The 57,394-nt window shown below is 73.3% G+C and carries 51 protein-coding genes (1 of these 51 cut by a window edge); 26 read left to right on the forward strand and 25 right to left on the reverse strand.

Features of this window, described 5'->3' with window-relative positions:
* Positions 1 to 26: 26 nt before the first annotated feature.
* On the reverse strand, positions 27 to 1,253 hold the full coding sequence (locus ACN27D_RS29240) for a PucR family transcriptional regulator (protein ID WP_358173476.1): 1,227 nt from the start codon (positions 1,251 to 1,253) through the stop codon (positions 27 to 29).
* Positions 1,254 to 1,304: 51 nt separating this feature from the next.
* Complete coding sequence (locus ACN27D_RS29245; RefSeq protein ID WP_358173798.1) at positions 1,305 to 2,285, reverse strand: hypothetical protein; 981 nt, start codon at positions 2,283 to 2,285, stop codon at positions 1,305 to 1,307.
* 190 nt (positions 2,286 to 2,475) lie between these two features.
* On the opposite strand from ACN27D_RS29245, the gene ACN27D_RS29250 reads away from it, so the two are divergent.
* The 7 genes from ACN27D_RS29250 to ACN27D_RS29280 are packed head-to-tail and all read left to right on the forward strand — an operon-like array spanning position 2,476 to position 10,220.
* Positions 2,476 to 5,310 (forward strand): Na+/H+ antiporter subunit A, encoded by a 2,835-nt coding sequence (locus tag ACN27D_RS29250; RefSeq protein WP_421500539.1) that lies wholly within the window; start codon positions 2,476 to 2,478, stop codon positions 5,308 to 5,310.
* Entirely contained in the window at positions 5,307 to 5,774 is a 468-nt protein-coding gene (locus ACN27D_RS29255; RefSeq protein ID WP_030268938.1) for a Na(+)/H(+) antiporter subunit C, read from the forward strand. The genes ACN27D_RS29250 and ACN27D_RS29255 overlap by 4 nt, the downstream gene beginning before the upstream one ends.
* The gene (locus ACN27D_RS29260) at positions 5,771 to 7,342 is read left to right on the forward strand and encodes a Na+/H+ antiporter subunit D (protein ID WP_013477154.1); all 1,572 of its coding nucleotides are present in this window, start codon (positions 5,771 to 5,773) and stop codon (positions 7,340 to 7,342) included. The genes ACN27D_RS29255 and ACN27D_RS29260 overlap by 4 nt, the downstream gene beginning before the upstream one ends.
* Entirely contained in the window at positions 7,339 to 7,941 is a 603-nt protein-coding gene (locus ACN27D_RS29265; protein ID WP_120570319.1) for a Na+/H+ antiporter subunit E, read from the forward strand. The genes ACN27D_RS29260 and ACN27D_RS29265 overlap by 4 nt, the downstream gene beginning before the upstream one ends.
* Complete coding sequence (locus tag ACN27D_RS29270; protein ID WP_302906873.1) at positions 7,938 to 8,201, forward strand: monovalent cation/H+ antiporter complex subunit F; 264 nt, start codon at positions 7,938 to 7,940, stop codon at positions 8,199 to 8,201. Before ACN27D_RS29265 ends, ACN27D_RS29270 begins: the two co-directional genes overlap by 4 nt.
* Positions 8,198 to 8,596: a monovalent cation/H(+) antiporter subunit G gene (gene mnhG, locus ACN27D_RS29275; RefSeq protein WP_121684067.1), complete on the forward strand. Its 399-nt coding sequence runs from the start codon at positions 8,198 to 8,200 to the stop codon at positions 8,594 to 8,596. Before ACN27D_RS29270 ends, mnhG begins: the two co-directional genes overlap by 4 nt.
* A 31-nt stretch (positions 8,597 to 8,627) precedes the next feature.
* Positions 8,628 to 10,220, forward strand: coding sequence for an amidohydrolase (locus ACN27D_RS29280; RefSeq protein WP_421500540.1), 1,593 nt, complete (start codon positions 8,628 to 8,630; stop codon positions 10,218 to 10,220).
* A 43-nt stretch (positions 10,221 to 10,263) separates the two neighbouring features.
* Here ACN27D_RS29280 and ACN27D_RS29285 read toward each other — a convergent pair whose 3' ends face one another.
* From ACN27D_RS29285 to ACN27D_RS29305, 5 genes are all read right to left on the reverse strand, one after another.
* Positions 10,264 to 11,973 carry an exo-alpha-sialidase gene (locus ACN27D_RS29285; protein ID WP_421500541.1) on the reverse strand — a complete coding sequence of 570 codons (1,710 nt, stop codon included), beginning with the start codon at positions 11,971 to 11,973 and terminating at the stop codon, positions 10,264 to 10,266.
* Between the two features lie 184 nt (positions 11,974 to 12,157).
* Positions 12,158 to 13,156 carry an ArsR/SmtB family transcription factor gene (locus ACN27D_RS29290; protein WP_358173466.1) on the reverse strand — a complete coding sequence of 333 codons (999 nt, stop codon included), beginning with the start codon at positions 13,154 to 13,156 and terminating at the stop codon, positions 12,158 to 12,160.
* 116 nt (positions 13,157 to 13,272) lie between these two features.
* A complete protein-coding gene (locus ACN27D_RS29295; RefSeq protein WP_121684065.1) occupies positions 13,273 to 13,767 on the reverse strand; it encodes a hypothetical protein in 495 nt (164 codons plus the stop codon).
* Positions 13,768 to 13,828: 61 nt separating this feature from the next.
* Complete coding sequence (locus ACN27D_RS29300; RefSeq protein WP_421500542.1) at positions 13,829 to 14,776, reverse strand: hypothetical protein; 948 nt, start codon at positions 14,774 to 14,776, stop codon at positions 13,829 to 13,831.
* Positions 14,777 to 14,899: 123 nt separating this feature from the next.
* Positions 14,900 to 15,631, reverse strand: a complete 732-nt coding sequence (locus ACN27D_RS29305) for a FadR/GntR family transcriptional regulator (protein WP_120570312.1) — start codon at positions 15,629 to 15,631, stop codon at positions 14,900 to 14,902.
* A 138-nt stretch (positions 15,632 to 15,769) separates the two neighbouring features.
* Between ACN27D_RS29305 and ACN27D_RS29310 the strand changes: the two genes are divergently transcribed.
* From ACN27D_RS29310 to ACN27D_RS29345, 8 genes are all read left to right on the forward strand, one after another.
* Positions 15,770 to 17,395, forward strand: coding sequence for an ABC transporter substrate-binding protein (locus tag ACN27D_RS29310; RefSeq protein WP_358173460.1), 1,626 nt, complete (start codon positions 15,770 to 15,772; stop codon positions 17,393 to 17,395).
* A 103-nt stretch (positions 17,396 to 17,498) separates the two neighbouring features.
* Positions 17,499 to 18,455, forward strand: coding sequence for an ABC transporter permease (locus ACN27D_RS29315; RefSeq protein WP_358173457.1), 957 nt, complete (start codon positions 17,499 to 17,501; stop codon positions 18,453 to 18,455).
* Entirely contained in the window at positions 18,455 to 20,413 is a 1,959-nt protein-coding gene (locus ACN27D_RS29320) for a dipeptide/oligopeptide/nickel ABC transporter permease/ATP-binding protein (protein WP_358173454.1), read from the forward strand. The genes ACN27D_RS29315 and ACN27D_RS29320 overlap by 1 nt, the downstream gene beginning before the upstream one ends.
* The gene (locus ACN27D_RS29325; RefSeq protein ID WP_121684062.1) at positions 20,410 to 21,477 is read left to right on the forward strand and encodes an oligopeptide/dipeptide ABC transporter ATP-binding protein; all 1,068 of its coding nucleotides are present in this window, start codon (positions 20,410 to 20,412) and stop codon (positions 21,475 to 21,477) included. The genes ACN27D_RS29320 and ACN27D_RS29325 overlap by 4 nt, the downstream gene beginning before the upstream one ends.
* Entirely contained in the window at positions 21,474 to 22,412 is a 939-nt protein-coding gene (locus ACN27D_RS29330; protein WP_358173451.1) for a dihydrodipicolinate synthase family protein, read from the forward strand. The genes ACN27D_RS29325 and ACN27D_RS29330 overlap by 4 nt, the downstream gene beginning before the upstream one ends.
* A 2-nt stretch (positions 22,413 to 22,414) precedes the next feature.
* A complete protein-coding gene (locus ACN27D_RS29335) occupies positions 22,415 to 23,353 on the forward strand; it encodes an ROK family protein (RefSeq protein ID WP_421500543.1) in 939 nt (312 codons plus the stop codon).
* Positions 23,350 to 24,039, forward strand: coding sequence for an N-acetylmannosamine-6-phosphate 2-epimerase (locus ACN27D_RS29340; protein ID WP_421500544.1), 690 nt, complete (start codon positions 23,350 to 23,352; stop codon positions 24,037 to 24,039). The genes ACN27D_RS29335 and ACN27D_RS29340 overlap by 4 nt, the downstream gene beginning before the upstream one ends.
* A complete protein-coding gene (locus ACN27D_RS29345) occupies positions 24,030 to 24,998 on the forward strand; it encodes an acetylxylan esterase (RefSeq protein WP_355115047.1) in 969 nt (322 codons plus the stop codon). The genes ACN27D_RS29340 and ACN27D_RS29345 overlap by 10 nt, the downstream gene beginning before the upstream one ends.
* Here the strand turns inward: ACN27D_RS29345 and ACN27D_RS29350 are convergent.
* Together ACN27D_RS29350 and ACN27D_RS29355 are read right to left on the reverse strand one after the other, a co-directional pair.
* On the reverse strand, positions 24,995 to 26,038 hold the full coding sequence (locus ACN27D_RS29350; RefSeq protein WP_357794034.1) for a polyprenyl synthetase family protein: 1,044 nt from the start codon (positions 26,036 to 26,038) through the stop codon (positions 24,995 to 24,997). The genes ACN27D_RS29345 and ACN27D_RS29350 overlap by 4 nt on opposite strands.
* Positions 26,039 to 26,045: 7 nt before the next feature.
* Positions 26,046 to 26,456 (reverse strand): hypothetical protein, encoded by a 411-nt coding sequence (locus tag ACN27D_RS29355; protein WP_091425196.1) that lies wholly within the window; start codon positions 26,454 to 26,456, stop codon positions 26,046 to 26,048.
* Between the two features lie 160 nt (positions 26,457 to 26,616).
* Here ACN27D_RS29355 and ACN27D_RS29360 point away from each other — a divergent pair, with 160 nt between their 5' ends.
* Genes ACN27D_RS29360 through ACN27D_RS29375 form a run of 4 tightly spaced genes read left to right on the forward strand, consistent with a single transcriptional unit; the run spans position 26,617 to position 30,715 of the window.
* Positions 26,617 to 28,179 (forward strand): phenylacetate--CoA ligase family protein, encoded by a 1,563-nt coding sequence (locus ACN27D_RS29360; protein ID WP_421500545.1) that lies wholly within the window; start codon positions 26,617 to 26,619, stop codon positions 28,177 to 28,179.
* 3 nt (positions 28,180 to 28,182) lie between these two features.
* Positions 28,183 to 28,623, forward strand: coding sequence for a DUF4188 domain-containing protein (locus tag ACN27D_RS29365; protein ID WP_120573829.1), 441 nt, complete (start codon positions 28,183 to 28,185; stop codon positions 28,621 to 28,623).
* Positions 28,620 to 29,702 (forward strand): GNAT family N-acetyltransferase, encoded by a 1,083-nt coding sequence (locus tag ACN27D_RS29370; protein WP_421500546.1) that lies wholly within the window; start codon positions 28,620 to 28,622, stop codon positions 29,700 to 29,702. Before ACN27D_RS29365 ends, ACN27D_RS29370 begins: the two co-directional genes overlap by 4 nt.
* A 2-nt stretch (positions 29,703 to 29,704) precedes the next feature.
* A complete protein-coding gene (locus tag ACN27D_RS29375) occupies positions 29,705 to 30,715 on the forward strand; it encodes a nitroreductase (protein WP_421500547.1) in 1,011 nt (336 codons plus the stop codon).
* Positions 30,716 to 30,727: 12 nt separating this feature from the next.
* Here the strand turns inward: ACN27D_RS29375 and ACN27D_RS29380 are convergent, their stop codons facing one another.
* The gene (locus ACN27D_RS29380) at positions 30,728 to 31,765 is read right to left on the reverse strand and encodes a LacI family DNA-binding transcriptional regulator (protein WP_013285849.1); all 1,038 of its coding nucleotides are present in this window, start codon (positions 31,763 to 31,765) and stop codon (positions 30,728 to 30,730) included.
* A gap of 387 nt (positions 31,766 to 32,152) precedes the next feature.
* Between ACN27D_RS29380 and ACN27D_RS29385 the strand changes: the two genes are divergently transcribed.
* The 4 genes from ACN27D_RS29385 (at position 32,153) to ACN27D_RS29400 (ending at position 39,169) form a co-directional block, all read left to right on the forward strand.
* Positions 32,153 to 33,541, forward strand: coding sequence for a glycoside hydrolase family 43 protein (locus tag ACN27D_RS29385; protein ID WP_421500548.1), 1,389 nt, complete (start codon positions 32,153 to 32,155; stop codon positions 33,539 to 33,541).
* Between the two features lie 14 nt (positions 33,542 to 33,555).
* Complete coding sequence (locus ACN27D_RS29390) at positions 33,556 to 34,920, forward strand: glycoside hydrolase family 43 protein (protein ID WP_421500549.1); 1,365 nt, start codon at positions 33,556 to 33,558, stop codon at positions 34,918 to 34,920.
* 36 nt (positions 34,921 to 34,956) lie between these two features.
* Entirely contained in the window at positions 34,957 to 36,264 is a 1,308-nt protein-coding gene (locus tag ACN27D_RS29395; protein ID WP_278090627.1) for a cellulose binding domain-containing protein, read from the forward strand.
* An 88-nt stretch (positions 36,265 to 36,352) separates the two neighbouring features.
* Entirely contained in the window at positions 36,353 to 39,169 is a 2,817-nt protein-coding gene (locus ACN27D_RS29400) for a glycosyl hydrolase family 95 catalytic domain-containing protein (protein ID WP_421500550.1), read from the forward strand.
* Between the two features lie 53 nt (positions 39,170 to 39,222).
* On the opposite strand, the gene ACN27D_RS29405 is transcribed toward ACN27D_RS29400, so the two are convergent.
* Positions 39,223 to 39,936: a hypothetical protein gene (locus ACN27D_RS29405; RefSeq protein ID WP_047894629.1), complete on the reverse strand. Its 714-nt coding sequence runs from the start codon at positions 39,934 to 39,936 to the stop codon at positions 39,223 to 39,225.
* Between the two features lie 73 nt (positions 39,937 to 40,009).
* Here ACN27D_RS29405 and ACN27D_RS29410 point away from each other — a divergent pair, with 73 nt between their 5' ends.
* Positions 40,010 to 40,837 (forward strand): PIG-L family deacetylase, encoded by an 828-nt coding sequence (locus ACN27D_RS29410; RefSeq protein ID WP_120570297.1) that lies wholly within the window; start codon positions 40,010 to 40,012, stop codon positions 40,835 to 40,837.
* 34 nt (positions 40,838 to 40,871) lie between these two features.
* Here the strand turns inward: ACN27D_RS29410 and ACN27D_RS29415 are convergent, their stop codons facing one another.
* Positions 40,872 to 42,020, reverse strand: a complete 1,149-nt coding sequence (locus tag ACN27D_RS29415) for a carboxylate-amine ligase (RefSeq protein ID WP_421500551.1) — start codon at positions 42,018 to 42,020, stop codon at positions 40,872 to 40,874.
* Positions 42,021 to 42,164: 144 nt separating this feature from the next.
* On the reverse strand, positions 42,165 to 43,589 hold the full coding sequence (gene glnA, locus ACN27D_RS29420) for a type I glutamate--ammonia ligase (protein WP_421500552.1): 1,425 nt from the start codon (positions 43,587 to 43,589) through the stop codon (positions 42,165 to 42,167).
* Between the two features lie 233 nt (positions 43,590 to 43,822).
* Here glnA and ACN27D_RS29425 point away from each other — a divergent pair, with 233 nt between their 5' ends.
* Entirely contained in the window at positions 43,823 to 45,607 is a 1,785-nt protein-coding gene (locus tag ACN27D_RS29425; RefSeq protein WP_421501212.1) for an N-acetylglutaminylglutamine amidotransferase, read from the forward strand.
* A gap of 18 nt (positions 45,608 to 45,625) precedes the next feature.
* Positions 45,626 to 45,886, forward strand: coding sequence for a hypothetical protein (locus ACN27D_RS29430; RefSeq protein WP_013285859.1), 261 nt, complete (start codon positions 45,626 to 45,628; stop codon positions 45,884 to 45,886).
* 89 nt (positions 45,887 to 45,975) lie between these two features.
* Here the strand turns inward: ACN27D_RS29430 and ACN27D_RS29435 are convergent, their stop codons facing one another.
* The 12 genes from ACN27D_RS29435 to ACN27D_RS29490 form a co-directional block, all read right to left on the reverse strand.
* A complete protein-coding gene (locus tag ACN27D_RS29435; protein WP_013285860.1) occupies positions 45,976 to 46,146 on the reverse strand; it encodes a hypothetical protein in 171 nt (56 codons plus the stop codon).
* Positions 46,147 to 46,250: 104 nt separating this feature from the next.
* The gene (locus tag ACN27D_RS29440; RefSeq protein WP_120570293.1) at positions 46,251 to 46,952 is read right to left on the reverse strand and encodes an aspartate/glutamate racemase family protein; all 702 of its coding nucleotides are present in this window, start codon (positions 46,950 to 46,952) and stop codon (positions 46,251 to 46,253) included.
* Positions 46,949 to 48,229 carry an NAD(P)/FAD-dependent oxidoreductase gene (locus tag ACN27D_RS29445; protein ID WP_421500553.1) on the reverse strand — a complete coding sequence of 427 codons (1,281 nt, stop codon included), beginning with the start codon at positions 48,227 to 48,229 and terminating at the stop codon, positions 46,949 to 46,951. Before ACN27D_RS29445 ends, ACN27D_RS29440 begins: the two co-directional genes overlap by 4 nt.
* A gap of 13 nt (positions 48,230 to 48,242) precedes the next feature.
* Positions 48,243 to 49,121 (reverse strand): family 3 encapsulin nanocompartment shell protein, encoded by an 879-nt coding sequence (locus ACN27D_RS29450; RefSeq protein WP_358173421.1) that lies wholly within the window; start codon positions 49,119 to 49,121, stop codon positions 48,243 to 48,245.
* 15 nt (positions 49,122 to 49,136) lie between these two features.
* The gene (locus ACN27D_RS29455) at positions 49,137 to 49,976 is read right to left on the reverse strand and encodes a methyltransferase domain-containing protein (protein ID WP_358173418.1); all 840 of its coding nucleotides are present in this window, start codon (positions 49,974 to 49,976) and stop codon (positions 49,137 to 49,139) included.
* Positions 49,977 to 50,005: 29 nt separating this feature from the next.
* Positions 50,006 to 50,836: an SDR family NAD(P)-dependent oxidoreductase gene (locus tag ACN27D_RS29460; protein WP_358173415.1), complete on the reverse strand. Its 831-nt coding sequence runs from the start codon at positions 50,834 to 50,836 to the stop codon at positions 50,006 to 50,008.
* A gap of 4 nt (positions 50,837 to 50,840) precedes the next feature.
* A complete protein-coding gene (locus ACN27D_RS29465; protein WP_358173412.1) occupies positions 50,841 to 51,812 on the reverse strand; it encodes a sulfotransferase in 972 nt (323 codons plus the stop codon).
* Positions 51,809 to 52,990: an MFS transporter gene (locus ACN27D_RS29470; protein WP_421500554.1), complete on the reverse strand. Its 1,182-nt coding sequence runs from the start codon at positions 52,988 to 52,990 to the stop codon at positions 51,809 to 51,811. Before ACN27D_RS29470 ends, ACN27D_RS29465 begins: the two co-directional genes overlap by 4 nt.
* On the reverse strand, positions 52,987 to 54,300 hold the full coding sequence (locus tag ACN27D_RS29475) for a DegT/DnrJ/EryC1/StrS family aminotransferase (protein ID WP_120570286.1): 1,314 nt from the start codon (positions 54,298 to 54,300) through the stop codon (positions 52,987 to 52,989). Before ACN27D_RS29475 ends, ACN27D_RS29470 begins: the two co-directional genes overlap by 4 nt.
* A gap of 940 nt (positions 54,301 to 55,240) precedes the next feature.
* Positions 55,241 to 55,978, reverse strand: a complete 738-nt coding sequence (locus tag ACN27D_RS29480) for a serine/threonine protein kinase (protein WP_421500555.1) — start codon at positions 55,976 to 55,978, stop codon at positions 55,241 to 55,243.
* Between the two features lie 44 nt (positions 55,979 to 56,022).
* Positions 56,023 to 57,009 (reverse strand): Acg family FMN-binding oxidoreductase, encoded by a 987-nt coding sequence (locus tag ACN27D_RS29485; RefSeq protein WP_421500556.1) that lies wholly within the window; start codon positions 57,007 to 57,009, stop codon positions 56,023 to 56,025.
* Positions 57,010 to 57,115: 106 nt separating this feature from the next.
* A protein-coding gene (locus ACN27D_RS29490; protein WP_357895911.1) for a PucR family transcriptional regulator crosses the window boundary here: on the reverse strand, positions 57,116 to 57,394 show its final stretch. Its footprint extends 945 nt past the window's final position; 279 of the gene's 1,224 nt are visible here — the last part of the coding sequence; its start codon lies off the right edge, out of view; the stop codon is at positions 57,116 to 57,118.

A 57,394-nucleotide genomic window follows, 5' to 3' on the forward strand; every position in this document is an offset into this window, starting at 1 on the left:
GACGCCGGTCACACCGGCCGCGGCCCCTACGCCGGCAGCGGCCGGCGGGGCCAGTCCAGCGCCCGCGCGCCGAGCACGGCGGCGTGCAACGTGAACCGGTCCCGCGCGTCGGCGGGGTCGTAGCCGCTCAACGACCGGATCCGGGCCAGCCGGTAGGTGACGGTGCGCACCGACACGTGCAGCCGGCGGGCGGCCTCGGTGGAGACCTCGCCGCAGGCGAAGTACTCGTTCAGCGTGTCCAGCAGCGGCTCGGCGCCCCCACGCGCCTGGGCCAGCGGCGTCAGCACCGCCCGCACCAGGTCGACCATGGCGGGCTGGTCGCGCAGCAGCACCCGGTAGATCAGCAGGTCGTGCGCGTCGATCACCGACGCCTCGCTGTGCAGGCGCCGCGCCGTGGTCAGCGCCTCCCGGGCCTCCTCGTACGAGCGGGCGATGCCGTAGACGCCCGGGTGCGGGCGGCCCACCGCCACCTGCCACGGCCGGCCCCGCACCAGCCGGTCCAGCTCGCCGTGCATCAGCGTGCCCAGGTTGCCGGCCGGGCCGGCGCCGCGGCCCCGGTCGGCGGCCACCGGGTCCGCCGGGGCGATCACCACGAGCACCCCCTCCTTGGTGGCCACCAGCACGTCCCGGTCACCGAGCCGGTCGAAGATGACCCGCTCCAGCGCGCTGATCGCCGCCTCCGTGTCCGGCAGCCGCCGGCCCGGCGCGGCCAGCGCGACCTGGTGCACCCGGGCCAGGTCCAGGCCGAACGGCTCGGCCCGCTCCACCAGCCCGCCCAGGTCGGAGTCGCCGCGCAGCAGGTCGTCGACGAGTTCCCGGCGCAGCGACTCCTCGCGCCGGACCAGTTCCCGGCGGGCCACCGCGTACCCCTCGGCGAGCGTGGCCACCGCGGTGTCGACCACGTGCAGGACGGCGTCGGCGGCGGCGCGGACCGCCTCGCTGTCGTCGGACCGGTCCAGGTGGGGGAGCTGCCGCCAGACGCGCCGCGCCGCGGACAGGTAGAGGCGTACCGCGCGGCCGGCGGAGATCCCCTGCTCGGCCGCGCGCCGGCCCAGCGCGCCGACCGCGTCGAGTTCGGCGCGGCGCGGGCGGCGGCCGGTCACCGCCGCGTCGGTCAGCAGCCGCAGGTAGTCGCCGAGCAGCTCCACCGGCACGTCGCCGGCGTCGGCGCCCGCCGCGCGGGCCACGTCGGCCAGCCACTGCTCGTCCTCGCCGCCCGCGACCGGTGCCGGCCGGCGGACGCTGTCGGTCATCGCGGTCTCCCCGGACGGGGCCGGCACCGGACGCCGGCCCACCGCACCAGCCTAGGCGGCGGGCCCGCGTGCGCCGCCGGTCATTCCCGCGACAGTGGTTCCGCCGTCGATCACCAGCGCCGGGCCGGTGCGCCGCCCGCCCCGGGCGCCGCGGGTCAGCAGCTGCGCCGTCCGTGCCGGGTCGTCGCCGGCGGCCACCTGATCGAGTACGCGCAGCCACCGCTCCCCGTGCGCGTCGGTGAAGCCGGTGCCGACGACGGCGATCCGGCGGCCGGTGACCGGGACGGGCGCGGCGCGTTCGCCCGGCTCCGTCGACCCGATCGCCGGTCCCTCGGGCACTCCGGCGGGTTCGGCGCGGCGTCCGGCGGCGACGACGAGGTCCGGCGAGCCGCACCGCACCGCCCGTACCGACCCGGCTCGGTCCACGTCGACGAGGGTGGCGCGCAGGTGGCCCGCCGGGGCGAGGTCGCGGACCACCTTCTCCAGCGCGTCGACCAGGTGCGGCAGTGTACGCCGTGGTCCGGCGGCGGCCCGGTGGAACGCCTGCTCGATCGCCCGGCGCCCGGCGGGCGTGTCCAGCGTGGCGCCGGTGACGGTGCCGAGCAGGACGCGCAGCCCGCCGCCGCGGACCGGGACGGCGGCGCCGATCTCCCCGGCGGTGCCGCAGATCGCCAGCGCGGCGCTCCCGGGACCGGCCGGCACGGTGAACACCGCGACGTCCGGCGGCGCGGCGGCGCGCGTCACGGTGGCGGTCCGCGTCCGGCGGCGGGCCCAGGCCAGGACCGGCACGGCGGCCAGGCTGGCCGCCGAGGCGAGCAGCGCCTGTGGATCAGTGCGGTGGCCGGGGATCACCGGTACGACGACCGACAGCGCGACCAGGACGCCCGCCCAGGCCGACACCAGCGCCGCCGTCCGGGGCCGGGCCGAGACGCCGAGCAGGCCGGGCAGCAGCACCCAGCCGACCGGCGTGCTGACCTCGGCGAGGCCCATCAGCATCGCGTTTCCGGTGGTGCCCGCCAGGGCGGCTCGCATCGGCAGCACGCCGACCACCCTATCGGGGCGCCCGCCGGACGCGACCGCTGTACCGGGCAGAGCAAACCTCACTCCTTACCCGAAGCAGAGCGGAGCCGACACGACACGTTCGCGTGATTCTCTCGACATACCGCCTCGCCGCATCGCCGGTTAGGGTTGACGTACCGCAGGTCGATCTTGAGGAGTGTGTGTGCTGGTTCTGGTGGCGGTCCATGCGTTCGCAGCCTTGACCGCCCCCGTGCTGGTACGCCTCCTCGGCAGGCGGGCTCTCTATCTGCTGGCGGCCGTCCCGGCGGCGGCGCTGATCTGGGCGGTGACCCGTACCGAACCGGTCCGCGCGGGCCGGCCCGTCGTCGAGACCGTCACCTGGGTGCCGCAGCTGGGTCTGGAACTCGCGCTGCGCATGGGCACGCTGTCCTGGCTGCTGGTGCTGCTCGTCGGTGGGGTCGGCGCCCTCGTGCTGGCCTACAGCGCGCGCTACTTCCGGTCCGACGATCCCGGCCTCGGCCGGTTCGCCGCGGTGTTCGTGGCGTTCGCCGGCGCGATGCTCGGCCTGGTCGTCTCCGACGACCTGCTGCTGCTGTACGTGTTCTGGGAACTCACCACCGTCTTCTCCTACCTGCTGATCGGCAGCGACCCGACCAAGCGGGCCAGCCGCCGCGCGGCGATGCAGGCCCTGCTGGTGACCACGCTGGGCGGCCTGGCGATGCTCGCCGGTTTCGTGATGCTCGGCCAGCACGCCGGCTCGTACCGGTGGTCGGAGATCGCCGGGAACCTGCCCGAGGGCGGCTACCTCACCGTCGCGCTGGTGCTCGTCCTGCTCGGCGTGACCAGCAAGTCCGCGATCTTCCCGTTCAGCTTCTGGCTGCCGCGCGCGATGGCCGCGCCCACGCCGGTCAGCGCCTACCTGCACGCCGCGGCCATGGTGAAAGCGGGCGTGTTCCTGGCCGCGCTGATGGGCCCCGCGGTGGGCCAGGCCATCGTGTGGCGCGGCGTCCTGCTGGCCGGCGGCCTGATCACCCTGTTCCTCGGCGGCTGGACGGCGCTGCGGCAGGTCGACCTGAAGCTGCTGCTGGCGTACGGCACCGTGAGCCAGCTCGGCCTGCTCATGGTGATCCTCGGCGCGGGCACCCGCGACACCGCGCTGGCCGGCGCCGCGATGCTGCTGGCGCACGCCCTGTTCAAAGCCACCCTGTTCCTCGTCGTCGGCGTCGTCGACCACGTCACCGGCACCCGCGACCTGCGCGAACTCAGCGGCCTGGGCCGCCGCGCGCCGGTGCTGGCGGCGGTCGCCGGACTCGCCGCCGCCTCCATGGCGGGTCTGCCGCCGCTGATCGGCTTCGTGGCCAAGGAGGCCGCGCTCGAGGCGTTCCTGCACGGCGGCACGACCGAACTGCTGGTGCTCGCCGGAGTGGTGACCGGCTCGGCGCTGACCGTCGCGTACACCGCGCGCTTCCTCTGGGGCGCGTTCGCCGCCAAGCCCGGCGTGAAGGAGACCCGGCCGCACCGGATCGAGCCGGCGTTCATCGGCCCGGCGGCGGTGCTCGCCCTCGCCGGTCTCGCGGTCGGCGTCCTCGCCCCGGCGGTGGACCGGGTGCTGGCCCCGTACGCCGACCAGTTCCCGACCGCCGACCCCGGCTACCACCTGGCCCTCTGGCACGGGCTGACCCCGGCGCTGGGCCTGTCGGCGCTCGCGGTGGCGGGTGGCCTCGGACTGTTCCTGCTGCTGCACCGGCGCCGGCCGTACCTGCCGCGGCTGCCCTTCGACGGCGCCAGCGGCTACGACCGGCTGGCCGGCGCGGTCGACCGCGCGGCGGTGGAACTGACCGGCGCCACCCAGCGCGGCTCGCTGCCGTTCTACCTGGGCGTCATCCTGCTGGTCCTGGTCGTGCTGCCCGGCGGCGCGGTGCTCGCCGGCGCGCCGTGGGCCCGGCGGTTCCAGCTCTGGGACACCCCGTTGCAGGCCGTCGCCGGCGCGGTCATCGTCGTCGCGGCGCTGGTGGCCGCGCGCGCCCGCCGCCGGCTGACCGCGATGATCCTGGTCGGCGTGACCGGCTACGGCACGGCGCTGATGTTCATCCTGCACGGCGCGCCCGACCTCGCGCTCACCCAGTTCCTGGTGGAGACCGTCACGATCGTGATGTTCGTGCTGGTGCTGCGCCGGCTGCCGCGCCGGTTCTCGGCCCGCCCGATCCGCGCCACCCGGCGGTTCCGCGTCGCGCTCGGCGTCGCCGTCGGCGTGGTCACCGCCGGCATGGCGTACGTGGCGGCGGGCAGCCGGACCGCGACGCCGATCTCGGTCGGCTTCCCGGACGAGGCGGTCTCCTACGGCGGCGGCAAGAACGTGGTGAACGTGACGCTCGTCGACATCCGGGCCTGGGACACGATGGGCGAGATCGCCGTGCTGGTGGTGGCCGCCACCGGCGTGGCCAGCCTGATCTTCCGCCGCTCCCGCGCGCTGGACCTGCGCAGCGGCATCCCCGGCGCCGGCCGGCAGCAGTCGTCGCGCCCGCGCTGGCTGACCGGCGGCGCGACCTCCCGGCAGCAGTCGGTCATCCTCCAGGTGGTCACCCGGCTGCTGTTCCACGCCATCCTGCTGTTCTCGATCTACCTGCTCTTCTCCGGCCACAACGCCCCCGGTGGCGGGTTCGCCGCCGGTCTGGTCGCCGGGCTGGGGCTCGCCGTGCGGTACCTGGCTGGCGGGCGTACCGAACTCAACGGCGCCGCGCCCGTGGACGCGGGCCTGGTGCTCGGCGCGGGGCTGTTCGTCGCGGTCGGCACCGGCGTGGCCGCGATGCTGCTGGGCGGCGAGTTCCTGCAGAGCGCGACGCTCGACTTCCACCTGCCGTTGCTGGGCCACGTGCACTTCGTGACGTCGGTCTTCTTCGACGTCGGCGTCTATCTCATCGTGGTCGGCCTCGTACTGGACATCCTGCGCAGCCTGGGCGCCGAGATGGACCGCCAGGAGGAGGTCGACGAACAGGAGACCGGACCGGCCGGCGTACGGGAAGAGGAGCTGGTATGAGCCCGAACGTCCCCAACCTGGTCTACGTCGTGGTGATCGGCGTCCTGTTCGCCACCGGCGTCACCCTGCTGCTGGAACGCAGCCTCACCCGTGTCCTGATGGGGGTCATCCTGCTCGGCAACGGCGCGAACCTGCTGCTGCTCACCGGCGGCCGGGCCGGAGGCCCGCCGATCGTCGGCACCACCGCCCAGGAGGACATGTCCGACCCGTTGCCGCAGGCGATGGTGCTGACCGCGATCGTGATCACGCTCGGCATGACCGCGTTCCTGCTCGCGCTGGCCTACCGGAGCTGGCACCTCAACGGGCACGACGAGGTGCAGGACGACGTCGAGGACCGCCGGATCATGGAGCTGGCCGACCGGGACGAGGGCCCGGGCACCTCGGACTCGGACAACTTCGAGGCCGACGACGGCAGCCCCGAGGCCCGGGTGCTCGCCGCCGGTGAGGCGGAGGCCGTCCGATGACCTGGCTCGTCCCGCTGCCGGTGGTGATGCCGCTGCTCGGCGCCGCCCTCACCCTGCTGCTCGCCCGCCGGGCCCGCGCCCAGCGGTGGGTCAGCATCATCGTGCTCACCGCCACCGTCGCGGTGGCCGCGATGCTCCTGGTCCGCTCCTCGCTGGACGGCCCGCTCGTGGTGGAGGTGGGCGGCTGGGTGGCGCCGATGGGCATCGTGCTCGTCGCCGACCAGCTCGCCGCGCTGATGCTCGTGGTGTCCGCCTCGGTCACCCTGTGCGTGCTCGTCTACTCCATCGGGCAGGGCATGGCCGACGGCAACGAGGAGACGCCGCTGTCGGTCTACCACCCGACCTACCTGGTGCTGACCGCGGGCGTCTGCAACGCCTTCCTCTCCGGCGACCTGTTCAACCTCTACGTCGGCTTCGAGATCCTGCTGGTGGCGAGCTACGTGCTGCTGACGCTCGGCAGCACCGAGACGCGGATCCGGGCCGGCACCACGTACGTCGTGGTCAGCCTGCTCTCGTCGCTGATCTTCCTGGTGGCGATCGGCCTGGTCTACTCCGCCACCGGCACGCTGAACCTGGCGCAGCTCGCCGACCGCCTGGACGCGCTGCCCGACGACATCCGCCTGGTGCTGCAGGGCATGCTGCTGCTCGCGTTCGGGATCAAGGCGGCGGTGTTCCCGCTGTCGGCGTGGCTGCCGGACAGCTACCCGACCGCGCCCGCCCCGGTGACGGCGGTCTTCGCGGGCCTGCTCACCAAGGTCGGCGTGTACGCGATCATCCGTACCGAGACGCTGCTGTTCCCCGGCGGCCGCACCGCCGACCTGCTCATGGTGATAGCGGCGCTGACCATGGTGGTGGGCATCCTCGGCGCGGTGGCCCAGTCGGACATCAAACGGCTGCTGTCGTTCACGCTCGTCAGCCACATCGGGTACATGCTGTTCGGGGTCGGGTTGACCACCCCGCTCGGCCTGTCCGCGGCGATCTTCTACGTGGTGCACCACATCACCATCCAGACCACGCTGTTCCTCGCCGCCGGCCTGGTCGAACGACGCGGCGGCAGCACCGCGCTGGACCGCCTCGGCGGCCTGGCCCGGCTGTCGCCCCTGCTCGCCGTGCTGTTCTTCGTGCCCGCGCTGAACCTGGCCGGCATACCACCGTTCTCCGGGTTCCTCGGCAAGCTCGGCCTGGTCCAGGCCGGCGTCGACGACGGCGGGTTCCTGGCCTGGTCGCTCGTCGCCGGGGGACTGCTCACCAGCCTGCTCACGCTCTACGCCATCGCCCGGGTGTGGAACCTCGCCTTCTGGCGGGCCCCGCACGCGGACATGCCGGAGCCCGGCGACGCCGACCAGGCGGCCCGCACCGACGGCGCCGAGCAGCCGCACGACGGCCCGGCGCCGGCCGGGGCGGTGCTGCCCCGGCTGATGACGGTGTCCACCGCCGCCCTCGTGGTGCTCGGTCTGGCGCTGACGGTGGTGGCCGGACCGCTGTTCGACATCAGCACCGACGCCGCCGACGACCTGTTGCGCCGTGCCCCGTACGTGGAGGCCGTGTTCCCGGAGGGACCGCCGTGACCAGTCAGCCGAAAGCGCCACTGACCCGCCGTGACCGCTGGCGCAACCGGGCCATCGCGGTGACCGGCCTGGTCACCGTCTGGGTGCTGCTGTGGGGCACCTTCAGCTGGGCCAACGTGCTCAGCGGACTCGTGGTCGCGGCCGTGCTGCTGGTGGTCTTCCCGCTGCCCCCCGTCACGTTCGCCGGCCGGATCCGGCCGGTGCCGCTGCTGCGGTTCGTGGTCCGCTTCCTGTACGACCTGGTGGTGGCGTCCGCGCAGGTGGCCTGGCTGGCCGTCCGGTCCGAGCACCCGCACTCGGCGATCATCGCGGTGCCGCTGCGGGTGAACACCGACCTCAACCTCACCCTCAACGCCGAGGCCCTGTCGCTGGTGCCGGGCAGCCTGATCCTGGAGGCCGACCGGAGCACCGGCACGCTCTACGTGCACGTCATCGGCATCCGCAGCCTCGACGAGGTGGAGCGCTTCCGGCAGGGCGTGCTGGAGCTGGAGGAGCGCATCGTCGCCGCCGTCGGCTCGGCCGAGGAGCTGAGCCTGATCCGTCGATCCGTACCCACCGGCCCGTCCGGGTCGGTCGACCTGGAAGGAGCACCGACGTGACCGTCGTCGCCGTGATCGTCACCGCGCTGCTCGTCGCGGCCGGTGGGCTCACCCTCGTCCGCATCATCCGCGGGCCGTCGATCCTCGACCGGGCCGTCGCCACCGACGTGCTGCTCGCCGTCGCGGTCGCGGCCATCGCCACCGAGGCGGCCTACAGCCGGGACGCCACGGCGCTTCCGGTCCTGGTGGTCCTCGCCCTGGTCGGGTTCGTCGGCTCGGTGAGCGTCGCCCGGTTCGCGTCCCGGAGAAGCTCGAAGTGATGATCGACGCGATTCTGGACACCGTCGCCGGCATCTGCCTGATCGCCGGCGCCCTGCTCTGCCTCGCCGCGGGCATCGCGCTGGTCCGCTTCCCGGACGTGCTGTCGCGGATGCACGCGGCGGCCAAGCCGCAGGTGCTCGGGCTGCTGCTGGTGCTGCTCGGCTGCGCGCTGCGGCTGCGTACCGGCGTGGACATCACCACGCTGGTCCTGGTGGGCCTGTTCCAGCTCGCCACCGCACCGGTCGCGGCGCACATGGTCGGGCGGACGGCGTACCCGCACGACGACATCCGGCGCGATCTGCTGATCACCGACGAGCTGGCCGACCACATCGACCGGATCCGCGCGGACCGGGCCGGTGAGCCGGAGGAGACGTCGCCGGTCCACACGTCCTGAGACTCCGTACGAGCGCCGAGGCAGGGAGCCCATGAGCGGCACGGTCTACGAGAACGCCCGCATCCACACGCTCGACCCGGACCGCCCGTACGCCGAGGCGATGCTGGTCCGCGGCGAGCGGATCGTCGCCGTCGGTGACCTCGCCGAGTGCCGGGACCGGGCCGGCGGCGGCGCGCGCCGGGTCGACCTCGGCGGAGCGGCCGTGCTGCCCGGGCTGATCGACAGTCACATCCACGCGGCGTCCTACGTGCGCGGGCTGAACCAGGTGGACCTGCGCGGCACGGCGAGCCTCGACGAGGCGCTGACCCGGATCGCCCGGCACGCCGCCACGCTGCCGCCGGACGCCTGGCTGCTCGGCGGCGGGTGGGACAGCAACAAGTGGACCCGGCCGGTGCAGCCGACCCGCACCGACCTGGACCGGGTCTGCCCGGACCGGCCGGCGGCGCTGCCCAGCATCGACGGCCACACCATCTGGGTGAACACCGCCGCCCTGGCCCGCCTCGGCATCGACGCCACCACCCCCGACCCGGCCGGCGGGCAGATCGCGCGGGACGAGCACGGCGAACCGACCGGCATCCTGCGCGAGGCGGCGGCGGACGCGGCGTACGCGGTGGTGCGTTCTCCGCACGCCGGTGACCTGGTCGCGCAGTTGCGCACCCACCTGCCCCGGCTGCTCGCCGCCGGGCTGACCGGCATCCACGACCTCGACGGGCAGGACGCCCGCGCCGCCTACGAGACGCTGTACGCGCGCGGCGAGCTGCCGCTGCGGGTGCACAAGACGATCCCCGCGACGGCCCTGGACGAGGCGATCGACGCCGGCTGGGCCACCGGGGACGGGGACCGCTGGTTGAGCACCGGCCCGGTGAAGATCTTCACCGACGGGGCGCTCGGCTCACACACCTGCCTGATGACCGAGCCGTACGACGGGGAGCCCGGCAACCACGGCATCGCCGTCACCCCGGCCGAGGAGTTCGAGCGGCTGGTGGCGACCGCCGCCGGGGCGGGGATCGCGGTGGCCGCGCACGCCATCGGCGACGCGGCGAACCGGATGGTGCTGCGGGCGTACGCGCGCTGGCGCGAGTCGGCCGATCCCGGCGCGGTGGCGCGGCTGCGGCACCGGATCGAGCACACCCAGCACCTGCTGCCGGACGACGTGCCGCTGCTCGCCCGCTCCGGCGTGATCGCCTCGATGCAGCCCACCCACTGCACCAGCGACATCCCGCTGACCAGCCGGATGCTGGCCGGCCGGGGCCTGGCCTCGTACGCGTGGCGCAGCCTGCTCGACGCCGGGGCGACAGTGGCGTTCGGGTCGGACGCCCCGGTGGAGGACCCCGATCCGTTCTTCGGCATCCACGCCGCGGTGACCCGCCAGCAGCCCGACGGCACCCCGCCCGGCGGCGTCGACCCGCACGAGCGGCTCGACCTGGACACGGCGTTGCGCTGCTTCACCGAGGCGGGCGCGTACGCCTCGTACGAGGAGCACCTGAAGGGCCGGTTGCGCTCCGGCATGCTCGCCGACTTCATCGTGCTGCCCACCGACCCGTACCGGGTCGACGCGGCGGAGCTGCGCGAGGTGACCGTGGCGCTGACAGTGGTCGGCGGCGTGGTCCGCTGGCAGCGCTGACCGTGTCCCGCCCGGACGCCGCTGTCCGGGCGGGACACGGCTCTCAGGCGCCCTTGACCCAGTCGAGGCTGAACCGGGCGAAGTAGATGCCGCCGGTGTTGCCCACCTCGTACAGGTTGCCGACCGTGCCGTCGGCCAGCACCGCCATCGTCGAGTACCCGGCGCCGCCGGGCTTGACCAGCGCCCGGGCCGGCCAGGTCGCGCCGTCGTCGGTGGACAGGCGGACCGTGAGGTCGTTGCGCGCGCTCGGGTGCGCGTTGTTGCTGAACAGCGCCGTGCGGGTGCGTACCGGCGTCCGGTTCGCGCCGACCTCGGCGGGCCGCAGGTAGGACATCTCGTCGGCGTTGCAGAGCGGGTCGGTCAGCACGGCGCTCGCCGTCGCCGGACCGAACGTGGCGGCACCGTCGGTGGAGGTGGCGTAGAACCGGCTGCGGGTCGAGTTGTGCCGCATGTTCTGCACCACCGCGCCGGTGCCGCGCTCGATGGCCTTGCTCTCGTTGATGTTGCCACCGGCGGATCCGCCGCGCCGCCAGGTCGCGCCGTGGTCGTCGCTGTAGATGTTCGCGGCGTGGCTGGTGCCCGAGGCGTCCCGGTAGGCGATCGGCTGGATCAGGCGGCCGGTGCTGGTCTGGATGCCGTGGCCGGAGGAGAAGAACGCCTGCTGCCAGGCCGGGTCCTTGACCGCCGGGTTCAGCTCCACCGGAGCGCTCCAGGTGGCGCCGTTGTCGCGGCTGGTGATGTAGCGCAGGTGCATGCTGTTCGGGTCGTCGGCGGTGTTCAGGCCGGAGCCGCCGGACCAGAAGCTGATGCCGGGCCGGGGGGAGTAGGTGAAGAAGCAGTAGACGACACCGGTGGCGCGGTCCACGAGCAGGCTGGGGTCGCCGACGCCCTCGCTGGTGGTGGGCGGGGCGTGGATGACGCGGGGCTGCTCGAAGGTGCGCCCGCCATCGGTGCTGCGGATCATCACGATCTGGATGTTGTTGGTGCCGCCGCCGAGGTCGTACGAGCCGTTGACCCGGGCGTCGGCCACGGCGATGACGGTGCCGTTGTTGCTCACGGCCAGGCCGGGGATGCGGACCGAGGCGACGGTGCCGTCGTAGCGGCCGTTCGCGCCGTTGAGGCCGCGGATCACGGTCTGCGTGGTCAGCAGCGTGGTGGTGGCGAGCTGCGGGTTGCCGGCGGCCAGGTCGCAGGAGGTGGTGCCGCGCAGCGTGGTGTCGAAGCCCTGCGCGGTGACCCGCAGCGTGTACGGGGTGCCGGCGCCGACGGTCCAGTAGTGCAGGAAGTTGCCACCGGCGGCGATGGTGCGGGTCCACGGCGAGCCGGTGCGTCCGGGCCAGGTGACTGTGAAGTCCCGGGCCGTCGTGGTGCGGTTCTCCAGGGCGAGCTGGAGGCGGCCGTTCGTGCAGTCGAAGCCGGCCAGCGCGGACATTCCGGTGCCGCAGTGGAAGATGCCGCTGGTGGTCTCGTCCAGGCCGGTCGGGGTCGTGGTGCGCAGCGTGTACGGCGTGCCGGGGGACAGCGTCCAGTACAGCTCGGCGTTGCCGCCGGCAGCGACCGTGCGGGTCCACGGTGAGCCGGAGCGGCCCGGCCAGGTGACGGTGTAGGTCTGCGTCGTGGTGCTGCGGTTGTCGAGGTCGAGCAGCAGCCGGCCGGCGGTGCAGTCGGCGCCGACGGTGGCGGTCACGCCGGCGGGGGCGGCGGCCTGGGCCGCGGTCGCGGGCAGTACGGAGAGGAGGGTGAGGGCGGCCACCGCGAGGACGGTTGCGCGGCGCGGTATGGCGCGGCGAGGGGACACGTGGTTCCTTCCGGACGGGGGAGGGGGAATCGGACTAGCTATAAGACGTCAGATGTCCGATGTCTGCACGCTAGGCGGATTCACCCCGGCCCGTCAAGGATCGGTTCCGGTCGACGTCCCCGTCCGGCCCCGGGAGTCGTCAGCGGTCCGGCCCGGGCGTCTCGCCGAGCAGTGCCTCGCCCATCGCGGTGAGCCGGTGCAGCACCAGGTTGCCGTGCCGCTGGCTGGTGATCAGGCCGGCCTCGCGCAGGATGGTGGTGTGATGGCTGGTGGTGGCCGGCGAGATGCGGGCACGCCGGGCCAGCTCGCCGGTGGTGGCGCCGCTCGCGGCGGCGCGCAGGACCGCGACCCGGGTGTGGCCGAGCAGTGGACCGAGCCGGCGTTGCGGGCCGGCCGGCGGCGTCGGTTCCGGTCGCTGCCGGCGCGCCGGGTAGACGAGCGTCGGCGGCAGGTCGGGGTCGGCCAGCGTGATCGGCGCGTGCCAGCAGAAGTACGACGGGACCAGCGTGATGCCCCGGCCGTCGAGATGCATGTCCCGGTCCTCGGGGTAGCCGTGCACGGACAGTACCGGCGGATCCCAGGACGTCTCCGGGCTCAGGTCGTCGAGGATCTGCCCGGCGCCGCTGTCGAGGACCCAGGCTCCGCGTAGCGCCCGGTCGCCGGAGACTGCGGAGGTGATCTGCGTCCAGTAGGGAGCGAGCGCGACCCGGAAGTAGGCGCGCAGCGCGTCGCCGAGGCCGTGCCGGGCGGCGAGCCGGCCGGCCGCCAGATCGCTCATCCACGCGCCGTCGACGGGCGTCACCATCCGCCCGAGTTCGGTGCGGATCCGCCGGGTCGGGGTGCCGAGCACCCGGTCGATCCCCTCGTCGAGGTCGGCGACCGGGCCGGGTGTGAGGAAGTCCGGGAAGTAGCGCTTGAGCGGCGCGACGGGCAGGAGCCGCTCGCGGACGACCGGGACGAGACCGGCGCGCTCCAGGTCCGGACGGATCTGCCGGTGCCACCGGGCGTAACCCGCGTAACCGGCCCGGGTCTGGAGGCGGTGCAGGCTACAGATGATCTCCCACAGTGGATCCGGCCGGGCCGCCAGCCGGGTGCGGCTGAGGTCCCCGGCCGTGAAGTGGATGCGTAGCGTCCCCATGACGCACAGTGTTCCGACGTGCGCCGCCGTGCTCAGTCTCGTCCACGACATTGACGTATATCACTGCAAGAAGGTAAGGCGGGGCGGCAGCCGGACGGCTGCCGCCCCGCGGTGTCTCAGCCCGCGCTGCAGCTCGTGCGCCACCGGTGCGAGGCGATGTTGTCGTTGGCGTTCGCCATGTAGCCGTCCCGGTTGGAACCCCAGGTGAACCAGGCCCCGGTGAGGTTGTCCCACGCGTCGCCGGCGCCGAGACAGGCGTACGCACCGGTGTAGTCGGGGTGGATGTAGAGGGCGACCGGCCGGCCGCCGTTCGAGTCGTTCCAGGCCGAGGACGCCAGGTTGCGCATGCTGGCCCGGTTGTTGTTGTCGCAGTTGGCGTTCTCCGCCGTGTTGATCGTGTCCCAGTTGTTGTCGGCGTTGTACCACCAGCACCACCGGCCCGCCCAGTAGGCGTCCTGGCTGACGTACAGGTAGCCGCTGCCCGCGGCGGCGCGCTGCGTCGCATCCGCGTGCGGGGTCGGCCGGGGCGCGGCCTGGGCGGCGGTGGCGGTGAAGGCCAGCGCGGCTGCCGCCGCGGCCACTGTGGCCAGCGCGGACCGTAGTGCTCTCATGGTGTTTCCCTTCGGTCGGGTCCTTCCGTGGCGGGCCGCCACGGACGTCGTGGGGGGTGGGTCAGCCGGCAGCCAGCACGCCGCGTGCCCGCGGCAGCGCGGCGGCCTCCAGGCGGAGCCGTTCGAAGACCTCGGTGCGGAACCGCCTGTCGAGGGCGCCCCGATGCTCGGCGTCGAGCCGCCGGGCGAGCGGGCCGAGCCCGGTCCGGGCCGCACAGGTCGCCTCGGCCACCGCCAGCCTGATCTCGCCGGGCGTGGCGGAGCCGGCAGCCGGCTCGGGCACCGACGCGCGGGCCGACGCGGGGTCGGCCACGTCGTGCCCGCCGGCGCGCATGCACCGCCGCCACGCCCGTACGCCGTCGGCGTAGCGGGGGTCGGCGAGCACCCGGCCGACGCGCAGGCCGGCCAGGTTGTCCGTGACCTTCGTGGCGCGGTACCAGCCGGGCAGGTCGCGGTAGAGCTGTCGCTCCGCCTCGGACGTGCATCTGTGGCTGCTGCGGCGCAGCACGCCGCCGGCCGGCAGCGTCGCGCGCAGGGCGTCGGGCTCGCCGGGGTCGCCGTTGACCGCGCGTACGGCGGCGGCGCCCCGTTCCGGGGGCAGGTCGCGGACGTACCGCGCGTTCGGGTCGGCCGCCATCGCCTCCTGGAGGCGGCGTTCCAGGGCGCCGCCGTATCCGTACCGGCGGGCGTAGGAGACGTCGTCGAGGACGTACGGGAACTCGCGCAGCTCCGGCACCGGCTGCCGGGGAACCGGCCAGTAGCGGAACCCGCGACGCTGCATGCAGTCGCGGATCAGCACCTGCGTGGCGGCGTACCGCACCTCGGCGGCCGGGGCGGCGGCGGGCGGGACCGGCACGGCGGCGGCACTCGCCGCGGGCGTGCGGTGAGTCTCGGACGGCGGTGCGGCGTCCGGGCGCGCGCCCAGTGCCCCGGCCACCGCCGCCGCGAGGGCGGCGGGGACCGCGACGGCGTACCACATTGACCGCGCTCGGCGCGACACCACCGCCATGACATGCACCTCGGCCGTCCGGGGCGCCCGATGCGCCCGTCAGAAGACAGCTTCGGCACGGGGCGTGCCCCGGGACAGAGACCTTCGATCAGGCTCGAACGACAGGTCCCGGCGTACGGCGGGTCAGGACTGCGCGGCGCGGGCGATGCTGGCCCGGATGGGCGCGTAGTGCTCGGCGACGGCCGAGCGCAGCGCCGTCGCGTCGGCGGCGGTGAGGGCGGCGACGATCGCCTGGTGCCGCTGGGCGGTGATGACCCGGTCCTCCGGCTCGGTCTGCAGCGTGGGCGCGACGATGGCCTGCACCTGCCAGAACGCCTCGGTCAACTGGACCAGCAGGTCGTTGCCGAGGGGTTCCATGAGCTTCAGGTGGAACGCGCGGTCGACGTCGAGGAAGTCCTCGCCCCGGGCGGCCCGGCTGTGCATCTCGTCGGCGAGCGCGGACAGCTCCGACCGGTGCTGCTCGTCGAGGGCGTCGATGACGGTGGCGGCCAGGCCCTGCTCCAGCGTCTGGCGGACGTCGACGACCTGGGCCAGTACGCGGTGGTCGTCCTCGCCGCTGAGCAGACCCCGGAACGTCAGGCTCTCCACCAGGGCGTTGAGGGACATCCGGCCGACGAACGTGCCGTGGCCGTGGCGTACCTCGACGATGTCGAGCGCGGAAAGGATCTTGACGGCCTCGCGGACGCTGGAGCGGCTGGCACCGACGGCCTCGCACAGTTCCGTCTCGGTGGGCAGGAGGTTCCCCGGCTTCAGGCGGTTGCGCAGGATGTACTCCTTGATCCTGGTGGCGACCTCCTGCCGGCGAGGGCTCGGCCGCTCGGCGCCGCGTAGCGGACTGGCGTCAATGGTCGTCATCTGCCCCTTGCCCTTCGTTCCCGAATCTGACACCCTCACCCTACCGGCATCAGACGTCAGACGTCATACACCTTATGCTTCACATCCCCGAGCGCGAGCGGTCACGCGAGCGCATGAAGAGCCTATGGAGGCAGCTACGTGAGCACCACCGGTAAGCCGTCGGGGAGCCGGCGCGTCCTGCGAGGCCGCGCCCGCTCCCTGGCCGTCGCCTCCCTCGCGGGGGGCCTCGCGGTCGCGCTGGCGGCCTGCAGTGGCGGTCCCGCCTCGACCAACGCCGTGGGCGACGGGAAGGGGGGCACGTCCATCGAGGCCACGCTGGCCTTCACGCTCTCCAGCGGTTTCGATCCCAGCAACGCCTCCTCGGCCGTGGCGACAGCGGTCAACCAGCACGTCTTCGAGGGCCTCGTCGACCTCGACCCGATCACGCGGGAACCCTACAACGCCCTGGCCAAGAGCGACCCGACCCCCGGGGCCGACGGCCGGACCTACACCGTGACGCTGCGTGACGGGGCGAAGTTCTCCGACGGCACCCCGGTCACCGCCGAGGACGTGGCCTGGTCCTTCACCCGCGTGCTCAAGCCCGCGGACCCGAAGGCGCCGCCGCTGATGCAGGGCTTCGTGTCGTTCCTCGACACCGTCACCGCGAAGGACGCGACCACCGTCGAGTTCACGCTGAAGTACCCGTTCGCCCTGTTCAGCGAGCGCATCTCGGTCATCAAGGTCGTCCCCAAGGCCAAGACCGGTGACGCGGCCGCGGCCAAGGCGTTCGACACCGCCCCGATCGGCTCCGGCCCGTTCAAGGTGGACAGCGCGTCCAAGGAGTCCGGCGTCAAGCTGAGCAAGAACGCGAACTACAACGGCCCGCGCGCCGCCAAGGTCGAGACGATGACGTGGAACACCACCACCGAGGCGTCGGCCCGCGTGTCGGACCTGCAGGGCGGCCGGGTGCAGGCCATCGAGGCCGTCCCGTACCTGAACGTGGACTCGCTCAAGGACAAGTACACGATCGACGTGAAGCAGGCCTTCAACCAGGTCTTCCTCATGTTCAACAACTCCGCCGCCCCGTTCAGCGACAAGCGGGTGCGCCAGGCCCTGCACTACGCCATCGACAAGGAGGCGGTCATCAAGACCGCGCTCAACGGCTACGGCAGCCCGGCGACGAGCTACCTCGACGAGGGCAACAAGGCCTACCAGAAGGCCGCCACCGTCTACGACTACAACCCGGACAAGGCCAAGGCCCTGCTCCAGGAGGCCGGCGTCACCAACCTGTCGTTCCGGCTCGACACCACCGACAGCTCGGTGGTCAAGGACGTCGCCCCGCTGGTCATCGAGCAGTGGAAGAAGATCGGCGTCAACGCCACGCTGAACACCGTGCCGTCCTCGGCCATCTACGGCGACATCGTCCCCAAGGACACCTTCCGGGTGCTCATGGCCACCGGTGACCCGAGCGTCTTCGGCGTCGACACCGACCTGCTGATGCGCTGGTACTACTTCGGCGAGACCTGGCCGGGCCAGCGCTACCGCTGGAGCGACGCCGACCGCAAGGCCATGGGCGACCTGCTGGACAAGGCCGCGCAGACCTCCGACGAGACGGCCCGCAAGGCGCTGTGGAAGCAGGCCCTGGACATGGCGGCGGACCAGGTGCCGCTGTACCCGATCCTGCACACCAAGGTCGTCACCGCGTACGACCCGGCCAAGGTGGACGGCTTCTCCGGCGCCTCCACCACCGGCCTGTACTTCCTGGGCACCGGCCGGACCGGCTGAGCCCGCGCTCGGGGTTCCGGCCCCGCAGGCGTCCCGCCCGGCCCCACGTGACCCGTGCGGCCGGGCGGGGCGTCCCGGCGCCCCGCCACGAGAAAGAGAATCCATGCTGACCGTCCTGAACCTGGTCGCACGACGATTCCTGACGCTGATCCCCCTGGTGCTGGGCATCACGCTCTTCGTCTTCGTGATCATGCAGTTCTCCCCGATCGACCCGGCGTTGTCCGTCCTCGGTGACCAGGCCACGCCGGCGCAGGTCGAGGCGTTCCGCGCCGCCAACGGCCTCAACGACCCGCTGCCGTTGCGCTACCTGCACTTCCTCGGCGACCTCGTCCGCGGCGACCTCGGGATGACGTTCCCGCCGTCGGTCCCGGTCGCCGAGAAGATCGCCATGGCGCTGCCGCTGACCATCCAGCTCACCGCGCTCGGCGTCGTCGGCGCGCTCGTCATCGCCCTGGCCCTCGGCATCCCGGCCGCCCTGTACCGCGACCGCTGGCCCGACCAGGTGATCCGCGTCGTCTCCATGGCCGGCATCGCCACGCCCTCGTTCTGGCTGGCCCTGCTGTTCATCCAGGAGTTCTCCGTCCGCCGCCCGATCTTCCCGACCGGCGGCTACGTCAACCCCGCCGACTCGGTCGGTCTGTGGTTGCAGTCGCTGGCCATGCCCGCGCTGGCGCTGGCCGTACCGGTCGGCTGCTCGCTGGCCCGCATCGTCCGGACCTCCATGGTCGAGGAACTCGACAAGGACTACGTCCGCACGGCGATCGGCGCCGGACTGCCGCCGCGCGTGGTGGTCGGCCGCAACGTGCTGCGCAACGCGCTGGTCAACCCGCTCACCGCGCTCGGCCTGCGGATCGGCTACCTCATCGGCGGCACCGTCGTCATCGAGGCCATCTTCTCGCTGCCCGGCATGGGCACCCAGATCATGAGCGCCGTCCAGCAGAACGACACCGCGCTGGCCCAGGGCACCGTCCTGACCATCGCGCTCTGCTTCGTGCTGGTGAACCTGGTCGTCGACATCCTCTACCTCTTCGCCAACCCCCGACTGCGCGGAGGCCACTGATGCGCCGGTCCCTCACCACGCGGCTGTCCCGCCCCGGCATGGCCTTCGCCCGGCTCGGTGTCGCGGCCCGGTTCGCGCTCGGCTTCGTCGCGCTCATCGTCGTGGTCGGCGTGCTGGCCCCGCTGCTGCTGCGCCACGACCCCACCCAGACCGGGCTCGGTCCGGCGCTGACCGGCCCGAACGGCGACTTCTGGTTCGGGCTGGACAAGCTCGGCCGCGACGTGTTCTCCCGGCTGGTGGCCGGCACCCGGCGCTCCCTGATCGTCGGCTTCGGCGCGGCCGGCATCGCGCTGGTGGTCGGCGCGATCCTCGGCGCCGTCGCGGGAAGCAGCCGCACCGTCGTCGACGAGATCATCATGCGCTGCCTCGACGTGGTCATGGCCTTCCCCACGATCGTGCTCTCCGCCCTGCTGATCATCTCGTTCGGCAAGAACAGCCTGCTGGTCCTCGTGATCGCGATCGGCTTCGTGTTCACCCCGTCGGTCGCGCGCATCGTCCGCGCCAACGTGCTGTCCCAGTACGGCGAGGACTACGTGGCCGCCGAGCGCATCATCGGCGCCCGGCGACCGCACATCCTCTGGCGGCACGTCCTGCGCAACTGCGCCGCGCCGATCCTCGTCTTCGTCACCGTCATGGTCGCCGACGCGATCGTCTTCGAGGCGTCGCTGTCCTTCATCGGCGGCGGCCTCGCCCCGCAGGAGGCGGCCTCCTCGTGGGGCTCGGTGATCGCGTTCGGCAAGGAGATGGTGCAGATCGGCGGCTGGTGGGCCACGTTCTTCCCCGGCCTGCTGATCCTGCTCACCGTGCTGGCGCTCAACGTGCTCTCCGAGGGCATGTCCGACGCGTGGGCCGCCCCGGCGGCACGCCGCGCCACGTCCACCACCAGCGGTGACGCGCTGGAGCAGGCGCAGCCCGGCACCGGTGAGGTGGTCGAGCTGCCCGGACTCGCCGAGGCGGCGCGGCGGCTGCGCGAACGCGCCCGCCCGCTGCCGCAGGGCCGGCCCGTCCTTCAGGTCAGCAACCTGTCCATCGGCTTCGAGGGCCGCCACCGCGGCGTGGACATCGTCGACGGGCTCTCCTTCGACGTACGCCCCGGCGAGGTCGTCGGCCTGGTCGGGGAGTCCGGCTCCGGCAAGTCGCTCAGTGTCCTGGCCGTGATGGGCCTGCTGCCGAAGGGCGCCCGGGTACGCGGCGAGATCCGCTTCCAGGACACGAACCTGCTGAAGCTGAACGCCAAGGGCCGCCGGGCCCTGATGGGGCGCGAGATCGCCATGGTCTACCAGGACGCCCTGTCGGCGCTGAACCCGGCGCTGCGCGTCGGCGCCCAGCTCGCCCAGATGACCCGGCGCGGCGGCACCCGCTCGGCCGAGGAGCTGATGCGGCTGGTCGGGCTGGACCCGCAGCGCACGCTCGCCGCGTACCCGCACGAGCTGTCCGGCGGGCAGCGGCAGCGCGTGGTGATCGCCATGGCGCTGTCCCGCGACCCGAAGCTGATCATCGCCGACGAGCCGACCACCGCGCTCGACGTCACGGTGCAGGCCCAGGTGATGAAGCTGCTGCTGGACCTGCGCGAGCGGCTCGGCTTCGCCCTCATCCTGGTCAGCCACGACCTCGCCCTGGTCAGCGACGTCTCCGACCGGGTCGTGGTGATGTACGGCGGGCAGATCGTGGAGACCGGCGTGACCGCCGACGTGATGGAGGCGCCCGCCCACCACTACGCCCGCGGGCTGCTCGGTTCCGTCCTGTCGCTGGAGACCGGCGCGGAACGGCTCACCCAGATCCGCGGCGTGGTGCCGTCACCGGCCGACTTCCCGAAGGGCTGCCGGTTCTCCGACCGCTGTCCGATGGCGACCGAGATCTGCCGGGACACCGCGCCCGCCCTGGAGGGCACGGACGGCCACGGGTACGCCTGCCACCACCCCGCCGTCACCGTCAGCGAGAAGGAGCCGGCCCGATGAGCGCCACCGCCGAGCACCGGCCGATCGCCGAGCTGAGCGACGTGCACGTGGTGCACGCCGCGCGCGGCGGCGGCATGTTCAGCCGGGACAAGGTCTACGCGCTCACCGGCGCCGACCTGGTGATCCGGGCCGGCGAGACGGTCGGCATCGTGGGCGAGTCCGGCTGCGGCAAGTCCACGCTGGCCAAGGTGCTGGTGGGCCTGCAACGGCCGACCAGCGGCACGGTGTCCTTCGCCGGCAAGGACGTGTGGTCGATGAGCACCGCCGAGCGGCGCGAGCACATCGGCGCGGGCGTCGGCATGATCTTCCAGGACCCGGCCACGTCGCTGAACCGCCGCATGCCGGTACGCGACATCCTGCGCGACCCGCTCGACGTGCACCGCCGGGGCACCCGGCAGCAGCGCGAGCAGCGGGTGGCCGAGCTGATGGCCCTGGTGGGCCTGCCGCGCTCGGTCGCCGACGTGCTGCCCAGCCAGCTCTCCGGCGGCCAGCGTCAGCGGGTGTCCATCGCCCGCGCGCTGGCCCTGGAACCGGGGCTGGTCATCGCGGACGAGCCGACGAGCGCGCTGGACGTGTCGGTGCGGGCCCAGATCCTGAACCTGCTGCTGGACCTCAAGGACCGGCTCGGGCTGGCCATGGTGCTGGTCTCGCACGACATCCAGACCGTCAAGCGGGTCAGCGACCGGGTCGTCACCATGTACCTGGGCCGGATCGTCGAGCAGACGCCCGCCGACCTGCTGCCCGAGGGCGGCCGGCACCCGTACACCCGGGCGTTGTTCTCGGCCACGCCGGGCCTGCTGTCACCGATCGAGCCCATCCCGCTGGTCGGACCGGTCCCGTCGGCCACCCGGCCGCCGAGCGGCTGCCCGTTCCGGACCCGCTGCTGGGCCGCCACGGACGGCTGCGCCGTGGACATGCCGGCGCCGCGCCCCGCCGAGGGCGAGGGCCACGAGTTCCGCTGCCACCACCCGGTGCCCGCCGGAACCGCGAACACCGAACTGGTCGCGCTCGCCACCCCGGCGGCCGGCCGCACCACATCTGAGTCTGTCGAGGAGAACCTGTGACCACCCCAGCCCCGCGGTTCGCCGGAGTCGTGCCGCCGGCCGTGACCCCCCTGACCGAGGAGGGCGAGGTCGACGTCCGTTCCCTGGAACGGCTGGTCGAGTGGCTGCTCGACGCCGGTGTCGACGGCATCTTCGCCCTCGGCAGCTCCGGCGAGACGGTCTTCCTCACCGACCGGCAGCGGGACCTGGCCCTGGAGACCATCGTGAAGACCGCCGGCGGCGCCGTGCCGGTCATCGCCGGCTGCATCGAGCCCACCACCCGCCGGGTCGTGGAGCGGGCCGAGGCGTCCACCCGGCTGGGCGCGGACGGCCTGGTCGTGACCGCGCCGTTCTACGCCATCGTCGGCCCGCACGAGATCGAGCGGCACTTCCGGGCGGTCGCCGCGGCGGCCGAGCTTCCGCTGCTGGCGTACGACATCCCGGTCTGCGTGCACAGCAAGCTCTCCGTCGACCTGCTGACCCGGCTCGCCGCCGAGGGTGTGCTGGCCGGCGTCAAGGACTCCAGCGGAGACGACGTCGCGTTCCGCCAGCTCGCGCTCGCTGTCGCCGAGCGCGCGCCGGAGCGCGACTTCAGCCTGCTCACCGGCCACGAGGTGGTGGTCGACGCGATGATGCTCGCCGGTGGCTCCGGCTCCGTGCCCGGACTGGGCAACGTGGACCCGGCCGGATACGTGCGGCTGCACCGCGCCTGCGTGGCCGGCGACTGGGCCGCCGCCCGGCGCGAGCAGGACCGCCTGACCCGGCTGTTCCGCATCGTCGACGCGGCCGACCCGGCCACCTCGGCGGGCGCCACCCGGGGCGTCGGCGCGTTCAAGACCGCCCTGGCGCTGCTGGGCGTCATCGCCGGCAACGCGGTGTCGCTGCCGCTGCGGCCGCTCGACGCCGCCGAGACGGGCCGCGTGCGTACCCAGCTGGAACTGGCCGGGCTGCTCTGACCATGCCCGACCTGAGCACCACGGGCGCCGCCGACCTGGTCGCCGCGCTCGACATCGGCGGCACCAAGACCACCGCCGCCCTGGTCACCGCCGGGGGAGAGGTCGTCGGCCGGCACACCGCGCCGACGCCTGGTCGCTCCGGTGCCGCCGCGGTGCTCGACACCGCCGCCGGCCTGGTCGAGAAGCTGCGGGCGGACGCGCCGGGTGCCGTACGGGCGCTCGGCGTCGGCAGCGCCGGGGTCATCGACAGCGCCTCCGGCCTGGTGCTGTCCGCCACCGACGTGCTGACCGGGTGGACCGGCACGGACCTGCGCGGCGACCTGCGCCGGCGCCTGGGCGTGCCGGTCACCGTGATCAACGACGTGCACGCCCACGCGCTGGGCGAGGCGCGTCACGGCGCGGCGGCCGGCTACGACACGGTGCTCTACGTCGCCGTGGGTACCGGCGTCGGCGCGTCGTTCGTCCTCGGTGACGCGGTGCTCGCCGGCGCGCACAGCGCCGCCGGGCACGCGGGGCACCAGCCGTCCCCGTACGCCGGATCGCTTGCCTGCACGTGCGGCGGGCGCGGGCACCTGGAGGCGATCGCCGCCGGTCCCGCGCTCGCGGCCGAGTACGTCCGGCGTACCGGCCGCCCGGTGGCCGACCTGCGGGCCGTCGCCGCGCTCGCGGCGGGCGGCGACGAGACGGCCCGGGAGGTCGTCCGGCTGGGCGGCGCGGCCGTCGGTTCCGCCGTCGGCGGCCTGGTCAACGTGCTCGACCCGGCCGCCGTGGTGGTCGGCGGCGGCGTCACCGGCCTCGGTGAGCCGTGGTGGCGGGCGCTGCGCGACGCGGTGCCCGCCGAGACGCTGCCCGGCCTGGCCGGCGTACCGGTCCTCGCCTCCACCCTCGGCCCCGACGCGCCGCTGCTCGGTGCCGCCTCGCTCGCCTGGAAGGTCTCATGAACGCGCTCGTCGACCAGCTCCGTGACCGCCTGGTCGTCTCCTGTCAGGCGTACCCGGGTGAGCCCATGCGCGACCCGGACACGATGCGCCGGGTCGCGCTCGCCACCGCACGGGGCGGCGCCGCCGGCATCCGCGCGCAGGGGCTGGCGGACATCGCGGCGATCCGCGCGGCGGTGGACCTGCCGCTGATCGGGCTCTGGAAGGACGGCGACGACGACGTCTTCATCACCCCGACGCTGGAGCACGCGCTCGCCGTCGCCGACGCCGGGGCACACGTCGTCGCGCTCGACGGCACGTCCCGGCCCCGGCCCGACGGCCGTACGCTCGCCGAGACGATCGCCGCCGTGCACGAGCGCACCGGTGCGCTGGTGATGGCCGACTGCTCCACCTTCGACGAGGGCGTGGCCGCCGCCGCTGCCGGCGCCGACCTGGTCGGCACCACGCTCGCCGGGTACACCGCGTACACCACCAAGGGCGACGGGCCGGACCTGGACCTGGTCGCCCGGCTCGCCGCCGCGGTCGATGTCCCGGTGGTCGCCGAGGGACGCATCCACACCCCGGAGCAGGCCGCGCAGGCGCTGCGGGCGGGCGCGTGGACGGTCGTGGTGGGCACCGCCATCACCCACCCGAGCACCATCACCGGCTGGTTCGCCTCCGCCGTGCGGGAGGCCGCGTCGTGCCGCTGACCGACCTCGACCTGGCCGGCTGCCTGGCGTACCGGCCGGAGCTGGACGTGCCGGCGGACCTGGACGCGTTCTGGGCGCGCACGCTCGACGGCGGCGACCCGGAGGCGGCGGTCTACGAACCGGTCGACACCGGCCTGACCCAGATCCGGACGTACGCCGCCACGATCCCCGGCTTCGGCGGCGAGCCGGTACGCGGATGGCTGCACCTGCCGGCCGGGGCCGACGGGCCGCTGCCCTGCGTGGTCGAGTACCTCGGCTACGGCCGGGGCCGCGGCCTGCCGCACGAGAAGCTGTTCTGGGCCGCGGCGGGCTTCGCGCACCTGATCATGGACAGCCGGGGCCAGGGCTGGAGCGCCGCCACCGGCGGCACGCCCGACCCGCACCCCTACCCGGCCGGCACCGTGCCGGGCTTCCTCACCCGGGGCGTCGACGACCCGGCCGAGCACTACTACCGGCGGCTGATCACCGACGCGGTGCGCTTCGCCGAGGCCGCCCGGCGGCACCCGGCCGTCGACCCCGCGCGGGTGGCGGTCACCGGCTTCAGCCAGGGCGGCGGCCTGGCCCTGGCCGCCGCCGCGCTGTGCCCGGACGTCGTGGCCGTCATGCCCGACGTGCCGTTCCTGTGCGACATCCCCCGGGGCGTGCGCGTCGCCGGGCCGGACAGCCCGTACGCCGAGGTGGTCGAATACCTCGCGCTGCACCGTGACCGCGCCGACCGGGTGTTCCGCACGCTGTCCTACCTGGACGCCGCCGTGCTCGCGCCGCGCGCCACCGCGCCCGCACTGTTCTCGATCGCGCTGCGGGACCAGGTCTGCCCGCCGTCGACCTGCTTCGCCGCCTACCATCGCTACGGCGGCGACAAGGACGTGCGGGTGTACGAGTTCAACGACCACGAGGGCGGCGAGGCGGCACACCAGCGCGAACAGCTCACCTGGCTGCGCGGCATCCTGGGCGCCTAACGCGCGCGTTCCACCACGTAGTCGGTCAGCTCCAGCAGGAAACGGCCGTCCTCGGTGTCGGCCGCGGCGCCCAGCGCCCGCTCACCCGCACGCCGGGCGGCGAGCGCGAGTTCCCGGGCGCTGCGCCGCGCCGACTCCACGCAGTCGTACGCGAGCAGCCGCCCGTGCAGCCAGCGCACCTCGGCGGCGGTGCGCTGCGCCCGGGTACGGCTCAGCAACCGCACGAGCCGTTCGCGTTCCTCCGGCGTGCACCGCCGCATGAAGTCGATCAGGATCAGCGTGCGCTTGCCCTCCCACAGGTCACCGGCGATCTCCTTGCCGTACCGGGCGTAGTCGCCGGTCAGGTTGAGCGCGTCGTCCTGGATCTGGAACGCCGCACCCAGGTACCAGCCGTACCGGTCCAGCACGTCGACCGCGTTCTCCCGGCCGGTCGCCGCGAGGATCCCGGTGCGGCACGGGTAGATGCACGTGTACCAGGACGTCTTCTTCAGGCACATCCGGTAGTAGTCGTCCGCGTCCAGGTCGCACACGTTGTCGCGGATCCAGCCGATCTCGATCGCCTGACCCTCCAGCGAGTGGCGCATCATCAGCTCGGTCTCGGTGAACAGCCGCCACGCGATCCCGGAGCCGAGCGCCGCCCGGTTCGCGGCGAGCCGCCGCAGCGCCAGCAGGTTGGTCATGTTGCCGACGTTCAGCGCCACGCCGACGCCGTACTCGGCGTGCAGCGTCCGCCCGCCGCGCCGCTGCTCGCTTTCGTCCTGGATGTCGTCGTGGATGAGGAAGGCGTTGTGGAACAGCTCCACAGTCACGGCGGCGTTGAGGCCCACCGCGTCGCCGCCGCCGAACGCCCGGCACGTGGCCAGGCACAGCGCGGCGCGCAGCCCCTTGCCCCAGCGCCGGGGGTATTCCGCGACCAGGTCGTAGAGGTATCGCGGGCCGCCCTCGGGCACGTCGTCGAGCAGCGCGCCGAGGGCGAGCCCGCGATAGCGCTCCAGCATCCGTTCCACGTGCCCGCCGGCCACCCCGGCGGTCGGCGCCATCGCGCGGCTACCGGTCCGTCGGCCGCTTCGGGGCCGGCGACGCCAGCCGGTCCGCGAGCCCGTTGGCCACCTCGGGGGCCAGCCGCGCCAGATTGAGTACGGTGTCCAGCGCGTCGTGCGCGTCCGAGGTGTACCGCCGGATCACCTCGCCGCGCTGGTCGTCGGCCATCTTCAACTGCCCGACCACGGTGTCGATGAGGGCGTGCCCGTCGGTGCGGACCCGCGCGACCAGTTCGTCGAACGCCTCCGGGTCGACCCGGCGGCTCTCGGTCAGCTTCTCCTCGAGCCGCCGTGCGCCGGCCAGCCCCGCCGCGAGTTCCTCCTCCAGCACCGTGGCCGCGTGGGTCACGGTCTCCGAGGTCTCCTCGGCCACCTTCTCGAAGCGCTCGTTCACGCGCTCACGCTTGCCGTCTGTCATGGGCGAAGTGTCACCGGACCAGCGACGACACACCATACGAGTGTCGCCATGGTGACTGAGCGTGTCCAGCCGGATGGCGTCGCCACTGGGTACGCGTACTCAGCGCAGTACCGTCCCGCCGCTCATGTGCGCGCGTCGCGGCGTCGACAGGATGCTTGTCATGGCCGAGACGCTGCACCGACACGCCGCTGCACGTACCGTCGACACGCCCCTGCCCGCCGAGGCCGCGCTGGCGCCCGCCGGCCGCGCGGTCGCCGCGCTGGCCCGGCTCGTCGCCCACCACCCGGCCGGCTGGCGGTGGCTGGCCCGGCGCCACCACCCGGTCCTCGACCGGCTCGCCGCCGCGAATGCGCGGTCGACCTGCGTGCGGGCCGCCCGGCGGGTGCCCGCCTACCAGGCGTTCCTGCGGGCCCGCCCGGGCGGCCTGCGCCGCCGGCTGCGGGACTTCCCGGAGACCGACAAGCGTGGGTACGTCATGGCGTACGACACCTCCGCCCGGTGCCGGGACGGGCGGCTGCCGGAGCGCGGCGTGGTGGTTGACGAGTCGGCCGGCTCGTCCGGGCGGCCGTTCAACTGGCCGCGCGGCGAGCGGGAACTGCGGGCGGTGCACCGGGACATCGCCGGCTACACCGGACTGGCGTTTCCGATGCGCCGGCCGTTCGTGATCAACGCGTACTCGATGGGCGCCTGGGCGACCGGCACCACCACCGGCGCGGCGATGGCCCGGATCGCCAGCGTGAAGAACACCGGACCCGACCTCGGGAAGATCGTCGACACGCTGCGCGAGTTCGGTCCCGGCCACGACTACCTGGTGACCGCCTATCCGCCGTTCCTCAAGCACCTGCGGGACCGGCTCGACGCCGAGGACTTCCAGTGGTCGAGGTACCGGATCTTCGCCAGCTGCGGCGGCGAGGGCATGACCGAGGCGCTGCGCGACTACCTGGAGCAGCGGTTCGTGCGGGTGCGGTCGGCGTACGGCGCGTCGGACCTGACCATCGGTATCGGCGCGGAGACCCGGTTCACGGTGTGGCTGCGGCGGCGGCTGCGCACCGACGCGGGGCTGCGCGCGGAACTGCTCGGCCGCGGCGAGCAGCGGCTGCCGATGGTGTTCCAGTACAACCCGTTCGCCACCTACCTGGAGACCAACGAGCGGCGGGAACTGCTCTGCACCGTCACGAGCCCGCACGTGCTCCAGCCGCGGCTGCGCTACAACGTGGGCGACGAGGCGCTGCTGGTGCCGTACCGGCGGATCGTCGAGCTGGCCCACGCCGACCCGGTACGCCGCGCCGAGTTCCGTACCGCGGTGGCCGAGGAGCGGATGACGCTGCCGCTGCTGCTGTTGTTCGGCCGCAGCGACTCCACCGTGTCCTACCTGGGCGCGAACCTCTACCCGCAGGACGTCGAGTACGGCCTCTACACCGGCAACCCGTACGCCGCCGAGATCAGCCGGTTCTGCCTGACGCTGCACGAGGATGCGGCGCTGGAGACCCGGCCGGTGATCCACGTCGAGCTGCGCCGCCCGCTGGACACCGCGGTACGCGCGGCGCTCGCCGACGCCTGCCGCGACGGGGTACGCGCGCACCTGACCTCGGTGTCGCGGGACTTCGCGCAGTCCCTGGTGGAGGACCCGACCGCGGGTGACCTGCGGGTGGAGCTGCACGAACCGGACGGCGGCCCGTTCGCCGCCATGCAGAAGATCAAGAACGTCTACCTGGTGAGGTGAGTGATGCGTACCCGTGACTTCTCCCGCGCCCCGGCCCAGGCCCGCGCCGGCGCCATGTTCATCGGCGGCACCCGGTACGCGAACCCGCTGGTGCTGCTGCGCCTGGCCCCCGACTGGATCCGGATGGTGCGCGACATGCGCCGGATGTCCGGCTACTGCTGGCACACCGTCTACTGGCAGTTCCCGCTGACGCTCGGCACGATCGCGTTCTTCACCGACCGGGACGCGCTGCTGCGCTTCGCCCGGACCCGGCACCACCGCAAGCTGATGATGTGGCTGACCGACGGCACCCGTAACGCCACCGCCGGGTTCATCCGGCTCTACACCGCCTCCCCGGACGGCTACTCCAACGGCGCGTGGCGGGCCGAGGACGGCGCGATGGGCCACATCGAGCAGTTCACGCCGCTGGGCGCGGAGACGGCCGGACCGGCGGTGCGCCGGTGACCGGCCACCGCTTCGAGCGCGTCACCGGCCGGCGCGGCCTGCGCGACTTCCTCACGCTCACCGACCGGCTGTACGCGGACGAGCCCCGGTACGTGCCGACGCCCCGGCAGCAGATCCGCCGTTGGTGGCGCGACGGCGTGCCGATGTACGTGCTGCGCGACGCCACCGGTGCGGTGGTCGGGCGGACCACGCTGCACACCGACGCGGACCTCGACGCCAAGCTGGGCCGCCGGTGCCAGCTGTTCGGGCTCACCGAGTTCACCGCGTCCGCCGCCGGGCCGCTGTTCGACGCGATCACCACGCACGCCACGCCCGGACGGGATCTGCTGTTCGGGCCGGTGGCGCTGCTGCCCAACCAGGCGGGCGGCGTGATCACCTCCGGGTACGCCGACCGGGGGTTCGTGGACAGCGCGTGGAACCCGCCGCACTACCCGGACGCGTACGAGGCGTACGGGTTCACCGGGCGGTTCGTCTCCGACACCTGGATCTGCCCGGTCCCGCGGCCGGCCGGACCGGCCCCCGGCCCGGGTGTCGAGCCCGACGGCGCCCGGCTGGAACTGCACCGGGGGAACACGCGGCGGCTCGACGAGCAGCTCGCCCTGCTGCGCGGGATGCTCAACGACTCCTTCGCCCAGCTCGGCTACTACACGCCGATCTCCGCGGCGCAACTGCGGCGGCAGACCGACGGCCTGGCGTACCTGCTGGACGAGTCGCTCCTGCTCTACCTGACCCGCGACGGGCGGCCGGTGGCGTTCGTGCTCTGCGTGCCGGACATCAGCGACTTCCTGGTCGCGCTCCGCGGCGACCTGAACCCGGTCAACCAGCTTCGGCTGCTGGCCACCCGCCGCCGGTACCGGCGGGAGGCGGTGCTGATCGTCAAGGGCGTGGTGCCGGAGTTCCAGGGGCGCGGCTACCAGCGGCTGCTCTCCGCGCACCTGCACCACAACCTGCACGACGGCGGCTACACGGCGCTGCGCAGCACGTACGTCGGTCGGGACAACCCGGCGTCGGCGGCCCAGTACCGGCGCCTCGGCGGGCGCCCGCTGCACGGCTACACGTTCTACGCCAGGGAGCGGTGAGCATGGACCTCGCCGCGTTCCACGCGCTGGAGCCGCTGTGCTGGCGGGCGCCGAGCGCACACAACACCCAGCCGTGGCGGCTGCGCTACGAGCGCTGGGCGATCACCGTCGGCTGGGATCCGGCCGACGCGCTGCCCGCGGGCGACCCGACCGGGCGGGACCTGCGGCTGTCGCTGGGCGCGTTCGTGGAGACCTGCCTCATCGTCGCCGCCGACGCGAGGCTGCGGCTGGACTGGGCCGCCGACCACGACGAGTCCGACCGGCGGGTGGGACGACTGCGGCCGGGACGGCAGCCGTACCGGACGCCGTTCCGCACCGCCGACGTGTGGGACCGGCGTACCCACCGGGGCCGGTTCACCGGCGGCCCGGACGCCGACGTGGTCGCGGCCGTGGACGCGGTCGCCCGGCGGGCCGGTGGCGCGGTCCGCGTCGTGCCGGCGGCCGGGCGGCTGCGCGCGCTGCTGCGCACGGCCGACCGGCAGGTGTACGCCGACCCGGCGGTGGTCGCGGAGCTGCGCCGCTGGCTGCGCCTGGACCGGTCGGGCCCGCGCTACCGGACCGACGGGCTCAGTGACCGCTGCCTCGGGCTGGGCCGGGCGGCGGCCACCGGGCTGCGGGCGGCGCTCGCGGCGTACCCGGCGTTGCGCCCGCTGGGGCTGCCCCGGCTGCTCGCCGCCGCGAGTGGTGATCCGCTGGCGCAGGGCGGCGCGGTGCTGGCGCTCGTCGCGCCGCCCGGTCTGGACGCGGCCGGGCAGGTCGAGTTCGGACGCGTGCTCATGCGGATGTGGCTGACGCTGCACACGGCCGGGCTGGCCGCGCATCCGCTCAGTCAGCTCGTCGACGTGGCCGCCACCCGGGACGCGCTCGGCACGCTGCTGGACGTGGCGCCGGAGCGGATCGTGCACGTGGCCCGGGTGGGCCGGCCGGTCGCGCCGGCGCCCCACTCGGCGCGCCGGGTCGAGCGCACGGGTGGGGGAGTGCTGATGCGGGACGCCGCGGTCCGGGTGGGGTAGGACCGCCGGGGGTCATCGCGACGGCGGCGCGGTGCTGGCCCGTACCACGAGAGTGGTGCCGAGTTCGTACCGCTCCTGGGCCGGGGCGCGGCCGTCGGCCAGGGTCAGGGCGAGCCGGGCGGCCGTGGCGCCGATCTCGGCGAACGGCTGCCGCACCGTGGTCAGCGGTGGCGCGAGCCAGGCCGCCTGCTCGACGTCGTCGAATCCCACCACGCTGAGATCCTCCGGTATCCGCAGACCGGCGTCCCGGGCCGCCGCGTAGACGCCCATCGCCTGCAGGTCGTCGCCGCAGACGACAGCGGTCGGCGGGTCGGGCCGGGCGAGCAGCTGAGCGCCGAGGTCGCGGCCGTCCTCGAAGGTGAACACGCCCCGCTGTTCGAGGCTCTGGTCGAACGGGACACCGGCGTAGTCCAGCGCGGCGTGGAACCCGTCCAGCCGGGCGCGCGCGGACAGGTCCCGGACCGGTCCGGTGATCACGCCGATCCGGCGATGGCCGAGTTCGAGCAGGTGCCGGGTGGCGGCGAGCGCGCCGCTCCAGTTGTTGGACCCGACGGCGGGGGTGGGGAACAGGTCGCCGGTCGGGTCGATGGCGACCAGCGGTATCCCGTCGGCCTCGAACCGTTCGCCGTCCTCGGCGGTGACCAGGGCGAACGCCGTGATGACGGCGGTCGGCTGCCGCACCAGCAGTTGCTCCGCCCAGGGCAGCCCGGCCGACACGAGCCGGTGCACGTCGGTGAAGCCGACGGTGTGGTCGTGGGCGGCGGCGACCTCCTGGACGCCGCGCAGGATCTGCATGGCGATCGAGGACAGCATCCGGTGGAAGACCACCTCGACGCAGAGGGCCGCGCCGGTGGTCTGCCGTCGCCGGTAGCCGTGGTCGCGGAGCAGGGCTTCCACCCGCTGACGGGTCTGCTCGCCCACCCCGCGCCGGCCGTTGAGGACCTTGGAGACGGTGGGTGGGGACACTCCGGCGAGTTCGGCGATCGTCGCGAGGGGCAGGTCACCGCGCCGGGGCTTGCGCAGGTGCGGCCGCGGTCCTTCTTCGATCACGAGGGAAGTCTATGGCTGCGGCGCGAGGGCGAGTACGGGCCGCTCAGACCGCCCGCGAAAGGTTATCGATAACATTTCGCGCCCCGGAGGACTTCGCCGGGTCGGGTCGTGGATCTCCGGCTTTCCGCGGGAACTTTCGCGAAACCTGTTCGTCACATCTTGACGGCCGACGCCTCCATCCATGAGAGTCCATATAGGCAGATGCGGCGCACGGACGGGAGCCCGGCGCCGGTGGGGTGGCGGAGCGCGTACGGCAAGGATGCCTGGGCAGCATCCTGTTAGCGCTAACACCAGCCCTTCCTGCCGACATCAGACGCCGGTCCGGCCCGCGTCATCACGTCCCACCCATCCACGCGCACGAGCGTGGCGGCAGAGGGGTTCCGATCCGTGGCGATCAGTCGACGAGCACTCATCAAGGCCGTGGCCGCATCCGGCGCACTCACCGCGGCGTCGGTCACCGGCCTTCCCAGCGTGGCGTGGGCGGCGAACACCGCGTACGCGATGGCCTACTTCACCGAGACGCCGAACTTCCAGGGCGCGGACTACGGGCTGCACCTGGCGGTGAGCCGGGACGGTCTGAACTGGACGCCGCTGAACCAGAACAACCCGGTGGTCACCCCGACGCAGGGGCAGATGGGCCTGCGGGATCCGTTCGTGTTCCGCAAGCGGGACGGCAGGTTCGTCATCCTGGCCACCGATCTCAAGGGCACCAACTTCGGCCTGAACAGCCAGTACCTGCACGTGTGGGACTCGACCGACCTCACCGCTCTCACCGGCTACCGCCGGATCCGGATGCACACGCTGCCCAACTCGCACACCTGGGCGCCCACGGCGTTCTGGGACGCCGGCCGCGGCCAGTACGGCATCGTCTACTCCTGCAACAGCGGCGGCGACGTGCTGATGGTCAACTACACAAGCGATTTCGTCACAGTCGGCCCGCAGCAGGTGTTCTTCAGCCCCGGCTTCGGGGTGCTCGACGGTGACGTCGTCGTCGACGGTGGCACCACGTACCTCTACTACAAGAACCTGTCCACCGGCCTGCTGCACGGCGCCCGCTCCTCGACCGGCGCGCCGAACAGCTTCACCACGTACACCAGTGGACTGCGGCAGGGCAACGCGATCGAGGCGCCACTGCTGGTCAAGAACAACGACGGCAGCGGCTGGCGGCTCTGGGGCGACTCGTTCAGCCCGGTCAACGCCGACTACTACATCTGGTCCACCTCGAACATCGGCGGCAACTCGTGGACCGCGCTCAACCAGCGCGACTACACGCCGCCGCTGAACGCCAAGCACGGCTCGATCGTCGGGATCAGCGACGCCGAGTACAACGCGATGATCTCCCGGTGGGGCACCCCGAACTGGGTCCGGCTCAAGTCGTCGAACCTGCCCGACCACGTGGTACGGCACAGCAACGGGGTCGGCCGCGTCGACGCGTACCCGTTCGATCCCTACCAGGACCAGATGTGGCGGATGGTGGCCGGCCTGGCCGACCCCGCCGCCGTGTCGTTCGAGTCGGTGAACCGGCCGGGCAGCTTCCTGCGGCACAGCAACTACGCCATCCGCCTCGACCCGAACGACGGGTCGGCCACGTTCCGGGCGGACGCCACCTTCCACCGCACCGCGGGACTCGCCGACGCCTCGTGGACGTCGTTCCGGTCGCACAACTTCCCGGACCGCTACCTGCGGCACGCCAACTACCTGCTGCGGATCGACCCACTCGGCTCGGCGTCGAGCGCGAGCGACCGCCAGGACGCCACCTTCCGCATCACGCCCTGACCGAGGAGGCCGTCATGACCAGAAGACTCCTGCGACGCGGCGTCGCGCTGTTCGCGAGCATGCTCTGCGCGGTCGCGCTGACGCCTGCTGTCGCCCACGCGGACAACCCCGTCGTCCAGACCATCTACACGGCCGACCCGGCGGCGCTGGTGCACAACGGCCGGGTCTACCTCTACACCGGCCACGACGAGGACGGCTCGACCTACTTCACCATGAAGGAGTGGCGGGTCTACTCGTCGGCCGACATGGTCAACTGGACCGACCACGGCTCGCCGATGAACCTGGCCACCTTCAGCTGGGCCAGCGCCGACGCGTGGGCCGGCCAGACCGTCTACCGCAACGGCCGCTTCTACTGGTACGTCCCGGTCAAGAACCGGGCCACCGGCCGGATGGCGATCGGCGTCGGTGTCTCCGACAGCCCGACCGGCCCGTTCCGGGACGCCATCGGCCGTCCGCTGGTGGAGAACGGTGAGATCGACCCGCACGCCTTCGTCGACGACACCGGGCAGGCGTACCTGTACTGGGGCAACCCGAACCTCTGGTACGTGCGGCTGAACGCCGACATGGTGTCGTTCTCCGGCGGCCCGACCCAGATCCCGCTGACCACAGCGGGCTTCGGCGCCCGCAGCGGGAACACCAGCCGTCCCACGCTGTACGAGGAAGGGCCCTGGGTCTACAAGCGCAACGGGACCTACTACAACGTCTTCGCGGCCGAGTGCTGCTCGGAGTTCATCGGCTACTCCACCGCACTCGGCCCGACCGGTCCGTGGACCTACCGCGGCACGATCATGCCCCGCCAGGGCGGCAGCTTCACCAACCACGCCTCGATCATCGACTTCAACGGCGGCTCCTACTTCTTCTACCACAACGGCGCGCTGCCGGGCGGTGGCGGCTTCACCCGGTCCGTGGCGGTGGAGAAGTTCAGCTACCGCTCCGACGGCACCATCCCGACGATCAACATGACCAGCGCCGGCGCACCGCAGGTCGGCACGCTCAACCCGTACGTGCGCCAGGAGGCGGAGACGATCGCCTGGTCCGCGGGCGTCGAGACGGAACCGTCGAGCGAGGGCGGGAGGAACGTCGGCTGGATCGAGAACGGCGACTACATCAAGGTCAAGGGCGTCGCGTTCGGCGCCGGCGCCGGCTCGTTCACCGCCCGGGTGGCCTCGGCGACGGCCGGCGGCCGGATCGAGGTGCGGCTGGGCAGCCCCACCGGCGCCGTGGCCGGCACCTGCGTCGTCGGCGGCACCGGCGGCTGGCAGACGTGGACCACGGTCACCTGCCCGGTCAGTGGCGCCACCGGCACCCGGGACGTGTTCCTGCGCTTCGCCGGCGGCAGCGGCTACCTGCTCAACGTCAACTGGTGGCAGTTCCGCTAGACCGGCCCACCCCACCATCACCGGAGGAGACCTCAGATGTCGAAGCGCAGAACGAGAGCCGGGTCGGTCACCGCCGCGATCCTGCTGGCCCTGGGCATGGGCGCCGCCATGGTCGGCGGCTCACTGGGCGGCAGCGCCCGGGCCGCGGACGTCGGCGCGGCGGCCGCGACGGCCGGCTGCGGGAAGGCCCCGACGCTGGCCAGCGGGACGCACACCGTCACCAGCAGCGGCAAGAACCGCACGTTCATCCTGCGGGTGCCCGACGGCTACGACGTCAACCGCCAGTACCGGCTGGTCGTCGGCTTCCACTGGCGCGGCGGCACCGCCACCGACGTCGCCACCGGCCAGACCGTCCAACGCGACGTGTGGTCGTACTACGGGTTGCAGCGGCTGGCGAACAACAGCACCATCTTCGTCGCGCCGCAGGGGCTCAACAACGGCTGGGCCAACGCCGGCGGCGAGGACATCACCTTCGTCGACGACATCCTGCGCCGTGTCGACGCCGGCCTGTGTGTGGACACCAGCCAGCGCTTCGCGCTCGGGTTCAGCTACGGCGGCGCCATGAGCTACGCGGTCGCCTGCGCCCGGCCCACCGTCTTCCGGGCGGTGGCCGTCTACGCCGGCGGCCAGCTCAGCGGATGCAGCGGCGGCACGCAGCCGATCGCGTACTTCGCCGCGCACGGCATCCGCGACGGCGTCCTCGGCATCGCCGGCGGGCGGACGATGCGCGACCGGTTCGTCCGCAACAACGGCTGCGCCACGCAGAACCCGCCCGAGCCGGGCCAGGGCAGCCTGAGCCACCGCACCACCACGTACACGGGCTGCCGGGCGGGGTACCCGGTGGTGTGGGCGGCCTTCGACGAGGGACACATCGCCGCCCCACAGGACGGCGCGCCGGGTGACAGCGGCACGCGTACCTGGCTGCCGGGGGAGACGTGGCAGTTCTTCACCCAGTTCCAGAGCACGACGCCGCCGCCCACCACACCCGCGCCGACCACCCCCGGCCCGACCACCCCGCCGCCGTCCGGCGTCGCCTGCAAGGTCACCGCGACGGTGAACGCCTGGAACACCGGCCTGACCGAAGACCTCACCCTCACCAACACCGGCGGCAGCGCGATCAACGGCTGGTCGCTGGTCTTCACCCTGCCGGGCGGGCAGACCATCACCTCCGGCTGGAACGCCACCTACTCGCCCGGCTCCGGTCAGGTGACCGCCCGCAACGTCTCCTACAACTCCACCATCGCGCCCGGCGCCTCGGTCAGCCTTGGCTTCCAGGCGAACCACACCGGCAACACGGCCGCACCGGCGGCGTTCACCCTCAACGGCGTCGCCTGCGCGAGGTAGCCACCGCACCCGGTGCGCGGGCGGGCCGACGCCGACCCGCCCGCGCACCGGCCGCACCACCACCCGACCCGCCTGCGAGGAGAAGACCATGTCCGACGTGACCCGAAGGAACATCCTCAAGGCCGGCGCGGCCGGGGCCGGTGCCGCGCTGGTGCCGGCCGCCTGGAGCGCCGCCGCACGCGCCGGCTCGGCGGCGCCACCACAGGTGCTGGCCGCGAACGACCTGGCACTCTGGTACGACGAACCGGCCGGCACCGAATGGCTGCGTGCCCTGCCGATCGGCAACGGGCGGCTCGGCGCGATGGTGTTCGGCAACGTCGACACCGAACGGCTCCAGCTCAACGAGGACACCGTCTGGGCCGGCGGCCCGTACGACTCGGCGAACACCAGGGGCGCGGCCAACCTGGCCGAGATCCGGCGTCGTGTCTTCGCCGACCAGTGGACCTCGGCGCAGGACCTGATCAACCAGACCATGATGGGCAGCCCGGGTGGTCAGCTCGCGTACCAGACCGTCGGGGACCTCCGGCTCTCCTTCGGTTCGGCGAGCGGGGCGACGCAGTACAACCGGACGCTCGACCTCACCACCGCCACTGTCACCACCACGTACGTGCTGAACGGCGTACGGCACCAGCGGGAGGTGTTCGCCAGCGCGCCCGACCAGGTGATCGTGCTCCGGCTGACCGCCGACCGGGCGAACTCGATCACGTTCTCCGCCACCTTCGACAGCCCGCAGCGGACCACCGTGTCCAGCCCGGACGGCGCGACAGTCGCGCTCGACGGCATCTCCGGGTCGATGGAGGGGGTCAACGGCTCGGTGCGGTTCCTCGCGCTGGGCCACGCCGCCGTCACCGGTGGCACTGTGAGCAGTTCCGGCGGCACGCTCCGGGTGTCCGGCGCCACCAGCGTGACGGTCCTGATCTCGATCGGGTCCAGCTACGTCAACTACCGCACCGTCAACGGCGACTACCAGGGCATCGCGCGCAACCGGCTCAACGCCGCCAAGAGCGTCGACGTCGACCAGCTGCGTGCCCGCCACCGCGCCGACCACCAGGCACTGTTCGGCCGGGTCACGATCGACCTGGGCCGCACCGCCGCCGCCGACCAGCCCACCGACGTACGGATCGCGCAGCACGCGAGCACGAACGATCCGCAGTTCGCCGCGCTGCTGTTCCAGTTCGGGCGGTACCTGTTGATCTCCTCGTCGCGGCCGGGCACCCAGCCGGCGAACCTCCAGGGCATCTGGAACGACTCGCTGACGCCGTCCTGGGACTCGAAGTACACGGTCAACGCCAACCTGCCGATGAACTACTGGCCGGCCGACACCACGAACCTGTCCGAGTGCTTCCTGCCGGTCTTCGACATGATCAAGGACCTCGCGGTGACCGGCGCGCGGGTCGCCCAGGCGCAGTACGGCGCCGGCGGCTGGGTCACCCACCACAACACCGACGCATGGCGGGGCGCGTCGGTCGTGGACGGCGCGTTCTGGGGCATGTGGCAGACCGGCGGCGCCTGGCTGAGCACGCTCATCTGGGACCACTACCTGTTCACCGGCGACCTCGGGTTCCTCCAGGCCAACTACCCGGCGCTCAAGGGCGCCGCCCAGTTCTTCCTGGACACCCTGGTCGCCCACCCGACGCTCGGCTACCTGGTGACGAACCCGTCGAACTCGCCGGAGCTGGCGCACCACGCCGACGCCAGCGTCTGCGCCGGCCCGACGATGGACAACCAGATCCTGCGCGACCTGTTCGACGCGGCGGCCCGGGCGAGCGAGGTGCTGGGCGTCGACACCACCTTCCGGTCCCAGGTACGCACCGCCAAGGACCGGCTGCCGCCGAGCCGCGTCGGCTCCCGCGGCAACGTGCAGGAGTGGCTGGCCGACTGGGTCGAGACCGAGCGCACCCACCGGCACGTCTCCCACCTGTACGGGCTGCACCCCGGCAACCAGATCACCAGGCGGGGCACCCCGTCGCTGTACGAGGCCGCCCGCAGGACGCTGGAACTGCGCGGCGACGACGGGACCGGCTGGTCCCTGGCCTGGAAGATCAATTTCTGGGCCCGCCTGGAGGACGGCGCCCGCGCCCACAAGCTCCTGCGCGACCTGGTGCGCACCGACCGGCTCGCGCCGAACATGTTCGACCTGCACCCGCCGTTCCAGATCGACGGCAACTTCGGGGCCACCTCGGGCATCGCCGAGATGCTGCTGCACAGCCACACCGGCGAGCTGCACCTGCTGCCCGCGCTGCCGACCGCCTGGCCCGCCGGGCGGGTCGCGGGCCTGCGCGGCCGAGGTGGCTACACGGTGGGGCTGACCTGGAGCAGCGGCCAGGCCGACGAGATCACCGTCCGCGCCGACCGCGACGGCACGCTGCGCCTGCGGTCCCGGCTGTTCACCGGCACCTTCACCGTCGCCGACGTCACCGACGGCAGCACACCCGCCACCACCCGCCCGGAGTCCGACGTCGTCGCGCTCACCGTCCGCGCCGGGCACACCTACCGGGCGGCGCGGCCCGGCGTGACGCCGTCGCCGACGTCCACACCGACGTCCACGCCGTCACCCACTCCGACCCCGACGCCGACCCCGACCACCAGCTCCCCGGCGCCGTCCGGCGCGCGTGCCACGTACGCGATCACCGGCTCCTGGTCGGGCGGCTTCCAGGCCGAGGTCACGGTGACCGCCGGCGCCACCGCGATCCGCGGCTGGACGGTCTCCTGGACGTTCCCGAACGGCCAGGTGATCAACCAGATCTGGAGCGGCACGCACACCCAGAACGGCGCGAACGTGACGGTGCGCAACGTCGACTACAACGGCTCACTGCCGGCCGGCGGCTCCACCACGTTCGGCTTCATCGGCACGGCCGGCGGCACCAACAACCCACCGGCGAACATCACCTGTACGACCACCTGACCCGCGCGACGCGCCCCGCCGCGGCCACCCGGCCGGGGCGGGCGCACCGCCGGTCAGGCCAGCAGCGTCTCGCGCAGCCGCGCGCCCAGGTTCAGCTCGCCGACCACGCGGGGACCGGCCGGGTCGTACACGGCGATGCGGTGGTTGCGGCGCATCATCTCCCGTACCGCCGGCGGCAGCCGGGGCGGGTCGTCCATCGTCGCGAGCACCCGCGCGCCGGTGCCCATCAGCCGTTCCACCAGCGTCGCGCTGTCGGTGTCCACACGCACCCGGCCGAACTCCCAGCCGGCGGTGGTCAGGTCGAGCACCTCGAACAGGCGCGTCACGAACGGCTGCGGGTCGGTCACCCGGTCCAGCCGGTCGGCCCGCCCGCCGACGACCGCCACGGCGGCGCTGACCTGCGCGTACGGATGCAGCCCGCTGGGCAGCGCACCGAGCGGCCAGCGTAGCGCCGGCCCGGCCTCCTTCCACAGGGGCCGGTAGTTGCGGCGGTGCACCAGCAGCCGCCGCCCGGTGCGCCGGAACACCTCCTGCGCCTGGGCGAGCAGGTCGGCGTGCGCCTGGTCGGCGGCCTCGCAGACGATCCCGGCGGCCACCACGAGACCGTCGTCATCGGACAGCAGCCGGGTGATCGCGTCGGCCTGCTCCGGGAACCGGAGGCGGGCGTGCGCCCCGTAGGACTGCCGGACGTCCCGCAGCAGCTCCTGCTGACGTGTGGGGTCCAGTTCGACCCGTCCGCCACCGAGCAACCGCTGGAGCCAACCCATCGCGCCTCGCTTCCGTCGCCGTCTGCGGACCGGGCAATGCTAGTTCGTCGGCCGATGCTCGTATGGTGACGGGGTGACCGATCGATCCCTGACCCTGATGGCGGTGCACGCGCACCCCGACGACGAGGCGACGAGCACCGGCGGCGTCCTGGCGCGCTACGCGGCCGAGGGCGTCACCACAGTGCTCGTGACGTGCACCGACGGGGGGTGCGGCGACGGTCCCGGCGGGATCAAGCCGGGCGACCCCGGGCACGACCCCAAGGCCGTGGTGGACATGCGCCGCGCCGAGCTGGCCGCGAGCTGCGAGGCGCTGAAGGTCACCCACCTGGAGACGCTCGACTACGGCGACTCGGGGATGATGGGCTGGGCGACGAACGACGCGCCCGGCGCGTTCTGGAACACGCCGGTGGCCGAGGCGGCCGGCCGGCTGGCCGAGCTGATCCGGCGCTACCGCCCCGACGTGGTGGTCACCTACGACGAGAACGGCTTCTACGGCCACCCGGACCACATCCAGGCCCACCGGATCACCATGGCCGCGGTCGAGCAGACCGGCATCCCGGCCAAGGTCTACTGGACCACCGTGCCGCGCAGCGCGTTCCAGCAGTTCGGCACCGTCATGCGGGAGATCGGGGTGGAGTTCCCCGAGCCGGAGGCGACCGACGAGATGCCGGCGCTGGGCCTGCCGGACGACGAGATCACCACCTGGGTCGACACCCGTGCCTACGGCGGGCAGAAGTTCGCCTCGCTCGCCGCGCACGCCAGCCAGGCGGAGAACATCTTCTTCCTGCGTCTGGGGCAGGAGCGGTTCACCGAGCTGATGGGCCTGGAGACGTTCGTGCGGGTGCGGGACACCACCGGCGCGGCCACCCCCGAGGACGACCTGTTCGCCGGGTTGCGCTGACCGGACGCGGGCCCGCTCCGGGGAGGTCATCGACTCACGTCGAGACGGTCTGTGCGGCCAGGTGCGCCAGCACGGTGCGGACGTCCCCGTCGGTCTCGGCCATGATCCGTCGTTGCCGGGTGGCGCCGGTGCCGTCCCGGCGCACCCGGTCCAGCTCGCGCCGGACCAGGTCCAGGTCACCGTGGCGGGTCAGCGCGGGTGTGACGGTGACGAACAGGTCGTCGACGAGGTCCCAGGCGGGCCGGGGCAGCCCGGTGCGCAGGTCGACGAGCCGGCCGTCCACGCCGTCGTGCGCGGCCCGCCAGTGCGCGGCGGCGACCAGGCAGTCCCGGATGCGTGGTGCGGGCACGCCCGCGCGGACGTCGTCGATCAGGGTGGCCACGAGCGCCCGGACCAGCCCGGCGACCAGCACCGTGTCGTCGACTGTGGGGCACACGTCGCCGACGCGTACCTCCACGGTGGGGTACGACGCGGACGGCCGGGCGTACCAGTAGACCATCGCGGCGTCGAGCATGATCCCGGCGGTGATCAGGTCCGCCACCGTGGCGTCGTAGTCGGCGGCGGAGTCGAAGTGCGGCGTCGGTCCGATGCTCGGCCACCGTTCCAGCTGCATCGAACGCCAGCTCGCGTGGCCGGTGTCCCGCCCGTCGTGCAGCGGCGAGTTGGCGGTGAGCGCCTGTACCACAGGCAGCCACGGGCGCAGGTGGTTGCAGACCTGCACGGCCAGTTCCCGGTCCGGCACGCCGACGTGCACGTGGCAGCCGCAGACCGCCGGGTCGTGGGCCACCGGGCCGAACCGGCGGGACATGTCGTGGTAGCGCTGCTCGTCGGGCACCGTGCGGTGGGCCTCGCAGACCGGGGTGGCGCCGACCGCGACCAGCCGCGCCCCGGCCGCGTCGGCCGCCCGCGCGGCCGCCCGGCGCAGCGTGACCAGGTGCTCCCGCAGCTCCCCAAGGTCTGGGCTGACCGGCGTCACCATCTCGACCATGCTGTGCCGGAACTCCTGCCGGCTCTGCTCGCGGGCGGTGCCGGAGAGCGCGCCGCGCACCCGGTCGGCGACCGGCATGCTCTCGCCGGTGGCCGGGTCCAGCAGCAGGAACTCCTCTTCCACCCCGAGGGTCAGGACGGTGGGGATCTGCGGGGTGGTGGTGGCGGTGGTGGTGGTGGTGGGCCGCGGCCTCACCGACGGCTCCACCGGCACGGAACGGTCGGCGTGTCGACGTGAGGCGGAGTCATGTCTCGACGGTACGAGGGCGGAGGCCGGCCCGAGGCCGTTTCCGCCGACCACCGCCCCCGCGGGTGGCGGGGGCGGTGGCGGTACGGCGGCTCAGCAGTCGAAGTAGAGCGCGAACTCGTGCGGCGTGGGCCGCAGCCGGACCGGGTCGACCTCGTTGGCGTTCTTCCAGTCGACCCAGGTGGAGATCAGGTCGCCGGTGAACACGTCGCCGTCGAGCAGGTAGTCGTGATCGGCCTCCAGCGCCGCCAGCGCCTCGGGCAGCGAACCGGGCACCTGCTTGACGTCGCCCCACTCCTCCGGCGGGAGGTCGTAGAGGTCCTTGTCGATCGGGGCCGGCGGCTCGATCTTGTTCTTGATGCCGTCGAGGCCGGCCATGAGCATCGCGGAGAAGGCCAGATAGGGGTTGCTGGACGGGTCGGGGACGCGGAACTCGACGCGCTTGGCCTTGGGGTTGCTGCCGGTGACCGGGATGCGGGTGCAGGCGGAGCGGTTGCGCTGGGAGTAGACCAGGTTGACCGGGGCCTCGAAGCCGGGCACCAGGCGGCGGTAGGAGTTGATGGTGGGGTTGGTGAAGGCCAGCAGCGACGGGGCGTGGTGCAGGAGGCCGCCGATGTACCAGCGGGCGGTGTCGGACAGGCCGGCGTAGCCGGTCTCGTCGTAGAACAGGGGTTCGCCGCCGCGCCAGAGGCTCTGGTGGGTGTGCATGCCGGAGCCGTTGTCGCCGAACAGTGGCTTGGGCATGAACGTGGCGGTCTTGCCGTGCGCCCACGCCTCGTTCTTGATCAGATACTTGAAGAGCTGGAGCTCGTCCGCCGAGTGCAGCAGCGTCGAGAACTTGTAGTTGATCTCGGACTGCCCGCCCGTGCCCACCTCGTGGTGCGAACGCTCGACTGTGAAACCGGCGTCCACCATCCGGCGGACCATGCTGTCGCGCAGGTCGGCGTAGTGGTCCACCGGCGGCACCGGGAAGTAGCCGCCCTTGTAGGCGGTCTTGTAGCCGCGATTGCCGCCCTCCTCGATCCGCCCGGTGTTCCAGGCGCCCTCGATCGAGTCGATGTAGTAGAACGACTGGTGCGCCGAGGTCTCGTGGCGGATCGAGTCGAAGATGTAGAACTCCGCCTCGGCGCCGAAGTAGGCGGTGTCGGCGATGCCGCTGGCGGCGAGGTACGCCTCGGCCTTCTTCGCCACGTTGCGCGGGTCGCGGGAGTACGCCTCCCGGGTGAACGGGTCGTGGACGAAGAAGTTCAACGCCAGCGTCTTCTGCGTGCGGAACGGGTCGATGAAAGCCGTCGACACGTCCGGCAGCAGCAGCATGTCCGACTCGTGGATCGACTGGAAGCCGCGGATCGAGGACCCGTCGAAGGCGAGACCGTCGGTGAACACGCTGTCGTCGAACGACTCGACCGGCAGGTTGAAGTGCTGCATCACGCCGGGCAGGTCACAGAAACGTACGTCGACGAACTTCACGTCCTCGTCGGTGAGGTATCGCAGGAGTTCCTCGGAATTGGCGAACACACGTCCTCCTGGCAGGCGTCGTTGATCCTGGCCACGTCCCGTGGCCGGACCGCCCGGGGACATGGCCCGTACCGCCACCGTACGACGGCTCGCCGTGCCCGGCTCGGCAACCGCCCATCCGGGTTTCCTTCGCCACATGCCGGGTAGTCGCCGTACCCGGCGGACCGCCCGGGAGACGACGCGGCGGGAGGTTGGCATGGTGAGTGCTCCGCGACTGACCGGTGGGCGCTGAGATGTGCGGGATCAGCGGTGAGGCCAGGTTCGACGGGGCCACCCCCGACACCGACGCGGTGAACCGGATGACCGCGGCCATGCGCGCACGCGGCCCGGACGGCGAGGGCGCGTGGAGCGACGGCTGGATCACCCTCGGGCACCGCAGGCTCACCGTGATCGACCTGTCCGAGGCCGGCGCCCAGCCGATGGTCCGCGACGACCTCGGCCTGGCCCTGGTCTTCAACGGTTGCGTCTACAACTACCCGGAGCTGCGCGACGAACTGCGCGCCGCCGGGCACACCTTCCACAGCACCAGCGACACCGAGGTGATCCTGGTGGCGTACGCGCAGTGGGGGGAGCGCTTCGTCGACCACCTGGTCGGCATGTTCGCGGTGGCGCTGGTGGACCGGCGGCGGCGCCGCCTCGTGCTGGCCCGCGACCGGCTCGGCATCAAGCCGCTCTACCTCGCCGAGTCGCCCGGCCGGCTCCGGTTCGCCTCCACGCTGCCGGCGCTGCTGGCCGGCGGCGACGTGGACACCGGCATCGACCCGGTCGCGCTGCACCACTACCTGTCCTGGCACTCGATCGTGCCGGCGCCGCGCACGATCCTGCGCGGGATCCGCAAGCTGCCCCCGGCCACCGTCCGGGTGGTCGAGGCCGACGGGCGCAGCCGCGAGCGCGTCTACTGGCGGCCCGAGTACCGGCGCGACCCCTCCCACGACGGTATGGACGCCGCCGACTGGCGGGCCGCCGTCGGGGACGCGCTGCGCACCGCCGTACGCCGCCGGCTGGTCGCGGACGTGCCGGTGGGGGTGCTGCTCTCCGGCGGCCTGGACTCCAGCATGATCGTGGCGCTGCTCGACGACGCCGGACAGCACCACCTCCAGACGTTCAGCATCGGCTTCGACAGCCGCGACGACGAGACCGGCGACGAGTTCCACTACTCCGACCTGGTCGCCCGCACGTTCGGCACCGACCACCACCGCATCCGGCTCGCCGACGGCGATCTCGGCCCGGCCGTACGCGCCACAGTGGCGGCCATGACCGAACCGATGGGCAGCCACGACGTGGTGGCGTTCCACCTGCTCTCCGAGCAGGTCGCCAAGCACGTGAAGGTGGCGCAGTCGGGTCAGGGCGCCGACGAGGTGTTCGCCGGCTACGGCTACCACCACCGGCTGGCCGCCTCGGCCCGTGAGGACGCCGCGGCCGAGTTCACCGCCGCGTTCTTCGACCGCGACCACGCCGAGCTGACCGAGGTGGTGGAACCGGCGTACGCCTGCGACGGTGACGCCAGCGGCGAGCTGGTCGCCGCGGACCTGGCCGCGCCGGGCGCGCAGACCGCCGTGGACGCGGTGCTGCGCCTGGACACCCACCTGATGCTGCCCGACGACCCGGTCAAGCGGGTGGACAGCATGAGCATGGCGTGGGGGCTGGAGGTGCGCACGCCCTTCCTCGACCAGGATCTGGTCACGCTCGCCGCGGCGTGCCCGCCGGAGCACAAGCTGGCGCAGGGCGGCAAGGGCGTGCTCAAGGAGGTGGCCCGGGAGGTGCTGCCGGCCGAGGTCATCGACCGGCCCAAGGGCTACTTCCCGGTGCCGGCGCTGCGCAACGTCGACGGTCCCGTGCGAGAGTTGGTGGTCGAGGCGCTGGGTGCGCCCGAGGCGCGCCGGCGGGGGCTGTTCCGCCGGGCGTACGTCGACGAGCTGCTGGCCGCGCCGGACCGGGCCCAGGCCGCCGCCGGCAGCAACAAGCTGTGGCAACTGGGCCTGCTGGAGCTGTGGTTGCAGACGCACGGCGTGAGCTGAGCGGGCGGGAGGAGCACGATGAAGTTCGTCATCGAGAGCGAGGCCGACGGCAGTGTGGGATTCACCGTCGTCGGCGGCGACGGTCAGGTGCTCGCCACCGGGGCGCCCTGCCCGGACAAGGGCTCGGCGCTCGCCGTGGTCGGCGAGCTGATGCACGGGCTGGGCGACGCCTGCGTGGAGGACCGCACCGAGGCCGGCGCCGGGCCGGTGGCCGGCACCCGGACCGAGATCGGCGACGACATGTCGGACATCGGCCGCTCCGGCATCCCGCCGGTCTGACGCGGCACGTCCTGGCGGCGTGACGGCGATCCGCCGGTCCGGCCGCGACACGTCCCGCCCGGCCGACGAGCCCGGGCGGGACGGTGCGCTCACTGCTCGTCGTCGAGCACGTCCGTGTGGCCGTCCCGGGTGACGGTGGGCGGCAGGTGCTCGTCGGGCTGGGGCGCCTCGGCGAGCGTGTGGTGCGGGTCGCCGTCGGGCGAGAACAGCACCCGATCGGTCTTGCGGGTCTTCTCCTGCTCCTCCTCCGGCTCCGTCACCGCGTTCTCCCTCCGCTCACCGGCGCCCCGGGCAGGCCGCCTCTCGTCCCACGCTAAGCGCCGGACGGGCGCCGGGAGCGGGTTTCCGCGCGACGGCCCCGCTGTCACATGGCCGGACGGTACGGCCGCCGGGTGAGGCTCGCGTACGCCATCGTGGTCAGCGTGACGATGTCGAACACCGGCACGCCCAGCCGCGCCTGGATCCGGTGGGCGAACGGCACCAGGTCGGTGCACTCGACGACCAGCGCACCCAGTTCCGGATGCGCGTCGGCCAGCGCGTCGACCCGCTCGTCCACCTCGGCCGCGAGCCGTTCGACGTCGAGGGCGTCGCGCCGGCCCTCCAGCATCACCTCGCGGAACTCCGGCTGCCCGGCCATGCCGGTGACCGCCACCGGGACGTCGGCCGCGCCGATCGCGGCCAGGTGGCGCGGCGTCAGCGCCGCCTCGTCGGCGACCAGCAGCCCGACCGTGCGCCCGACCATCCGGTGCACCATCGGCAGTTGCACCAGGCTCGACGACCACAGCGGGACGCGCACCGCGGCGGCGAGTTCGGCCTGGAACAACACGAGGAACCCGCACGCGCCGGTGATCCCGGCGACCCCGGCCGCCTCCAGGTCGCGGGCCGCGTCGACGAACGGCTGCAGGAGCGTCGGGTCGGCCTCGCGGACCAGCCGCTGCGGGGTCGCGCCCTGCACCACCCGGTAACGCACCGGGAAGTCGAACGTGTCCGGGTTACGGATGTGCCCGGGGATCTTGTCGAAACTGGTGTCGAGGCAGAGCACCCCGATCTCCGGCCGGTCGTTCACGAGATCCCCCTCTGGAAGCGGTCCAGGGCGAACGTGTCCAGCGGCAGGTCCGGCTCGGCGCCGGAGACGAGCTGGGCGAGCAGCTGCCCGCCGGCCGGGGCCAGGCCCATCCCGATGTGCCCGTGCCCGGTGGCCACGCTGACGTTGTCGTAGCCGTCGGCCCGCCCGATCAGCGGCAGACTGTCCGGGGTGCACGGACGCAGCCCGCTCCACACGTCCAGGCGCCGGCCGGTGTCCAGCGCCGGCAGGTACCGACGCGCGGTGTGCAGGATCCCGTCGACGCGGCGCGGCGAGATCGACGCGTCCAGCCCGGACAGCTCCAGCGTGCCGCCGACGCGTACCCGGTCACCCAGCGGCATCACCGCGACCTTGCCCTCGCTGAGCAGCACCGGCCGGGCCGGCGTGCCCGGGCCGGCGGGCAGCGTGACGGTGTAGCCCTTCGCCGGTTGCAGCGTCAGCCCGACGCCGAGCATCCGGGCGCAGGCCGCCGACCACACCCCGGCGGCGATCACCACCTCGGCCGGGCGCAGCTCGCCCCGAGCCGTCCGCACCGCGCGTACCCGCCGTCCGGTCACGTCGAAGTCGCGTACCTCCGCGCCGGTGACGATGTCCACGCCCCGGGCCCGCAGCGCCCGCGCGAGCGCCACCAGGAACGCCGGGATGCGCAGCGCGGCACCCTCCTCGTTGAGCAGCGTCCCGGCCACCGCGAAGTCGACACCGGGTTCCAGCCGGGCCAGCTCGGCCCGGTCCAGCTCCCGCAGCGGCACGCCGCGCGCGGTCGCCGCCGGGATCGTCCGGCGCGCCTTCGCGTACCCCTGCTCGGTGTGGCAGGCGAGGATCATGCCGCGTTCGGTGAGCGTCCCGGCCAGCTCGTCCTCGGCGCAGATCTCGCGCAGCAGCGCGAGGCTGCGCTGCTTGAGCGCGAGCAGCGTCTCGAACCCGGCACGGGCGTGCCGTTCGGTGCAGTGCCGGCGGAAGTGCCACAGCCAGGCCAGCAGCGCGCCGTCGAGCCGGGGCCGGACCGCGAACGGGCTCTCCGGGCGCAACAGCCAGCGGATCCCGGTGGCCGGCACCCCCGGCTCGGCCAGCGGCGCCGAGCCCTGGGTGCCGACGAAACCGGTGTTCCCGGCCGAGCAGGCCGCCGGGTCGCCGACCTCGCCCCGGTCCACCACAGTCACGGTGTGCCCGGCGCGGCGCAGGAACCAGGCGCAGCACAGGCCCACCACGCCCGCGCCGACGACCAGCACGTCGGGGTCGGTACGGGCCGGCGTCGTCATCCGTCGCCGCCGGTCAGAGCGTGACGACGAAGAAGCAGGTGGGCAGGTTCACCACGACCCGCTCCCAGATCTCGGCGCGCAGCGCCACCCCGGGTTCGGCGAACGTGCCCGGCGGCGGCTCGGCGAACCCGATCGTGGACCGGCCGGCGTCGAACAGCAGCGCGCCGTGGCCGAAGTCCCCGACGATCGCGGTGCCCGGGTCGACCAGCCGGGTACGGACGATGAACACGCCGTTGTCCTCCACGTCGCGCATCAGCGAGCCGCTGCCCAGCAGCCGGTAGTAGTCGGCCGGGTTGATGATCAGCCCGTCGGCGGTGCTGCCCATCTGCTCGACCTCGTTGCACGCGGCCAGGACGGTGGACGCGAACGGCCCCGGGTCGGTGAGCCGGCCCAGGTCCGGCATGGTCAGCAGCCCGCCCTCGCCGCGCAGGATGGTGTGGTTCTCTGCGGTGGCCAGCCGCACCACCAGCCGGTAGTCGATGAACTGGGCGAAGCTGACCGGGTCCTCCCACAGCGTGTCCGGCACCTGCACCCACGCGGTGGTGGTGAGCAGCGGCGGGATGGGGGAGCGGTGGAAGTGGTTCGCCGCCTCCCGGCGCAGGTCCGCGCCGTCCACCGTCGGATCGTCCGGCCGTGGCGGGCTCTCGTGCCAGTAGTAGTCCTGCGGATCCCGGGACAGGTCCACCACCTTGAGCATGTTCCGCGAGGGGTAGCGGGGCTTGCGCCGGGAACTGGTCAGCGAGTCGGTGATCGTCACGTCGTAGTCGACGCTCGTGTCGAAACCGTCCTTGGCGAACGCCTCGACGAACGTCGCGCCGGGCGACATCTGCGTCTTCCGTTCGGCGACCACCTCGGCGATCGTCCGCTTCACGGTGTCGGTGCGCTGTGACATCTGCTGTCCCTTTCCTCAGGCCGGCTTGCGGGCGACGAACATGCCCCAGCCGAACTCACCCCTGTCGATCGCCGCCTGGATCTCGTCGCACGAGTCGGCGAAGCCGAGGATCCACGTCCGCGCCGCCTCGTCCGCCGTCGTCTCCGCGCGCTCCCGGGCGGTGCGGCCCAGCACCCGGTACGTCTGCCTGATGTGCGCGTCGAGACTGCGCGCGACCACGTCCACGAACCCGGCCTCCGCCAGTGCCCGGCGGTAGCCGTCGAGCGAGTAGCCGTCGTTCCAGCGCACCCGGTCGTAGACGTGCCGGCGGGCCGCCTCGCCGATCCGCTCGGTGGGCTGGAGGAAGTCGGACACCGCGAGCACCCCGCCGGGGGCGAGCACCCGGAACATCTCGGCGTGGCTGCGCGGCTTGTCCGGCACCAGGAACAGCGCGTCCTGGCTGACCACGTGCGTGAACGTGCCGTCGTCGTACGGCAGGGCGGTGGCCGAGCCGTGCCGGAACGACACGGGAAGCGAGGCGCCCCGCTCGGCGCGCCGCTGCTCGGCGAAGCGCACCCGCTCGATGCTCAGGTCCAGCCCTTCACCCCGGCACCCGGTGCGCTCGGCCAGGCGCAGCAGGAAGTTGCCGCAGCCGCAGCCCACGTCGAGCACGTTCGCCGAGGCGTCGATCCCGGCGTCGGCGGCGAGGATGTCGGAGGTCCGGTCGGCCGCCGCGTGGTAGTCGGAGTCGTCCTCCCCGGTGAAGTAGCCGGTGTGCAGCACGCCCTCGCTGTCCCAGAAACTGAGGTACGTCTGCGTGGTCTGGTCGAAGAACTCGGAGACGTCCCGTTCGGTGAACCGGCTGGTCGTGGACATGGGCACTCCCTTGTGCGGCGGTCGGTGGGTCAGGCGTAGGTGTCCTTGCGGACGCCGGTGAGGTGGGGCAGGTCGGGGCCGGTGGCGGAGGCGCCGCCGTCGATCAGGTGCACCCCGGCGGTCACGTACGACGCCCGCTCGCCGGCCAGGAACGCGGCCACCGCGGCGACCTCCTCGGGCCGGGCCAGCCGGCCGACGGCGCTGTGGTGACCCATCGCGGCCAGCCGCGCCTCGACGTCGCCGTCCGCGCCGGCGAGCCGGGCCGCGGCGCGTTCCATCGGCGGCGTACGCACCCCGCCGGGCGCCAGCACGTTGACGGTGATGCCGTCGCGGCCCACGTCGACGGCGAGGCCCTGGGCGAACCGGACCAGCGCCGCCCGGGTCACCCCGGACAGCACGAGCGGTCCGATCGGCACGCAGGCTGTCTCCGAGGCCACCAGCAGCAGCCGCCCCCAGCCCGCGGCGCGCATGTGCGGCAGCGCGGCCAGCGACACCGCTACCGCCGGCAGCAGCACCCGGTCGACGGCCGCCCGATAGTCGTCGGTGTCGAATCCGGTGGCGGTGCCCACCGGCGGGCTGCCGCCGCTGACCAGCAGCACGTCCACCCCGCCCAGCTCGGCGGCGACCCGGTCCACCCAGCGGGCGGCGGCCTCGGTGTCGGTGAGATCGACGCCGGTCGCGCTGACCCGGCCGGAGGCCACCGCCGTCAGCTCCCGTTCGGCGGCGGCCAGCCGCTGCGGGTCACGCCCGCAGACCGCCACGTGCGCGCCCTCCGCGGCGAACTCCTTCGCGCAGGCCAGCCCGATGCCGCTGGTGCCGCCGGCGACGAGCGCCACCCGGCCCTTGAGTCCCAGATCCACGTCCTCACCTCTCCGTCTCGCCGACGCGGGCCGCCGCGCCGGGGTACGCCGGGTCGCCGTCCGGCCCGCCGGACCGGTAGCCGTACCGGGTGGACAGCGGCCAGGCCAGCGCCGCCACGGCCAGCCGCTGCCGGCCGGTCAGCGTGCGCCGCCACCCGTCGTCGCGGTCGCGGATCACGGTCGGGCCGGTCCGGAACCGGTCCGGGTTGCCGGTGACCGTGTGGTTGCCGCGCAGCTCGACGGTCCGGTCCCGCACCGGGTTGGCCGCCGGGTCGACACCCACCAGCTTCAGCAGCGCGCCGATCGTGCCGGCCGGGTCGGCGGTGAAGTCCTCGTAGCGCAGGAACGCCGACCGGCCCGGGTACCGCCTGTTGATCTCCGCCGACGCGAGGTTGAACCCGTGCCAGTACGCGGTGCTGCGCGCCGCGGACATCGCGTAGACGTACTCCTTCGGCTCCCGCCACGAGTGCGCCACCGCGCGCGGGTCGCGCACCAGGTGCAGCCAGTACGCCTCGACGCCCGGCACGTGCGGCAGCAACGCCGACTCGCCGGGGATCTTGGTGCTGTCCACGATCACGCGGGCGCCGGTGCGCGCGGCCACCTCCCGGTAGACCGCGCCGAGCAGATCGGCGTGCGCCCGGGTGTCCGCGTCGTACGCGCCCCGGCGCAGCACCCGCCACGTGTGCCGGGTCCGCAGCCGGGCCCGTTGCCGGCGGATCACCTCGGCGGCGTGCGCGTCCGCCGACATCCCGGCCGGACGACCCAGCGGCAGCACCGCCGACCACAGCGGACACGCGGTCAGCGCGGCGCCGCACCCGCACCTGTCGTTCACCCCGCGCCCGGTCGAGTTCTTCCACAGGAAGTGCAGCTCACCGACGTGCGTCACACCGGGCGCCTCACCGAGGACGTTGCCGATGATGGTGCTGCCGTTGCGGCACCAGCCGTTGACGCTCAGGACGGTCACCGGTGCGCTCATGCCGCGCGTACCTCCGCCGGAGCCGGCGCGACCGCGGGCCGGCCGATGCGCAGCGCCATCGCGGCGGCGACGGCCGCGCCGGCCGCGCCCGCGACGAACACCGCCGGATAACCCAGACCGGCCGCGACCAGGCCGGTCGCCGGCCCCCACACCGCCAGACCCAGATCCCAGAACGAGGTGTACGCCCCGATCGCCGCACCCTGCCGCGCCGGGTCGGTGCGGTTCATCACCATCAGCGCCAGCGACGGGTGCAGCAGGGAGAACCCGACGCCCATCACCACGCTGCCCGCCACCGCGACCGGCAGGTTCGGCGCGAGAGCGATGACCAGCAGGCCGACCGCCTCGCCCACCCCGCACCAGGTGGCCACGCGGCGGGGGCCGAGCCGGTCCGGCAGGTGCCCGATGACCAGGCGGGTGCCGGCGTACACGGCGCTGAAGACGCTCAGCACCACCACGCCGTGGCCGATGCCCCGGGCGTCCAGGTGCAGTACGACGAACGCGGCCAGGCCCGCGTACCCGGCGGCGCCGAAGGTGAGCGCGATGCCGGGCAGCAGCGCCGGGCGCAGCAGCAGCCCAGCGCCCTTGGCCGCCGGTGCGGTACGCGCCGGCGCGGGCACCAGCGCGACGAGCGCCGCGCCGACCGCCGGGGCGACCGCGCTGAGCACCCACACCGCCGCGTATCCGGCCTGCTGCACGGTGGCGCCGAGGAACGTGCCGGCGGAGATGCCGCCCCACATGCTCACCCCGTACAGGCCGATGAGCTGGCCGCGCCGCTCGTGCGGGGCGAGCTGCACGATCCACACCGCACCGGCGGTGAACAGCGCCGCCTCACCGGCGCCGAGCAGGAGCCGGACCGCCACCAGCGCGGGCACGCCCAGCGGCGCCAGGTAGAGCAGGCCGCCGCCGGCCACCACGAGCGCCCCGGCCAGCATCACCGTCCGGTGGCCGTGCCGGTCGGCGAGCGCGCCCGCGACCGGCCGGACCAGCAGCGCGGTCACCGCGGTCACCGTGACCACCACGCCGACTGTGAGGTCACCCGCGTCGTGCCGCTCCCGCAGGAAGCCGGGCAGCACCGGGATCACCGCGGTCAGCCCGAGGTAGCCGGTGAACAGCCCGCCGAGCAGGCCGGCGAGCGCGAGCCGGGGCAGGGGCCGGGTCGGGGTCTGTGCGCCGGTCACGACCCGACCAGCGCGGTCTCACGGGCGGCGGCCACTTTGCGGACCGCGCGGACCAGGTCGTCGCAGTCCTCGGGCGTGAGGTTGGACGACAGCGGCACGTCGACGGTCTCGGTCAGCAGCCGTGCGGTGCGCGGCAGCGTCGCGCGGATCTCGCCCGGGTCGGCGCTGTCGTACAGGAACCGCCAGTTCCAGAACGCCCGGACGTTGAGGTCGTCGTCCGCGCCGATGTTGCGGGCGTCGATCCCCTCGGCCCGCAGCGCGCGGGCGAACCAGCCCGCGTCGCCGCCGGGCACGCGGAACACGAACGCCTCCCCGAGGTACGCCCCGGGCGCGACCGGCCGCCGGACCGCGATGCCGGGCAACCCGGCCAGGGCGGCGCTGACGTGCGCGTAGTTGCGGTGGAACAGCGCCAGCCGCTGCGGCAGCCGGGTCAGCTCGGCGCGCAGCAGGGCCGCCCGGATCTCGTCCATCCGCAGGCTCAGCAGCGGCAGGTCCAGGCCGGTCAGCGGCGGCTCGCCGTGCGGGAAGTGCCGCCGCAGCCGCCCCTCGTACGCCCCGGACAGCGCCACCGCCCGCGCGAACAGCGTGCTGTCGTCGGTGATCAGGAAGCCGCCCTCGCCGCAGTTGAGCGCCTTGTCGGACTGGGTGCTGAACGCCCCGGCGGCCCCGAACGTGCCGAGCTTGCGGCCGTTGAGTTCGGCGCCGAGCGCGGGCACCGCGTCCTCGATGAGCGGTACGCCCATCTCGGCGGCGAACGCGGACAGCGCCTCGACGTCGGCGGCGAAGCCGCGCATGTGCACGACCATGACGGCGCGGATCTCGGGCCGCCAGCGGCGGCGCAGGTCGTCGAGGTCCATCCGCAGGTCGTCGTCGACCTCGACCAGGAATGGCCGGCAACCGGCCAGCACAATGGCGCTGGGGGTGGCGACGAAAGTGAATCCGGGGCAGGCCACCAATGACCCCGGCGGCACTCCGGCACCCATCAGGGCGAGCGCCAGCGCGGCGGTCCCGCTGGAAACGGCGAGCGCGTGCCGGGTGCCGAAATAACGACACAGGTCGTCCTCGAACCGCCCACATTCGGTTTCGTTTGGTGGGCGGTGGTCGTATCGGAAGTAGAGGTGACTGCGGACGGCGCGAATAGCGGCGTCCTCGTCTTCGGTGTGCACGAAGACCGCACCCTTGTCGTACGTCGGCCAGGGCGTGCCCCGCACCGGCTGGCCGCCGTGCAGGGCGAGCTGTTCGGGCAGCTCAGAGCCGTTCTGCACCGGCCTCGGCGGGCTCGATGCGGGAGCGTCGTTGTTCCCGTCCACCGGCGGACTCCTCGGGCGAGCGGCGACAATTCCTAGCGACTCGATAGGATTAACCGGGCGTGCGCCGGGCATGGTCGCCCGGCGGAATCGCAGTCCCGGCGCGATCCCGTCGAGGGGTAAGAAATGCCACCAGATCCGACATAGTTGGTACGTCGATCCAGCGAGAGTAATGATTGTCGTCGATCCTGTACTCGTCAACAGATAGACGTGAATATGTTCCGGCGTCGGTCCGTGCCGACAGTGGACTATGCGGAATTGTCGCTGCCGCCCCCCTGATCCATCGGCACGCCGGCGCCCCGGTGTCTCCGGTGCCTCCTGCCGCCGAACGTCGACGTCGCCTCGCCGCATCGCCCCGCCGCCCGGAACGCTCGCCGCCCGGAACGCTTGCCGGCGGGCCGGCGTCTCCTCGCGCCGGACCTTGCTCGCGTTGGGCGCCGCCGGGGCGGCCTTGGCTGCCCCAGGGTCGGCTGCCCCGAGGCCGGCTGCCTCGGACCTCGCTGCGCCGGCCTTGGCTACCTCAGGCCCCGCTGCCTCGGATCTGGCTGCGTCGGGCCTGGTCGTGTCCAGCCTTGGCGCGCGCCTGGCCTGGCCTGGCCGCGCCCGGCCTGCCGCGCGGGGATGCCGTCACTGACGGTAGCGAGAGGGCTTCCTCGGCATAACTCACCTCGCGCCCTTTGCTCTGCAGCCATCGGCGCATCGGTGACTCATGGCCACCGCTGCGCATGTGGCTGCAGAGCAAAGGGCGCGCAGGGGTATGAGTGCCGCTGCCGACCTCTCCTGCGTTTCCGCTGCTCAGGAACGCGCTCTGAAGAAATCGGACCAATCGGCGTGGGGCCGCCCGTCACTCTGAGCAACTTGCGGCTTGACGAGAGGCGATATGACGCTAAGTCACGATCCTGCGCCAGCAAGGGGCACCAGGCCCGGCCGAACAACCAAAGGATCAGGCGGTCCGCCAGTCGCGGACCAGAGCGGCCACTGTGGCGTGCCGCTGCGCCGGATCGGGTCGGCCGGCCCGATCGGCGACCGCGCGCTCAGCGGCGGTGCCGCGCCAGCCGGGCGGGCCGTCGAGCAGGTGGTGCAGCGTGCGACCGAGCGCGTGGACGGTGGTGCGCTCGTCGATCGTCGCGCCCCGGGTCAGCTCCTCGGGGGACAGGTAACGACGGGATCCGGGCAGCCGGTCGGAGTCCAGCACGAACGGTCCCGGCCGGTACTCGTCCAGGTCGATCAGCCGCATCCGGCGGGCGTCGAAGTCGTAGAGGAAACAGCCGTCGTACAGGTCGACTGCCACGTACCCGGCCGCGCTCACGGCCAGGTGCGCGTCGAGGATCGCGTCCAGCGCCGCGCGTACCTCGGTGACCGGCAACTGCTGGAAGCGCGCCAGGCCGCTCCGGTCGCTGCCACCGCCGGTGGTGGCGTGGTTGAGCACGACACCGTCGCACCACGGGTACACCAGCGTCGGGCCGTCCGTGCCGTCGCGCACCAGCTCGGGCCGGACCACGGCGGGGTGCCGGACCGCGGCGTGCAGGCCCAGCGCACGGGTCAGCGACGCCCGCGCGTCCGGTGTTCCGGCCCGCTTGACGAACCAGCGGCGGCCCGCCGACTCCACGCCGTAGGAGACGCACCCCGAGTCCTGGTCGCCGAAGACCACGAACGCGTCGGCCGGGTCCAGATCCCACACGCGTCGAGGCTACGACGAAATCCGGACGCACTCGGCCGCCGTGGCTAGTCCACCACCTCGATGACGTCGGCCGGCGCGCGGCGCGGCGCCGGTGGCAGCTCCGCGTCCGGGCCCCAGCCCACGCGCACCACCAGGTACGCCTCGCCGATGCCGGCCAACAGGTCGCGCATCATCCGGCGCGGCCAGGCCAGCTCCACGGCGTCGCTGAGTGGCGCGCTGGCCAGCCCTTCGGCGGTGGCGGTGAGCAGCAGCGCCGACAGCGCCTCGCCGGCGCGCAGCCAGGCCGCCGGCTCGTCGGAGTCGCCGAACAGGATCAGGTACGCCGCGCCCCGGTCGAAGTCCGTGCCCGCGCTGAGCCCGGCCGCCCCGCCGGGGGCGTAGTCGCGCAGCGGCACCCGTCGCGGGGACGGCCGCACGGCGGTGGCGGCGGGCACCCCGTCGCCGCTGCCTGCCGGACGGTGGGTCCAGTGGTGCAGCTCCTCCCGGTACGCGGGGTCGGCCAGCTCCGCGTCCGCCGCGCGCCCGGTGGACACGGCGAGCATCGGCATCTGGTCCGGCCGGACCACGTGCAGGTGCGCGCCCTCGGCCTCGACGGCGTCCCCGAGCAGGGCCAGCACCGCCTCCCGAACCGGCCGGTCCCCGTACGCGCGGCGGTCGGTGCGGCGGCGCGGGATGGCGTCGACCAGGCGGCCCGCCGGCACGTCCAGGTCGGCCGGGCCGGTGGTACGCACCCGGGCCAGCAGCGACGGTTCGGGCAGCCGCTCGACCACCGCCGCCCAGCCGAACGCCGCCAGCGACACGCGCGCGTGGTGCAGGGCGGCGCCGCAGCTCAGCATCAGCAGCCGGCCGTCCGGGTCGGTGTGGGCGAGCTGCCGGTCCGGGTCGGCGCGCAGCTCCAGCGCGTCGGCGGTGACCCGCCAGCGCCAGGGCTGGGTGTTGAACACCGACGGGGCGTGCAGGGACTGCCGGGCGGCCGCCTCCAGCACCCGTACCCTCGGGTCCTGGTCGGTGCGGGTCGATGAGCTGTTCATGGCGGCCCTCCTGGTTGCTCGTCCCCTTCCGACCCTGCCCGCCGCCGTCGCGGGCGGACAGGGCCGGAGGTCCCGGCCGCACCGGGCCGTGCGCCCCGGCGCGGCGTCAGGCGTCGTCCGGCTCCGGGGGTACGGCCAGGGCGATGGTGAGGTCGAGGACCGTGGCGGGGTCGTGCAGCCGGTCGCCGAACAGCTCCCGCAGCTTGCCCATCCGGTAGCGGACGGTCTGCGGGTGCACGAACAGGTCGGCCGCCACCTCGTCGCGGCGTCCCTGATGCAGCAGCCACGACCGCAGCGTCTCGGCCAGCCGGTGCGCGGTCGCCGGGGGCAGTGGGGCCAGCGGCGCGAGCGCCTGCGCGCGCAGGTCGGCGAGGGCTTCCGGGTC

Origin of the sequence: Micromonospora sp. WMMD1274 (assembly GCF_049179035.1) — a bacterium.
Classification (GTDB): domain Bacteria; phylum Actinomycetota; class Actinomycetes; order Mycobacteriales; family Micromonosporaceae; genus Micromonospora; species Micromonospora tulbaghiae.

Coding starts and splice junctions, on each gene's coding strand:
- ACN27D_RS29335 (WP_421500543.1), top strand. CDS start 22,415: ATGCCCGACCTGAGCACCACGGGCGCCGCCGACCTGGTCGCCGCGCTC.
- ACN27D_RS29430 (WP_013285859.1), top strand. CDS start 45,626: ATGAAGTTCGTCATCGAGAGCGAGGCCGACGGCAGTGTGGGATTCACC.
- ACN27D_RS29280 (WP_421500540.1), top strand. CDS start 8,628: ATGAGCGGCACGGTCTACGAGAACGCCCGCATCCACACGCTCGACCCG.
- ACN27D_RS29255 (WP_030268938.1), top strand. CDS start 5,307: ATGAGCCCGAACGTCCCCAACCTGGTCTACGTCGTGGTGATCGGCGTC.
- ACN27D_RS29375 (WP_421500547.1), top strand. CDS start 29,705: ATGGACCTCGCCGCGTTCCACGCGCTGGAGCCGCTGTGCTGGCGGGCG.
- ACN27D_RS29340 (WP_421500544.1), top strand. CDS start 23,350: ATGAACGCGCTCGTCGACCAGCTCCGTGACCGCCTGGTCGTCTCCTGT.
- ACN27D_RS29450 (WP_358173421.1), bottom strand. CDS start 49,121: ATGTCACAGCGCACCGACACCGTGAAGCGGACGATCGCCGAGGTGGTC.
- ACN27D_RS29405 (WP_047894629.1), bottom strand. CDS start 39,936: ATGGGTTGGCTCCAGCGGTTGCTCGGTGGCGGACGGGTCGAACTGGAC.
- ACN27D_RS29350 (WP_357794034.1), bottom strand. CDS start 26,038: ATGGCGCCGACCGCCGGGGTGGCCGGCGGGCACGTGGAACGGATGCTG.
- ACN27D_RS29315 (WP_358173457.1), top strand. CDS start 17,499: ATGCTGACCGTCCTGAACCTGGTCGCACGACGATTCCTGACGCTGATC.
- ACN27D_RS29360 (WP_421500545.1), top strand. CDS start 26,617: ATGGCCGAGACGCTGCACCGACACGCCGCTGCACGTACCGTCGACACG.
- ACN27D_RS29290 (WP_358173466.1), bottom strand. CDS start 13,156: ATGGGGACGCTACGCATCCACTTCACGGCCGGGGACCTCAGCCGCACC.
- ACN27D_RS29390 (WP_421500549.1), top strand. CDS start 33,556: ATGACCAGAAGACTCCTGCGACGCGGCGTCGCGCTGTTCGCGAGCATG.
- ACN27D_RS29245 (WP_358173798.1), bottom strand. CDS start 2,285: ATGCGAGCCGCCCTGGCGGGCACCACCGGAAACGCGATGCTGATGGGC.
- ACN27D_RS29485 (WP_421500556.1), bottom strand. CDS start 57,009: ATGAACAGCTCATCGACCCGCACCGACCAGGACCCGAGGGTACGGGTG.
- ACN27D_RS29400 (WP_421500550.1), top strand. CDS start 36,353: ATGTCCGACGTGACCCGAAGGAACATCCTCAAGGCCGGCGCGGCCGGG.
- ACN27D_RS29325 (WP_121684062.1), top strand. CDS start 20,410: ATGAGCGCCACCGCCGAGCACCGGCCGATCGCCGAGCTGAGCGACGTG.
- ACN27D_RS29425 (WP_421501212.1), top strand. CDS start 43,823: ATGTGCGGGATCAGCGGTGAGGCCAGGTTCGACGGGGCCACCCCCGAC.
- ACN27D_RS29295 (WP_121684065.1), bottom strand. CDS start 13,767: ATGAGAGCACTACGGTCCGCGCTGGCCACAGTGGCCGCGGCGGCAGCC.
- ACN27D_RS29355 (WP_091425196.1), bottom strand. CDS start 26,456: ATGACAGACGGCAAGCGTGAGCGCGTGAACGAGCGCTTCGAGAAGGTG.
- ACN27D_RS29455 (WP_358173418.1), bottom strand. CDS start 49,976: ATGTCCACGACCAGCCGGTTCACCGAACGGGACGTCTCCGAGTTCTTC.
- ACN27D_RS29300 (WP_421500542.1), bottom strand. CDS start 14,776: ATGGCGGTGGTGTCGCGCCGAGCGCGGTCAATGTGGTACGCCGTCGCG.
- ACN27D_RS29395 (WP_278090627.1), top strand. CDS start 34,957: ATGTCGAAGCGCAGAACGAGAGCCGGGTCGGTCACCGCCGCGATCCTG.
- ACN27D_RS29365 (WP_120573829.1), top strand. CDS start 28,183: ATGCGTACCCGTGACTTCTCCCGCGCCCCGGCCCAGGCCCGCGCCGGC.
- ACN27D_RS29305 (WP_120570312.1), bottom strand. CDS start 15,631: ATGACGACCATTGACGCCAGTCCGCTACGCGGCGCCGAGCGGCCGAGC.
- ACN27D_RS29260 (WP_013477154.1), top strand. CDS start 5,771: ATGACCTGGCTCGTCCCGCTGCCGGTGGTGATGCCGCTGCTCGGCGCC.
- ACN27D_RS29445 (WP_421500553.1), bottom strand. CDS start 48,229: ATGACGACGCCGGCCCGTACCGACCCCGACGTGCTGGTCGTCGGCGCG.
- ACN27D_RS29320 (WP_358173454.1), top strand. CDS start 18,455: ATGCGCCGGTCCCTCACCACGCGGCTGTCCCGCCCCGGCATGGCCTTC.
- ACN27D_RS29240 (WP_358173476.1), bottom strand. CDS start 1,253: ATGACCGACAGCGTCCGCCGGCCGGCACCGGTCGCGGGCGGCGAGGAC.
- ACN27D_RS29465 (WP_358173412.1), bottom strand. CDS start 51,812: ATGAGCGCACCGGTGACCGTCCTGAGCGTCAACGGCTGGTGCCGCAAC.